Origin of the sequence: Azospirillum sp. TSH64, assembly GCF_003116035.1 — a bacterium.
In the GTDB taxonomy this organism is placed as follows: domain Bacteria; phylum Pseudomonadota; class Alphaproteobacteria; order Azospirillales; family Azospirillaceae; genus Azospirillum.
Window position 1 is genome coordinate 4,785,279 of record NZ_LGQW01000015.1, and the last position, 57,671, is coordinate 4,842,949.

Below are 57,671 nucleotides of genomic sequence, written 5' to 3' on the forward strand. Positions count from 1 at the left end.
CGGCATGCGGGCGAGGTCGGCCACCACCGGCTCGCCGCTGATGTCCTTGCCGAGCGCGATGGCGAGCTGTGCCGTGGTGTTGCGGAAGGCGTCGTGGTCGAAGCTCTCGCGCAGGTAGACCATCTCGCGCACCGGATTCGGCAGCTCGACGCCGATGACGCTGCGGCCGGGAACGATGGCGATGCGGGCGGTGACCACGCTCATCGAGCGGGCGATGTCATCGGTCAGGTTGATGACGGTGGCCGACTTGGTGCCGGGCGCCGGCTCGAATTCATAGAGGGTGACGACCGGGCCGGGGCGGACATCCATGATCTCGCCGCGGACGCGGAAATTCTTCAGGACGGTTTCCAGCATCCGCGCGTTGCGGGCCAGCACCGACTCGTCATGCTGCTGCACCGGGCGCGGCGGCGGGGTCTGCAGCAGCGAGACGGTGGGCAGCGAATAGACGGCGGGATAATCCACCGGGCCGGCCGGAGCGGCTGGCGCGCAGGGCACGGCGGGGGCCGTGGCGGGGCCGGGGATGGCGGTTGCCGCCTCCGCCACCGGTGCGGCTTCGCACGGGGTCGCAGGTGCCTCCGCCTCCGCCGGGTCGCGCGCCTCATAGGCCCATTCGACGCCCGACAGGAAGGCGAAGCCGGCGACCACCGCCAGCGCCTCGTCCGACAGGTTGGTGGAATAGACGGTCCCGGCGCGCGGGGTGCCGGGCAGAACCTCGACATCCCACATCACGCGGCCGTCGGGGCGCGGGTTCGGGACGAGATTGAACGGTCGGCCGTTCAGCGCGCACCACAGATTGAACTCGTCGGCGGTCACCACCCCCGCCTGGGTGGGCGGGGCGGCGAGATGCGGCATACGCGGGCTCATGCCGAGGCTCCGGGCTTCTGAACGGTGAGGGGGACTGGACCGGAGGAGGAGCCACCCGGCAGGGGGGGACGTGCCGCCAGCTCGCGCGGCGTCATCTCGTAGGCGGCGACCAGCAGCTTGTCGATGCTGACGCCGTCGCTGGACATCGGCAGCACCAGCCGCTCGAAGCTGCGGGTGCGCCCGCCGAAGACCGCGGTGTGGACACGGGCGACAGGCAGCCGCTCGCGGCGCACCGTCTCGTATTCCGGCTGAAGCAATGCCCGCTGTTCCGGCGGCAGATCGTCCAGCGTGGCGCCCAGGCGCGACTGGCCGAAAGCGGTTGCCAGCGCCTTGCCGTAATAGGAATAGACGAAGGTGCCGGCTTCTTCCCCGATCACCTCGAAGACGGCGATGTTGTCCTTCCACGGCCGCAGGTCGGCCGGGGCGATGCTGCTGGGGACCGGCGGCCGGCCGGCGACGGATTTGGTGAGCCAGAATTCGAGCAGGCCGCTTAGATACGGCGTCGCCAGCTCGGTTCTTTCCTTGGTCATGACAATCGCAGCTGGACGGGCGGCGCTCCCGCGGGATGGTGCCGCCGGAGCTTTCAAGAGCCGCCCGAACCATACCCGCAAGGGCCGGTGTGGCGCAACCGCAAGGGCTAAGCCCGTCAGGGACGCCGCACCCCGGCGTTTACCCGTGCTTCATCAGGCCGCACAGGTGACGCCGGTGCCGCCAAGCCCGCAATAGCCGTTTGGATTCTTGGCAAGATACTGCTGGTGGTAGCCTTCCGCGAAGTAGAAGGGAGGAGCCTCGCGGATCTCGGTGGTGATCGGGCCATAGCCGGCCTGGGCCAGCCGCTCCTGGTAGGCCGCCAGCGTCGCTTCCGCCGCCGCCTGCTGGGCGGGGCTGTGGGTGTAGACAGCGGACCGGTACTGGGTGCCGACATCGTTGCCCTGGCGCATGCCCTGGGTCGGGTCGTGCGACTCCCAGAAGACGCGCAGCAGATCCTCCGCCTTCACCATCGCCGGGTCATAGACGACGCGCACCGCCTCGGTATGGCCGGTGCGGCCGGAGCAGACCTCCTCATAGGTCGGGTTCGGGGTATGGCCGCCCTGGTAGCCGACGGCGGTCACCCAGACGCCGGGGACCTGCCAGAATTTGCGCTCCGCTCCCCAGAAGCAGCCGAGCCCGAGGTCGATGACCTCCAGCCCGGGCGGATAGGGGCCGGTCAGGCGATGGCCGTTGACATGGTGCTGTTCGGGAACCGGAACGGGTTGGCTGCGGCCGGGCAGCGCCTCCTCCGGCGTCGGCAGCGTCGCCGGCTTGCGCAGAAAATGCCCCAGCATGGTCGGGTCTCCCATCATGACGATCCGTTGGAGTGACCTCTTATGTCGGGTCGCGGCCGGGCTGCGGCAAGGTGGCGCCAGCGGAGTCGGCGTGCCGGTGAACCTTCGGGCTGTTTCGCGCGTTTGAGCTTGCGATCTGCTGGGAACTTGAAAAAAGGAGAGCCATCATGGCCAGCACCACCGACGAGCGCCTGATCCAATCCCTCATCGACCATGGCCGCCGCAACGGCAACCGGCTGAGCGCCGAGGCGCTGGGCGGTATCCTGCCCGTCGACACGATGACGCCGGAGGAAACCGCCGCAGTGATCGAGCGGGTCGAGGCGGCCGGGGTCGAGGTCGAACTGGACGATTCCCGCCTGATGCAGGGCCGGCCCAATCCGGCGCTGGCCCGGCAGACCGGCGACTATCACCGCGGCGACGGCGTCGTCGACATGGCGAACCCGGCCGCCCCAGCGGTGTCGGCCCCGGGTGCGGTGCCGTCGCGCCACGGTTGGGCCGACGACATCGCGAACGGCCATGTGGGCCACCACAATGCCGTCCCCAGTTGGACGCGCAACGGTGTGGAACTGCTGCCGCTGGCGTCCGTCGCCCTGGTGGCGGTGGTGCTGATCGCGGCGCTCGGCTGAAGGCAGCCCTTACCCGGCGGCCAGGGCATGGATGAGGATGGCGGCGGTGGCGGCGACGTTCAGCGACTGGACGCGGCCGCTGCCGGGGATGGTCAGCACCGCCTCGCAGGCCGCGAGCGTGGCCGGCGGAATGCCGTCCTCCTCGTTGCCCAGCACGACGGCCGGCGGCTTCACACCCTGCTTGCCGCGCCAGCCCGTCAGCGCGCCGGCATCGACGGTCGGCCGGGTCTGGTCCAGTGCCGTCCCGAACACCCGGTGGCTGGTGCGCAGCCGCTTCAGCACGGCCGGCAGGGCGGGGGCGCGCTCCAGCGCCACCCACTCGAACCCGCCCTCCGCCACGCGATAGGCGGCCTCGGACGGCAATGCCTGGCCGGGATGGTCGGAGACCAGGACGCGGGGCAGGCCGAAGAAGGCGGCGGTGCGCAGGATGGCGCCCAGATTGTGCGGGTTGCCGACCCCGTCCAGGATCAGCAGCGGCTCCGTTGCCCGGCGCGCGGCCTCGGTGTCGAACAGCGGCAGCGTCCGAGGCGCCATCAGCGCGACCACGCCGCCGTGCAGAACCGTGCCGGCGACTTTCGCCAGTTCCTCCGCCTCCACCATGCGGTAGGGCTTGCGGGCCGCCGCCATCGCCTTGCAGAAGGCACCGACCGCCGGTTTCAGCCGCTCGTCGAAGAACAGGCGCTCCACCCGCTCCGGCTCATGGGTGAACAGGGCGGACACGGCGGCCAGCCCGGCCACGCGGAACAGCTTGCGCGATTCGGTGGGCTCCGGGGCTGACGGTGCGGACGAGAGGGCGGGGGCTGCGGTCCGGGAGCGGGCGCGGCTGGGATGGGGCGGGCGCCCGCGCGGAGGCATGGAGGTCCTGTCTGTCTGGAAGAGGGTGGTGGCTTACAGCAGCTTCACCACCAGGAAGCCGCCGATCAGCGCCACCGCGAACACGCTGGTGACGAGGGTCAGCCGCTTTTCGATGAAGGCGCGGATCGGCGGACCGAAGAAATACAGCAGAGCCGCGACCAGATAGAAGCGGATCGACCGCGAGATGATCGAAGCGCCGATGAAAACCCACAGCGGTAGATGCGCCACGCCGGCTGTGATGGTCAGCAGCTTGTAGGGGATGGGCGTCATGCCCTTGATGATCAGGATTTCCGCCCCGTACTCGACGAAGGTGTGGCGCAGCTGCTCGAACTTGTCGGTCAGGTGATAGAACTCGATCACCCAGCGGCCGATCGTCTCGTACAGGAAATAGCCGATCATATAGCCGGCGATGCCGCCGACCACCGAGGCCAGCGTGCAGATCGTCGCCAGCTTCCACGCCGCCTTGCGGTTGGCGATGACCATCGGCACCAGCAGCAGGTCCGGCGGCAGCGGGAAGAAGGAGCTTTCGGCAAAGGACACACCGGCCAGCCAAGCGGTCGAATCCTTCGACGCGGCCTTGGCCATGGTCCAGTCGTAAAGACGCTTCAGCATGAATGGGCCGTCCTTCGTCGCTGCCGTTGCGGTGCACGAGGCCTCTTTTAGGCGCGACGGTGCCGGTGCGCCAGTGCCCAATTCGACCGCCCCCGGACAGGGAGAACCCGTCCGGAGGCGTTAGCCCGTTCCAGTGAGGACGGTTCAGGCGGCGGCGGCGCCGGAGGGCAGCGCATTGGCATTTGCGGCTGGCACCGCTGCCGGAGCCTCCTCCCTGCGCAGCGCGCCGCGCAGGCGCAGCAGGTTGGCGGCGGCACAGAAGGCATCCGACGCCATGGCGAAGGGCGACATCACCAGCGCGTTGTGGCTGACCCAGAAACCGCCGGCCACCAGCAGGAGAATGCGCATGCGGACCGCGTCCGATTGCCAGCGGGCAAGGGTGGAGAAGGTGATGCCCAGGCTGGACAGCGCAGACGGCAGGCCGGACCAGGTGAACAGTGCGATGGCGGCGACGCCCGGCACCGTCGCCGCGAAGATCGCCGTCTGCCAGCGGCTGCGCCCTTCCGGCAGCGCCGCCAGCGCCTGCGCCACCACCAGCAGGCAAAGCGCCGCGGCGGTGTGCGCCCCCAGCAGCACATAGTGGGTGATGAACATCAGGTTGGTGGCGGCCTGCCCGGCCAGCAGGGCACGGCGCTTCTTCATCAGCGGCCACAGGCACGAACCGGCGAAGGCGGCGGCACCGAAGGCGTCGGCGGCCGTGACGGGCAGGGGGAGGGACAGCATGGCGGGGGGATCGGCTCGGGCAAAGGCACGGCGGTGCGGCGCCGCGGCTGCGGCCCGTCCGGATGCCGGATGAGGTCGGGGGAAACGGGTTGTTGCCGTACGGTCACGCTGGCGCCGAGCTGCAACAGAGCCATATGTACGGTGCCTCGTCCCGCCGCACCATCGGACTTCCGGTTGCCCAGGGCTGCACGGCGCGCATGGAAGAAAAAGCGGACGTTGCACCGCGAAATCGGCATGTCGGGCGAACGGCGGGATCAGGCGGCCATGCGCAATGGCCGTTGCGGTTCGACCATATATTTCCGGCGCATCTTCATGAACGGTTGTTCGATGGCGAAATAGGTCAGGGTGGAAAGAGCGATCGACGCCGGTAGAACCACGGCCGTGCAGACCAGCAGCGCATTGATGTGCGGATTCTGCATCAGCTTAAGAATGTCACCGTATTTCCCGATCTGCGTGATGACGATGAAGTTGGTCAGATAGATGGAATAGGAGATCGAGCCGATATAAGCCGTCATCCGCGATAGGGCGGGGGAACCGGAAATGCGGACGGACAGATAGGTCACAATGACGAGTGCCCAGCCGGCCGCCTCGACGGTGGGCCAGACTGTCTTCCAGGTGGCGATCACCGGATAACCTCCGGCCCGATGGAAAACCGTGATCATGGTCAGCATCAGAAGGATTGCGGGCAGGAAGGCCCGGCCGAGCCACAAGGCGCCCTGTGGAGTATCGTTGCAGCGGCGCAGCGCCACGGCCGCGATCATGCCGATCAGGAACTGATCGATGCGTCCGACGATCGTCCAATAAGCGATTGCGCGGGAATTCGCGCCGAACTGATCGGCGATGAGCCGATAGACGAATGCGCACAGGATCATCAACGCCAGTTGTCGGCATCCCTGCCGGTTCAGGATCGACAGCAGGAAGGGGAAGATCAGATAAAACTGGAACTCGACGGCGACCGTCCAGAACAGGCTGGTTGCTACCCCGTAGGTCGCCTTGTTCCCGGCATTCAGGAATGGAACCGCCATCTCGAGAATTTTGGCCGGATCGACGGCATCCGGCGTCATGGCGATACCGACAAGGAGAAGCCAGGCATAGAGAGGATAGATTCGGAGCAAGCGGTTCCGCAGGAAGCCGAAATAAGAGACTTCACGGCCGTTTGCGCCCCATGTGAAGATGAAGCCCGATAACACCATGAAGAGCGCGACGCCGGTGTGTCCCTCCACCACCATCGCCAGCAACGGGTTTTTTGTATGGACCCAACCTTCAATCAGGTTCCCACCCGCCGATTGTGGGAGGATCTGAAACGAGTGGTAGTATAAAACGATAAGAGCTGCAAATGCACGGAGATGGTCGAGCCGTGGAAGATATGCGATGTTGACGGATTTTTCCATTATTCTGCTTTTCAAAAATGTTCTTCGGGTTCAAAATCTTCTATAATGATCTGCGCGATCTTTTTCTCGAGAAATCTTTTCATCCATGAGGGCGCCGCCCTTTGCTTCGATGGCCGCCTGCATCGGGGCGCGGCCTATGTCGTGCCATCGGCATTCGAGTCTGTAGCCTGTGCCCGGCTCTCCGTCTCCGTCTCCTTCAGCACTTCGTCCAGCCAGCGCAGATGCGGCTCGGCGGCCTTGCGCGCCTCCTCCTGGGTCTGGCGATAGCGGGCGACCACCTCCTGGCCCAGCGGGGTCAGGCCGGCACCGCCACCCTCACGCCCGCCGACGCAGGTGCGGATCACCGGTTCGCGGAAGGCGGTGTTCATCGTCTCCACCAGGAACCAGGCGCGGCGGAAGGTCATGTCCAGCGACCGCGCGGCGGCGGAGATCGAGCCGGTGCGGTCGATGGCCTCCAGCAGGGCGATCTTGCCGGGGCCGATGGCGCCCGACGGGTGCAGGAAACGGACACGAAGGTCGGCAGGCATGGTGTTCCGATGCAAATCCGAAAGAGAGGGGAACAACCATGTGGAGGGCGACCCGCCGGTTCAAGCGACAAGTCGCGCAATAGGGGGAACCACCGATGGGATGCGCAATCGGCCGCACCCCTCCAGTGGCTTCCCTACTGTTCGGGCCTTATTCCGCTCCTGCCGCCTCGGCGAGGCCCAGGAAGGCGGGCAGTTCGTGGGTGATGACGTAACTGGGCACCGGTGCGAGGAAATCGCGCATCCGGCCCTTCTCCACGAAGCGCTTGCGGAAGCGGGAATGGGTGAACAGCGTGTCCAGCTTCGGCACGATGCCGCCGGCGATATAAATGCCGCCGCGCGCGCCCAGCGTCAGAGCGAGGTTGCCGGCGACGGTGCCCAGCATGGCGCAGAACATCTCCACCGCCTCGACGCAATGGGCCTCGCTGCCGTTCAGGGCGTTGTCGGCCACCTGCGCAGGCGTGAGGGCGGCCGGCTCCCGCCCGTCCAGGATCGACAGCGCGCCGTAGAGGTTGACGAGGCCGGGGCCGGACAGCACCCGTTCGGCCGAGACATGCTCGAAGCTCTTGCGCAACTGGCCGAGCACGGCGCTTTCGCGGTCGCTGATCGGCGCCATGGTGACATGACCACCCTCGCCCGACAGTGCGGTCCAGCGGTTGTTGGCGCCCGGCACCAGACCGGACACGCCCAGCCCGCTGCCCGGCCCCAGCACGCCGACAACGGCACCCGCCTGCGGCGCGCCCTCGCCGATCTGGCGGCGATCCTCTTCGGCCAGACGCGGCACCGACAGGGCGACGGCGGTGAAGTCGTTGATGACGACCAGCCCGTCCAGCCCCAGCGCGTCCCGCACCCGGTTGACGGAGAACTGCCAGACCAGATTGGTCATGGCGATGCGGTCGCCGGTAACCGGCCCGGCCACCGCGAAGGCGCCGCGCCGCGGCCGGCCGGGAGTGCCGACCGCCGCCAGCCCGACCGCCGTCAGGTAAGCGGTGGCCGCATCCTCGATCGAGGCGTAATCGGCACAGCGCAGCACGCGGGTGTCGCGGACGATGCGTCCGTCGATCAGGCCGAAGCGGGCATTGGTGCCGCCGATGTCGGCAACCAGAATGGGGGCCAGAATGGGAGCAGCGTTACCGGCGGTGCCGGGAATGGCGGGGGAGAGGTCGGCGGCCATGGATCCGGATCTGCGCTGTTGGTGGGCCGAGCGGATGCTCAGGTGACCGGAAAGTCATACGGTGCCCGCGTCAATGCGTCTACATAGCTTTCGCGCCACCAGTTGATGTCCTGCCGCCGCAGGGTCTGCATCAGGGCGGCGTGGCGCTCCTTGCGCTCGCCCAGCGGCATGGTCAGCGCCCGTTGCAGCGCGTCGCCGACGCCCTCGATGTCGAACGGGTTGACGATCAGCGCCTCGCCCATCTCGTGGGCGGCACCAGCGAACTGGGACAGCACCAGCACGCCCGGATTGTCGGCGTCCTGGCAGGCGACATACTCCTTCGCGACGAGATTCATGCCGTCGCGCAGCGGCGTCACCAGCCCGACATTGGCCAACCGGTAGAAGCCGGCCAGAACGCGCTGGCCGAAGCTGCGGTTCAGGTAGCGGATCGGCTGCCAGTCGAACTCGGCGAAACGGCCGTTGATGCGGCCGGCCATCTCCGACAATTCGCGGCGGATGGCGATGTATTCCGGCACATCCTCCCGGCTTGGCGGGGCGACCTGAAGGAAAGAGACGCGGTTGCAATGCTCCGGGTAGCTTTCCAGAAGCTGCTCGAAGGCGGCGAAGCGTTGCGGCAGGCCCTTGGAATAATCGAGCCGGTCGACGCCGATGATCAGCCGGCGTCCCACCAGGCTTTCGCGCAGCCGTTCGGCCTGGCGCGAGCGGCCGGCGGTGCGGGCCAGGCTTTCCAGCGCCGGGGTATCGATGCTGATGGGAAACACCTTCGCCATCAGGGTTCGGCCGAAGGCGCGGATCATCGCCGTGCCGTAGGCGCCGCGCTGTTCCACCGTGCCGTCGGTCTCGGTGCGGATGTAGTCGCAGAAGCCGCGCAGGTCGGTGGCGGTGTGGAAGCCGACCAGATCGTAGGCGCACAGCTCGCGGATCAGGTCGCGGTGGTTGGGCAGGGCGGTCAGCAGTTCCGGCGGCGGGAAGGGCGTGTGCAGGAAGAAGCCCATGCGCTGCGAACAGCCGCGGCGGCGCAACTCGTCGCCGAAGGGGATCAGGTGATAGTCGTGGACCCAGACCATGTCGTCCGGGCGCAGCAGAGGCTCCAGCTTGTCGGCGAAATAGGCGTTGACCCTGGAATAGCCCTCGCGCGTGCGACGGTTCACCGAGATCAGGCCCAGGCGGTAGTGGAACAGCGGCCATAAGGTCTGGTTGGCGAAACCGTTATAATATTCCTCATGATCGCGGCGGCCCAGATCCAGCGTGGCGTAGGTCAGCTTGCCGGCCTCCGTCTTGGTCGGCTCCGCCTGGGACTCGCCATCGACGACCGTTCCGCTCCACCCGAACCAGATGCCCCCGGTCTTCTTCAAGGCTGCCAGGATGGCGACGGCGAGACCGCCTGCGGCCTGCTTGCCCTCTTCCATAAGGGCGACCCGGTTGGATACGACGACGAGCCTGCTCACGATCTTCTTCTCCTTATTGGCCGCCGGCAGGGCGTTCCGCAGTCCGCAACTTCAGGGCCGCCGTGGCGGACACCCGGTATTGGACCACTGCGAAACGACAAAGGGCGGCCTTGGTTCCGAACTCCCGCCGTCACGCTCACGATAGCGGTCCGAAGGTACGGCACCTTTTGTCCTTTGGGGCAAACTGTTTCACGAAAGGTTATGCTGCGGTGCAGCAAATCTAGATAGATCCTATCCGGTTCGCGGTATCTCCTGTCTCGATTAACGTGATGTAATGAATAAGAAATTCTTTTTGGGCTTGAAGCCGGGACGCCACGCGCTCATATTGTGCAGTGCGGCAACGGTCGCGCCTCGGCGTGGACGTTGGCGTAACGCACTTCTTGGGCGTTTCCTCCCTAGACTGAAGGCCGCGGGTCCGCCCGCGGCCCTTTTTTTGGCCTGACGGTCCGTTGGCCGGGGGGCAGGAGGGTCAGCGCGGACCAAGCCCGTCGGGCGGCAGCAGGCCCAGCGTGTCGACCAGTTCGGTCATGTGGCGGGCCAGGGTGCCAAGATAGGGCAGGCGGGTTAGCGCCGCCTCGTCCATGTAGAGATCTCGGGCGATTTCGATCTGAAGCGTGTGGATGCCCTGGCGCGGCCGGCCGTAATGGCGGGTGGTGTAGCCGCCGGCATAGGGATTGTTGCGGCTGACCGCATAGCCCAGCCCGCGCAGGTAATCCTCCGCCGCGTCGATCACCGCCGGGGCGCAGGCATTGCCGAAACAGTCGCCCAACACGATGTCGGGATGGGTGCCGCCGCGCCCGTTGCCCCGTCCACCGGTGGTGACGCTGCCCGACGGCATGGAATGGCAGTCGATCAGCAGGACATGGCCGAAGGCGTCGCGGGTGCCGTCCACCAGCTGGCGCAGCGCGTTGTGATAGGGGGTGTAGCAGCGGCTGACGCGGTCCAGCGCCTCGGCGAAGCGCAGCTTGCCTTTGTAGATGTCTTCGCCGTTGGCGACCACGCGGGCGATGGTGCCCAGCCCCGCAGCCACCCGGGGGGAGCGGGTGTTGACATAGGCCGGCAGCGGATCGGCGAACATCTCCGGATCCAGTTCGTAGGCCTCGCGGTTGACGTCCAGATAGGCGCGCGGAAACAGGGCGCGGATCAGCGGCACGCCGAAGCCCGGGGCGAAGGCGAAGATCTCGTCGACGAAGCAATCCTCCGACTTGCGCAGCGCCCGGGCATCCAGGCGGGACGAGGCGAGGAACTCTGCGGAATACGCATTGCCGCTGTGCGGCGATGCCAGCACGAGCGGCAGCCTCTGGCTCTGCGGGGCCAGAATTTCGAAGGCCGGGGCGTTGGGCAGCGGAGCGGCGGCCGGGTCGGCACCGGCACCAGCGCCGCGTTGCGCGTCGAAGGAGGCGTCCATGATCGAATGATGTAATGGACGCCGGCCCCAGTGTCACGGAACCTCTGTCACGGAACCGTCTGTGAGGGGGCCGGCCGCCTCCCTGCCGCCGGCGGATAAAAAAAGCGGATGGGTGGTGCGAAAGAGCTTGCGTGTCGGCAAGGAGGTCGGTATACACCCGCCCACGCCGGACGGAACGACGCCAAGCGCTTCTCCGCCGGTTGCTACAGTGGGCGGTTAGCTCAGCGGGAGAGCACTACGTTGACATCGTAGGGGTCACTGGTTCAATCCCAGTACCGCCCACCATTCTGAAGGCCGCGAACCGGAACGGGTTCGCGGCCTTCGCCGTTCCAGGGCTGCTCTTGGGGCTGCCGCATTTTTTAGCGGCTGCATATCTGAACTCCGTTCGTCCGGATCGCAGCCCCTCGCCACAATCCTCCCTGCGCCGTACCATCCGGGCGGCAAACAATGCATCGGGAGGATTTTCATGCCTGTCCATACCCTGCGCCACAGCGGCCGGAGCCTTGCCGCAGCCGTCGGCGCGGTGCTGGTCTGTGCCGTTACTGCCCTGTCGTCCGCCGGTGCGCTGGCGCAGACCGCTCCGTCGGCATCGGCCGCTTCACAGCCGGCTGAAAACTCGCGCCTGGATGCCGTTCTGTCGGCCGGTACGCTGCGCGTCGGCACCACCGGCGACTACAAGCCCTTCACCTACCTGAACCCGCAGACCCAGAAGTTCGAGGGCATGGACATCGACCTTGCCGAAGCGATGGGCAAGGCGCTGGGCGTGAAGGTGGAGTTCGTGAAGACCAGTTGGGGCAACCTCCTGCCCGACCTGCTGGCGGACAAGTACGACATCGCCGTCGGCGGCGTCTCCGTCACGCTGGAGCGGCAGAAGAAGGCGCTGTTCTCCGATCCGCTGATGCGCGACGGCAAGACGCCGATCACCCGCTGCGAGAACAAGGACCGCTTCCAGACCGTCGCCGACATCGACAAGCCCGGCGTCCGCCTGATCGTCAACCCTGGCGGCACCAACGAGAAGTTCGCCCGCGCCAACATCCGCACGGCCCAGATCGAAGTCCATCCGGACAACGTCACCATCTTCGACCAGATCGTCGCCGGCAAGGCCGACCTGATGATCACCGACGCGGTGGAGACGCGGCTTCAGCAGAAGCTGCATCCGGAACTGTGCGCCGTCCATCCTGACCAGCCCTTCGACTTCTCGGAGAAGGCCTTCCTGCTGCCGCGCGACATCGTGCTGAAGCTGTGGGTCGACCAGTGGCTGCACCAGGCCGTCGCCACCGGCCAGTATCAGGCGGTTTTCGATCGCTGGCTGAAGTAGCTGGTCCCGGCAACTGGAGATGCCGTCGTGCCGTCCGCAGCGCGGCGGCATTTCCATGCGGCCCGATGGAGTTCCGCAACTATGCACCTAACCGGCGTCTTTATCCGGTGCCCGGTCCAAACGCACCAAGGGCCTGGCGACTGCTCGCCAGGCCCTTGATCGATTTGGTGGAGCCAAGGAGGATCGAACTCCTGACCTCTACAATGCCATTGTAGCGCTCTCCCAGCTGAGCTATGGCCCCTTAACTCTGGGGGCCGGTCGTTTCCGTCCGGCCTTGGTGGAGCGGGATAATAGTCAGGCAGCGGAGTGATGCAAGCGGAAAATTCGTCCTTTCGCGCTTTTTTCACCACCCCGCCGGCCGTCCCGCCGCCACTGGGAGGGGCGCCGGTCAGCGCTCCTCCTCGTCCTCACCCTCGACGTCGACGACCTCGTCCATGTCGTCCTCGCCCAGTTCGGACGTGTCCTCGATCAGGACATCGTCCTCGTCCTCGGCGGTGTCGTCGGCTTCCTCGATGTCGTCGACCGACATGTCGTCCTCGGCATCCTCCAACTCCGGAGTCTCGGCCTCGGTCTCGACCTCTTCCTCGTCCTCGGCCACGACAGCCGCCTTCTTGGTGTCGTCGACCGGGGCCGGACGGGCCTTGCGGGACTTCAGCAGAGCCTCAGGATCGAACTGCGCGCCACAGCTCGGGCAGACCGGCGGGTCCTTGCGCATGTCATAGTAACGAGCGCCACAGCTCGGGCAGATGCGCTTGACGCCCCATTCGGGTTTGGCCACGCCACGTCCTCCGTCACAAAAATCAGGGGGGTTCTCAAGAGGCGCCCTTTGCCATGCCCTGCGGCGCTTGTCAAAAAAAAGATGAGACGAGCCGGCCGCCGCGGCGTCGCAGCACCGGCGGGAAAGTGGTATCCCGCCCGGGCAGGGGTTGCCTTTACACGGCGTTAACCATAACTCGCTAGAACGGACCTGCACACCGTGCAACTCCTCCATTTGGTTTCCTCCTTGAACTCGGGGCCGCTTACGGGCGGCCTCTTTTCATGTGCGCAAGGCGGAGGCTGCCGGGGTGCGGCCGGGACCCTGGAGCGGATGGCGCCGGTACAGGCGGCGATTTGGCCCCTCTCGCATCGAGGCGGGGGCTGTGATAGGAACGGCGGCCACAACCGCTTCCCGTTCCGATCCGAAGGACCCGTCCCATGACGCACGCAAGGCCGCTGCGCTCCACCACCACCGGCGCGATCCGGGGCAGCATCCGCGTGCCCGGCGACAAGTCGATCTCGCACCGGTCGCTGATGCTGGGCGCCATCGCCGTGGGCGAGACGGTGATCCATGGCCTGTTGGAGGGCGAGGATGTGCTGCACACCGCGGCTGCCATGCGTCTGCTGGGCGCCGAGGCGGAGCGGAGCGACGACGGCCAAGGGGGGAGTGTCTGGCGCGTGCGCGGCGTCGGGCTGGGTGCGTTGCAGGAACCGGCGCAGGTTCTCGACATGGGCAACAGCGGCACAGCCGCCCGCCTGCTGATGGGGCTGGTCGCCGGCCATCCGATCTCCTGCGTCTTCACCGGCGACGCCTCGCTGAACAAACGGCCGATGGCCCGCGTCACCAATCCGCTGGAGGAGATGGGCGCCCGCTTCGTCAGCCGCTCCGGCGGACGTCTCCCGCTGACCGTGGTCGGCAGCGGCGAGCTGGTTCCGATCACCTACCGCCTGCCGGTCGCGTCCGCCCAGGTCAAGTCGGCGATCCTGCTGGCCGGCCTCAACACCGCCGGCGCGACCACGGTGATCGAGGCGGAGCCGACCCGCGACCACACCGAACTGATGCTGCGCCATTTCGGCGCCACCGTGACGACCGAGCGGCTGGAGGACGGCGCGCTGGCCGTCACCGTCACCGGCCAGCCGGAGCTGACCGGCCGCAGCATCCATGTGCCGGCCGATCCCAGCAGTGCTGCCTTCCCGGCGGTCGCCGCCCTGCTGCGGCCGGGCTCCGAACTTCTGCTGAACGACGTCGGCATGAACCCGCGCCGCACCGGCCTCTACGACACGCTGGTGGAGATGGGGGGATCAATCGCCTTCGAGAACCGCCGCGACCAGGCGGGCGAGCCGGTGGCCGACCTGCGGGTTCGCCACAGCGCCCTGAAGGGCATCGTGGTGCCGGCGGATCGCGCGCCGAGCATGATCGACGAATACCCGGTCCTGGCCGCCGCCGCCGCCTGTGCCGAGGGCACCACGGTGATGCTGGGGCTGAAGGAACTGCGTGTGAAGGAGAGCGACCGCCTCGCCATGGTGGCGGAGGGGCTGACCCGCTGCGGCGTGTCGGTGGAGGTCGGTGCCGACGACAGCCTGACGGTCCATGGCACCGGCAAGCCGCCGAAGGGCGGTGCCACCGTCCTCACCGCCATGGACCACCGCATCGCGATGAGCTTCCTGGTCCTGGGCATGGCGACCGAACAGCCGGTGTCGGTCGACGACGGCGCCTTCATCGACACCAGCTTCCCCGATTTCGTCGGGCTGATGAACGGGCTCGGTGCCGCGATCGTGGAGGCTTGAGGCGATGACGCAGCCGCTTTCCAATCAGGGCACTCCGGTCGGGACCGTGGTCGTCGCCATCGACGGCCCGGCCGCCAGCGGCAAGGGCACCCTGTCTCAGCGCATCGCCGACGCCTTCGGCTTTGCCCATCTCGACACCGGCGTGCTGTACCGTGCGGTCGGCGTGTCGGTCCTGCGGGCCGGCGGCGATCCGGCCGACAACACGGCGGCGGCGCGGGCTGCCTATGACCTGCACCCCGAACATCCGATCCTGCGGGAGGTGGCCTTGCGCACCGACGAGGCGGCGCAGGCGGCCAGCAAGGTGGCGGCGGTGCCGGAGGTGCGGGCGGCGCTGCTAGACTTCCAGCGGCGCTTCGCCGCCCACCCGCCGGGCGGCGCGCCTGGGGCCGTTCTGGATGGGCGCGACATCGGAACGGTTGTCTGCCCCGATGCCCAGGCCAAACTGTTCATTACCGCTTCGGTGGAGGTCAGGGCCGAACGGCGACTCAAGGAGTTGCAGAGACGGGGGATTCCGGCTATATCCTCCGATGTCCTGGAGGACATGAAGACTCGTGATGCGCGCGACAGCCAGAGAGCGGTGGCCCCGCTCCGTCCGGCTGCCGACGCTTTTGTGCTTGATACGTCCGCTCTCGATGCCGATCAGGTGTTCTCGATGGCGGTCGCCCACATCGGTTCGAAAACCGGTCTGAAGCCCACGGCGTAACGCCGCCGCTTCCGACTTCCGTTGACGGGCCGCCGGTGGCGGCGCGAACGGGTCCGACCCCCTCCACGGAAAACCATCAACCAAGTCGCCGGGCGTGGTGCCCGGCGCGGCGGTTCGGTCGAGGTCCCACCCGTTTTGCCGCGGGCGGGACCGGAACGGGGCTGCTTTCGCGCCACCTTTAGGAGTTTCAATGGCACAGTCACTGGCCCGCACGGTCGAAAAGGAAAGCTTCGCGTCTCTGCTTGAAGAGTCGCTGGGCGCGGCCGAGTCGCTCGAAGGTACGGTCGTCAAGGGACGCGTCGTCGCCGTCGAGAACGACATGGTCACCATCGACGTCGGTCTGAAGTCGGAAGGCCGCGTCGCGCTGAAGGAATTCGCCGTTGCCGGCCAGCCGCCCGAGCTGAAGGCGGGCGACACCGTCGAGGTCTACCTCGAGCGGATGGAAGACAAGAACGGCGAGGCGATGCTGAGCCGTGAGAAGGCGAAGCGCGAAGAAGCCTGGGCCCTGCTGGAGAAGTCGTTCAACGACCAGACCCGCGTCACCGGCGTTATCTTCGGCCGCGTCAAGGGTGGCTTCACGGTCGACCTGTCGGGCGCCGTTGCTTTCCTGCCGGGCAGCCAGGTCGACATCCGTCCGGTCCGCGACATCTCCCCGCTGCTGGGCACCCCGCAGCCGTTCCAGATCCTGAAGATGGACCGCTCGCGCGGCAACATCGTCGTGTCGCGCCGCGCCGTGCTCGAAGAGAGCCGTGCGGAGGCCCGTTCGGAGCTGGTGGCCAACCTCAAGGAAGGCCAGATCCTCCAGGGCGTCGTCAAGAACATCACCGACTACGGTGCGTTCGTCGACCTGGGCGGCGTCGATGGCCTGCTGCACGTCACCGACATCGCGTGGCGCCGCATCAACCATCCGTCGGAAGCCCTGCAGATCGGCCAGACCGTCACGGTCCAGGTCATCCGCTTCAACCCGGAAACCCAGCGCATCAGCCTGGGCATGAAGCAGCTCGAAGCCGACCCGTGGGAAGGCGTCGAGGCCAAGTATCCGGTCGGCGCGAAGTTCAAGGGCCGCGTCACCAACATCACCGACTACGGCGCCTTCGTGGAGCTGGAGCCGGGGATCGAGGGCCTGGTCCACGTTTCGGAAATGTCCTGGACCAAGAAGAACGTCCATCCGGGCAAGATCGTGTCGACTTCGCAGGAAGTTGAGGTCATGGTCCTGGACGTCGATCCGCAGAAGCGCCGCATCAGCCTCGGCCTGAAGCAGTGCCTGGACAACCCGTGGGAGACCTTCACCGACAAGTTCGGTCCCGGCACCGAGCTGGAAGGCGAAGTCAAGAACATCACCGAGTTCGGTCTGTTCGTCGGCCTCCCGGGCGACATCGACGGCATGGTCCACATGTCCGATCTCGACTGGAACAAGTCGGGTGAAGAGGCGATCGCCGAGTACAAGAAGGGCGACCGCGTCAAGGTCAAGGTTCTCGACGTCGACGTCGAGAAGGAGCGCATCAGCCTCGGCATCAAGCAGCTGGCCAGCGACCCGTTCGAGTCGGCCACTGCCGGCCTGAAGAAGAACGAAGTCGTGACCTGCACCGTGACGCAGGTGACGGACGGCGGCATCGAAGTGACCGTCGGCGAGGGCTACACCGGCTTCATCCGCAAGTCGGACCTGTCCCGCGACCGTTCGGAACAGCGCCCGGACCGTTTCGCCGTCGGCGAGAAGGTCGATGCCAAGGTCACCCAGATCGACCGCGCTTCCCGCCGCATCTCGCTGTCCATCAAGGCCCGCGAGATGGAGGAAGAGAAGCAGGCGATGGCCGAGTTCGGTTCGTCCGACTCGGGCGCCTCGCTGGGCGATATCTTGGGCGCCGCTCTGAAGCGCAAGCAGCAGAACGACGAGTGATCGCCTGACGCTGTCCTCCCTTGCGGCAACGCGAGGGAGGGGCTTAGCGATCTCCCGGAAGGGTAGGAGAAAGGCCGCGTCCCGGTTGGGGCGCGGCCTTTTTCATTGCTCCATTTTGCTAATGCCGCCGTGGCTCCGGGCTGCGGGTCAGCGACGTTATGCTGTCGTCGTAGCGGAATTCGGGCATGTCGCGCACGCTGGCGGCCGTCACCTCGCGCAGATGGATCGCCTCGGTGCCGGTCCGCAGGTCGGCCAGGGTCAGGTCGGCCGCGATGTTCTTGCCGCCGAAGCCCAGAATGCCGCCGGAATGGATGACGATGTACTGGGCCTCGCCCTTGTCGTTGAGGATCACGTCGGTGACGGTGCCGATCTTCGACCCGTCGGCACCGAGGACGCTGCGGTCCATCAACTGGTCGACGCTGGGGCCGGTCTTGCGTTCCACCGCCGCACCGACGGCCGGAGTCGAACCATTGATGATGACGCTCTGGGCAGCCGCACCCGGCGGAGTCGCAATGCCGACAAGCAGTGTCAGTGCCGGCAATGCGAACCACATCTTGTGGGTGATCTTCAGCATGGGCGCTTTTCCTCCCCCAAGGATCTATGGGATCCCGCGGGATCCATCTTGGCTCCACCCGCCTTAACCGGGGACGCTTGAAATAGTTGCGGGGAGGCCGTCGCCACCCCTCCTCCGTGTCGATCCGCAGGCCGACCGGCGGCGACTCGAGGGCTGCTTCACCCCCTTTTTCGAGTCGCCCCTTGGATTCCGCCAATTTGCCTCGAGTCGAAGCGCAGCGAATCGGTGGTGTGTGCAATGGGGCACAGGCAACAAGATGTTGATTTTCACTGCAACGAAGCACTGGTGATCGCCCGCGTTTTGCGCTCTAATCGGGGCGTGGCGCCGTCCGATCCGGCATCGGCGGTGATTTGAGTGCCTACAGTTTGTGCCTCACGACCGCGATGCGGTCCGCCACCGCCCCTGAAAAAATTGCTTGGCAGGCGGGAACAGGATCCGCAGTGACGGGTTGAACACCACAAGATCAAGGTTTTGAGGGGTTCGGTGATGTCAACCACAATATCTAGCAGAGTGGGGCTTGCTTGCCCCGGCTGCGCTGGCTAGGATGCCGCTCACGTGACCCGGCCGGCCTCTAGCGGCGGCCCCGGTCGGCAGCACAGCGGCGACGGCGGACAGCCGGGCATCGAGCCCTCTGTTTGCACGGCGCCATCTGCGTTGCCGGGCCGGACGGCGGATGAAGACCGCCGGCTGCTTCGACGGGACGGGTCGCACCATATTTCCATTTGAGCGCGCCGCGGCGGGCTCCAAGCAAGGGACAGTCTCATCATGCGGATTGAGCGTCGTTTCACGCACGAAGGCCAGGACGCCTACGCCAGCCTCGGTTTCCGCCAGGCGACCAGCGAGATCCGCAACCCGGATGGGACGATCGTCTTCCAGCAGACCGGCATCGAGGTGCCGGACAACTTCTCTCAGGTCGCCAGCGACATCCTGGCCCAGAAGTATTTCCGCAAGGCCGGCGTCCCCGCAGCGCTCCGCGCCGTGGAGGAGAACACCGTCCCGTCCTGGCTGTGGCGCAAGGAGGCGGACCAGGAGAAGCTGGCCGCCCTGCCGAAGGAAAAGCGTTTCGTCGGTGAGCATTCGGCCCGCCAAGTCTTCGACCGTCTGGCCGGCACCTGGACCTATTGGGGCTGGAAAGGCGGCTATTTCGACACCGAGGCCGACGCGCACACCTTCTTCGACGAGATGCGCTTCATGCTGGCCGCCCAGATGGCGGCCCCGAACAGCCCGCAGTGGTTCAACACCGGCCTGCACTGGGCCTATGGCATCGACGGCCCGAGCCAGGGCCACTTCTATGTCGATTTCAAGACCGGCCTGCTGACCTCGTCCGCCTCGGCCTACGAGCATCCGCAGCCGCATGCCTGCTTCATCCAGTCCGTCGCCGACGATCTGGTGAACGAAGGCGGCATCATGGACCTGTGGGTGCGTGAAGCCCGCCTGTTCAAATACGGCTCGGGCACCGGCTCCAACTTCTCCCGTCTGCGCGGCGAGGGCGAGAAGCTGGCCGGCGGCGGCAAGTCGTCGGGCCTGATGAGCTTCCTGAAGATCGGCGACCGCGCGGCCGGCGCCATCAAGTCGGGCGGCACCACCCGCCGTGCGGCCAAGATGGTCACGGTGGACATGGATCACCCGGACATCGAAGGCTACATCGACTGGAAGGTGAACGAGGAGCAGAAGGTCGCAGCGCTCGTGACCGGCTCCAAGATCTGCCAGAAGCACCTGACGTCGGTGATGGCCGCCGCCCAGTCGGGCCTGGACCCGAAGGAAAACAAGGAGCTCAAGAAGGCGATCCTCGCCGCCCGCAAGGATCAGGTGTCTGAGAACTACATCCAGCGCGTGATCCAGTTCGCCGGCCAGGGCTTCACCTCGATCGAGTTCAAGACCTACAACACCGACTGGGATTCGGAAGCCTACCTGACGGTCTCCGGCCAGAACTCCAACAACTCCGTGCGCATCTCCAACGAGTTCGTGCAGGCGGTGCTGGACGATGCCGACTGGAACCTGATCGGCCGCACCAACGGCAAGGTGGTGAAGACCGTCCGTGCCCGCGACCTGTGGGACAAGGTCGGCTACGCCGCCTGGGCCTGCGCCGATCCGGGCGTGCAGTTCGACAGCACCATCAACGAGTGGCACACCTGCCCGGCCTCGGGGCGCATCAACGCCTCGAACCCGTGCTCGGAATACATGTTCCTCGACGACACCGCCTGCAATCTGGCGTCGCTGAACCTGATGTCGTTCCGTCTGAAGGACGGTTCCTTCGACGTCGAGGCGTTCGAGCATGCCTGCCGGCTGTGGACCATCGTGCTGGAAATCTCCGTGCTGATGGCGCAGTTCCCGTCGAAGGAAATCGCCCAGCTCTCCTACGAGTTCCGCACGCTGGGCCTCGGCTTCGCCAACCTCGGCGGCCTGCTGATGGCGTCCGGCCTGTCCTACGACTCGGACGAGGGCCGCGCCTACTGCGCCGGCATCTCCGCCGTCATGACCGGCGTCGCCTATGCCACCTCGGCCGAGATGGCGCAGGAGCTGGGCACCTTCCCGGGCTTCGAGGCCAACCGCGACCACATGCTGCGGGTCATCCGCAACCATCGCCGCGCCGCCAACGGCGAGATGAACGGCTACGAGGGCCTTGCGGTCGAGCCGGTGCCCTTCGTCGCCGACCTCTGCCCGGACCAGGAACTGGCGCTCGCCGCCGTCCGCGTGTGGGACGAGGCGCTGGAACTGGGTGAGGCCCACGGCTACCGCAACGCCCAGGCCACCGTGGTCGCCCCGACCGGCACCATCGGTCTGGTGATGGACTGCGACACCACCGGAATCGAGCCCGACTTCGCCCTGGTGAAGTTCAAGAAGCTGGCCGGCGGCGGCTACTTCAAGATCGTCAACCGTCTGGTGCCGGAGGCGCTGAAGACGCTCGGCTACACCCCGGACCAGATCGAAGAGATCGCGCTCTATGCGGTCGGCCACGGCACGCTGAAGAACGCCCCCGGCGTGAACCACGAGTCGCTGAAGGCCAAGGGTTTCACCGCCGAGCTGCTGGAACGGCTCGAGGGCAACCTCGCCACCGCCTTCGACATCAAGTTCGTCTTCAACCGCTGGACCATCGGTGCCGACTTCTGCACCCAGACGCTGGGCATCCCGGCCGAGACGCTGGACGCCCCGGGCTTCGACCTGCTGAGCCACATCGGCTTCACCAAGGCCCAAATCGAGGCGGCCAACACGTTCTGCTGTGGCGCCATGACGCTGGAGGGCGCGCCCTTCCTGAAGGACGAGCATCTGTCGGTGTTCGACTGCGCCAACCCCTGCGGCCGCATCGGCAAGCGCTTCCTGTCCTGGGAATCGCACATCACGATGATGGCGGCGGCGCAGCCCTTCATCTCCGGCGCCATCTCCAAGACCATCAACATGCCGAACACGGCGACGGTCGACGAGTGCAAGGACGCCTACCTGATGTCCTGGCGCCTGGGCCTGAAGGCGAATGCGCTCTACCGCGACGGCTCCAAGCTGAGCCAGCCGCTGCAGGCCGCCCTGCTTGACGACGAGGAGGATGGCGAGGCGGTCGATGCGATGATCGAGGCGCCTGCCGCCGTCCGCGCCCAGATGGTCACCGAGCGCATCGTCGAGAAGGTGATCGAGCGGGTGGTCGAGCGGAAGAGCAGCTCGCGCGAGCGTCTGCCCCACCGCCGCAAGGGCTACACCCAGAAGGCCAATGTCGGCGGCCACAAGGTGTACCTGCGTACCGGCGAGTATGAGGATGGCCGCCTGGGCGAGATCTTCATCGACATGCACAAGGAAGGCGCCGCCTTCCGGTCGCTGATGAACAACTTCGCCATCGCGGTGTCGATCGGCCTGCAGTATGGCGTTCCGCTCGAGGAGTTCGTGGAGGCCTTCACCTTCACGCGCTTCGAGCCGTCGGGCATGGTGACCGGCAACGACACCATCAAGATGGCGACGTCGATCATCGACTACATCTTCCGCGAGATCGCCATCTCCTACCTGAACCGCACCGATCTGGCGCACGCCACGCCGGAGGATCTGGTGCCGTCGACGGTCGGCAGTGGTGACAAGCAGGGCGACCTGCCGGACACCCAGGTGCAGCCGTCCGACATCGTCCGCCGCATCGCCTCCACGGGCTATGTCCGCAACAACCTGCGCGTCCTGCATGGCGGCCAGACGGGCGGTCAGGTCCAGCGTGCCAGCGCCGCAGCGGCCTTCGCCGCCACCGGCACCGATACGGCGGCGGTCAGCGTCACCGCCTCGGCCGGCACTCAGGCGTCCGCCCAGGCGGCCATGTCGGCCAGCCCGGCGGTTGCCGCCGCCACTGTGCAGGGCCATGTCGCTGCCACCGCGGCCACCGGCACGGCCTATGGCGGCAGCACCAGCGACCAGCGCTTCGACCGCATCCGCGAGGCCCGCGCCCGCGGCTATGAGGGCGATCCCTGCGGCGAGTGCGGCAACATGACCCTGGTCCGCAACGGCACCTGCCTGAAGTGCGACAGCTGCGGGTCGACCACCGGCTGCAGCTGATCCCGAGGACGGCGCTCCCCCCGGGGGCGCCATCCGAAGGCCAATGACGATGGGGAGGGAGTGGGAAACCGCTTCCTCCCTTTTTGTTGTGCACGAACGGTTTCAGCGATGGCGGATTAGAACCGTTCTTGTGTGGCTGCAACAAGTTGGCCGAAGCGCGACGAGCCTTGACCGTGCCGCGTGTGTTCATGTTAGCTGACTCTCCCGGGGCGCCGACGCGGCGTTTCCGAAGCATGTCCGGAGGGATCAGGGGTCATGGACTCGGCCGCGACCGCGCTGGACGACCGTCTGCCGTCCGATCGCCTGTTGCGGGCAACCGCCGCGCAATGGAACGCTGCCCTGGTCTGGACATCGGTCGACGGCGCCATCGTCGGTGCCAACCCCGGCTTTGCCCGGCTGACCGGCCTCCACCTGGAGACGCTGGTCGGACGCTCGCTGCCCAGCCTGCTCGATCTCGGCGGACGTGACTGGCAAGCGGTGTGGGACGGTGCGCGGGGGGATCATCCGCCGCCCGGTGCCGGCGCCTTGCGGATCCTCCGCCATGACCCGGTCCCGGTCGATCTGTTCTGGCAGCATCTGACCGATGGGGACGATGAGCTGCTTCTGTGCGAGATGCGCAGCTTCGACGAGCGCGAGCGGGCGGAGGCGGTGGCCCGCCTGCAGCAGAATGTCCTGGAACTGGTGGCGACCGGCCGGTCGCTGAAGCAGGTCCTGGATTTCCTCTGTCGGCAGGTGGAGGCCTGCGCGCCGGACGTCGCCTGCTCGGTGATGCTGCGCGACGACGAGAACCGCATGCGTGTGGCCGCAGCCCCGTCGCTGCCCGCCGGCTACACTGCCAACATCGACGGGCTTCCGATCGAGCCGGACGTCGGCTGCTGCGGCAGCGCGATGAGCGCGGGTGAGGCGGTGATGTCCGTCGATATCGCCGACGATCCGCGCTGGGCCAAGCGTCGCGACATTGCGCTGGCCCATGGGCTGGCCGCCTGCTGGTCCAACCCGATCAAGGGGCGGGACGCCCGCATGCTGGGCAGCTTCGCGCTCTATTACCACCATCCGCGCCCCGTTGCCGCTTTTCACCGCCGGCTGGTGGAAGCCTGCGTTCATCTGTGCGCGCTCGCCATCGAACATGACCGGGCGCGGGCGGAGATCAACCGGCTGGCCTACTTCGACACGCTGACCGGGCTGCCCAACCGCCAGCTTCTGGCCGACCGCGCCACCGCGGCGCTGGCGCTTGCCGGGCGCACCCGGCAGCCGGTGACGCTGATGTTCCTGGACATCGACCGCTTCAAAACCATCAACGACTCGCTGGGGCATGCGGTCGGCGACCGGCTGCTGGTGGAGGTGGCGACCCGGCTGAAGCACTTGTTCATCGAGGGCGACACGCTGGCCCGGCTGGGCGGCGACGAGTTCGTGGCGTTGCTGCCGGGCTGTGACGCGGCACATGCCTCGCTGCTGGCCGAGCGGGTGCTTGCCGCCCTGGCGGTGCCGGTGACGGTGGCCGATCTGACGCTGACCCCGACCGCCAGCATCGGCATCGCCGTGCATCCCGACGACGGCATGGATTTCGACACGCTGCTGCGCCAGGCCGACGCGGCGATGTACCGGGCCAAGCAGGCGGGCCGCAACCGCTGCCACTTCTTCCGCCGCGACATGAACGAGCAGGCGGTCCGCCGGCTGGAGATGGAGGCGGCTCTGCGCGAGGCGCTGGACCGGCAGGAGACGGGCTGCCCGGAGGACGAGGCGCCGTTCGAGCTGTATTACCAGCCCCAGCTGCGGCTGAAGCCGAACTGCCTGCACCGGGTGGAGGCGCTGATCCGCTGGACCCACCCGCGCTGGGGAGCGGTGTCGCCGGCGGAGTTCGTGCCGCTGGCCGAGGAGTGCGGGCTGATCGACCGGCTGGACAGCTGGGTGTTGCAGACATCGGTGGCGCAGCTCGGCCGCTGGCGCGCGGCGGGGGTGCCAGTGCCCGGGCTGGCGGTGAACGTCTCCGCCGTCCGCTTCGCCCGCGGCGACCTGCCGGATCAGGTCCGCGCCGCGCTGGCCACCAACGGCATCCCGGCCAACGATCTGACGCTGGAGATCACCGAACGGCTGATGATGACGGAGGAGATCGGCGTCCATGACGCGCTGGATGCCCTGCACGCGCTGGGCGTCACCCTCTCCATCGACGATTTCGGTACCGGCTATTCGTCCTTGAGCTATCTGAAGCGCTTCCCGGTCGGCGAACTGAAGATCGACCGCAGCTTCGTCAAGGAACTGGACATCGACGCCGCCAACCGCCCCCTGGTCCGCGCCATCATCCAGATCGGCGAGGCGCTGGGCCTGACCGTCGTCGCGGAGGGGGTGGAGCGCGAGGCCCAGCACCGCATGCTGGAGGCGGAGGGCTGCGCCATCGGCCAGGGTTATCTGTTCGCCCGGCCGATGCCGTCGGCGGCGCTCGTGAGCTGGCTGGCGGGGGAAGGCAAGCACTGGGTCGAATGTCCGGCCGACGCTTGCTTCAGCATCTGAAACATTTGCAGGGGAAATGGTCCCGTTTTTCTTTGGATTTACGGGGTACTTCGGGCGCAATTCACCATTCGAATCGGTATTATGCGGATCCGCCGGAGTAATGGCGATGCAGGCGAGGATCTGGGCAATACGATATAGCCGCAACGCCCCTTTGCCGGTGAAGCGCAGGTCATCCTGTTCTAGACCACGCGACTGTCTTGTGTCCCAACGTTTGGGGCGATAGAAGGTCCACTCAGCGGCATGTGCGGTCAAGCAAACTGACCACGGGGTTTCGCCAGGCGGATTTCCGCAGGGTGGAACGGTCGTTGGAGACAAGGGGAGCACCCACATGCCGGACGACCATGGGGCGAGAGGAAATCCGCGATGGCGAGCCAGGGTGAATCCAAGTGGGTCTACAGCTTCGGGGCCGGTGCCACCGAAGGACGGGCCGATATGAAGAACCTGCTGGGCGGCAAGGGCGCCAATCTGGCCGAGATGGCCAATCTTGGCCTGCCCGTTCCGCCGGGCTTCACGATCACCACCGAGCTGTGCACCTATTTCTACGCCAACGGACGCTCCTATCCGCCGGAGCTGACGACGCAGGTGAACGCCGCCATCGCGCGGCTGGAACAGGCGATGGACGCCAAGTTCGGCGATCAGGCCAACCCGCTGCTGGTGTCGGTCCGTTCCGGCGCCCGCGCGTCGATGCCGGGCATGATGGACACCGTCCTGAACCTGGGCCTGAACGACGCGACCGCCGCCGGCCTCGCCAAGCGGTCGGGCGACGGCCGCTTCGCCTACGACAGCTACCGCCGCTTCATCCAGATGTACTCCAACGTCGTGCTCGACGTTGAGCATCACCATTTCGAGGACATCCTCGACAACCACAAGCGCGACAAGTCTTACAACCTCGACACCGACCTGTCGGCCGAGGATTGGCAGGCGGTGATCGAGGACTACAAGAAGGCGGTCGAGCGCGAACTGGGCCGTCCCTTCCCGCAGGACGTGCAGGAGCAGCTGTGGGGCGCCATCGGCGCCGTGTTCGGCTCCTGGATGAACGCCCGTGCCATCACCTACCGCAAGCTGCACGACATCCCGGCCGACTGGGGCACCGCGGTCAACGTGCAGTGCATGGTCTTCGGCAACATGGGCAACGACTGCGCCACCGGCGTGGCCTTCACCCGCAACCCGTCGACCGGCGAGAACGCCTTCTACGGCGAGTATCTGGTCAATGCCCAGGGCGAGGACGTCGTCGCCGGCATCCGCACGCCGCAGCACCTGACCGTCGCCGGCAAGATCGCCAACAAGTCCGACCTCCCCGCCATGGAGGAGGTGATGCCGGAGGTGTTCAACCAGCTGAACGAGGTCCGCCTCAAGCTGGAGAAGCACTACCGCGACATGCAGGACATCGAGTTCACGGTCCAGCAGAACAAGCTGTTCATGCTGCAGACCCGCAACGGCAAGCGCACCGCGCCGGCCGCGCTGAAGATCGCCGTCGATCTGGCGAACGAGGGCGTCATCGACCAGAACGAGGCGGTCCGCCGCATCGATCCGGCCTCGCTCGACCAGCTGCTGCACCCGACGCTGGACCCCAAGGCCGACCGCAAGATCATCGCCAAGGGCCTGCCGGCCTCCCCCGGTGCGGCCTCGGGCAAGGTGGTCTTCACCGCCGACGAGGCTGAGCAGATGGCCGGCAAGGGCGAGTCGGTGATCCTCTGCCGCATCGAGACCTCGCCCGAGGACATCCACGGCATGCATGCCGCCCGCGGCATCCTGACCAGCCGCGGCGGCATGACCAGCCACGCGGCGGTGGTGGCCCGCGGCATGGGCCGTGCCTGCGTGTCGGGCGCCGGCGACCTGCGCATCGACTACAAGACCAAGCAGATGTCGGTCCGCGGCGTCGCCGTCAAGGAAGGCGACATCCTGACCATCGACGGCTCCACCGGCGAGGTGATGCTGGGCGAGGTTCCGACGATCCAGCCGGAGCTGTCGGGCGACTTCGCCACCCTGATGGGCTGGGCCGATAAGATCCGCCGGATGAAGATCCGCGCCAACGCCGAGACCCCGCTGGACGCCCGCACCGCGCGGAAGTTCGGCGCCGAGGGCATCGGCCTGTCGCGCACCGAGCACATGTTCTTCGACCCGGAGCGCATCCTGGCCGTCCGCGAGATGATCCTGGCGGAGGACGAGGCCGGCCGCCGCAAGGCGCTCGCCAAGCTGGAGCCCTTCCAGAAGAAGGACTTTGTCGATCTGTTCACGATCATGACCGGCCTGCCGGTGACGATCCGCCTGCTCGACCCGCCGCTGCACGAGTTCCTGCCGAACACCGAAGAGGACATGGCGGAGGTCGCCGAGGCCACCGGCACCGATCCGCTGCGGGTGCGCCACCGCACCATCCAGCTGCATGAAGCGAACCCGATGCTGGGCCATCGCGGCTGCCGTCTGGGCATCTCGTACCCCGAGATCTACGAGATGCAGGCCCGCGCCATCTTCGCCGCCGCCGCCGAGGTTGCCAAGACCACCGGCGAGGCCGTCATTCCGGAAGTGATGATCCCGCTGATCATCACCCGCAAGGAGTTCGACATCCTCAAGGCGGTGATCGACCGCGCCGCCGAGCAGGTGAAGGCCGAGACCGGTGTCGCGGTGGAGTATCTGACCGGCACGATGATCGAGATCCCGCGCGCGGCCCTGAAGGCCGGCGAGATCGCCGAATCGGCCGAGTTCTTCAGCTACGGCACCAACGACCTGACCCAGACCACGCTGGGCCTGTCGCGCGACGACGCCGGCAGCTTCCTGCCGGAGTACCAGCGCCAGGGCATCCTGGAGCAGGACCCGTTCCAGTCGCTGGACGTCACCGGCGTCGGCGAACTGGTGGAGATCGCCACCGAGCGCGGCCGCAAGGTCCGTCCGGACATCAAGCTCGGCATTTGCGGCGAGCATGGCGGCGACCCGGCCTCGATCTCCTTCTGCGAGAAGATCGGGCTGACCTATGTCTCCTGCTCGCCCTACCGCGTGCCGATCGCCCGTCTGGCGGCGGCGCAGGCGGCGCTGAACAGCGACACGGTCAAGCGCGACTGAGCCGAACCGGGTAGCTGAAACGACGACGGCCCTCTTCCCGCAAGGGAAGTGGGCCGTTTCGCTTTGGGGGCGGGTTTAGTTGGGTGGAACAGGTTGGAACGGTTTTTGGGGGACTGTTCACTGTTCCACGCGGGGCCGCCGGGCATGGGGAACGGTGGTCGGATGGAACGTTTGGAACAGGTTGGAACGGTTTTCCGGGGGGTGTTCAGTGTTCACTCCTGCTGTTGGCGGAGTCCTGGCAGATGATGTCTGGGATTATAAGCCCAGCGTGGCGAAATGCCCATCTTGATCTCCCAAGGGTGGAAGTGTGAAGGTGAAGGACACGGCAAAAGGCTGAAGGCCCGGCGATGCGCGTTCGTTTCCTCCACCATTCCGATGCCATCGTCCATGAAGAGGCGAACGGGCGCCGCACGGCGCCACGGTCCTTGACCGCCACAGACCGGCAGCGCATCGGCGATTGGCTGAACCGCTATTCGGATATCCTGGAACAGGGCGCCAAGACGAACCATGGCGAGGCCGATCTGCTGGCGCTGGGGCGGGAGATCGCCGACTGGCTGGATGGGGCGGAGCGCTGGCTGTCCGGCCTGCTGCGCCCCGGTGCGGCAAGGCCGCTGGAAATCGAATTCGTCGCCGAGGATCCGGAGCAGGACGGCGCGTCCGACTTTCTGTCCCTACCCTGGGAAATCCTGGCGACCGCCAAGGGCTTCCTGGCCGCCGACGCGACGCTTGGCTTTTGCCCGATACGTCGTGTCGGGATTGCGGCGCCCTCCCGTCCGCCCGCCGACGATCACGCCCTGACCATCCTGTTCCTGTCGGCGACGCCGCAGGGGGAGAGCGAGCTTTGGGTGGAGCAGGAGGAGGTGGCAATCCTCAAGAGCGCCGGACGCCTGCCGCTGGATCTGGTGGTCGAGGATGGCGGAACGCTGGACGACCTGCGCGAGCGCCTCAGCCTGGAATGGCCGGTGGAGGTGCTGCATCTGTCCTGCCATGGCCTTGCCGGCCGGGACGGCACACCGCCGATGCTGGCTCTGGAGGATGAGCTTGGCGCCTGCGACGCCATCGACCCGGTGGTCTTCCTCGACGCCCTGGGGCCGGACCGTCGCCCGCGCCTGCTGTTCCTGTCGGCCTGTGAGACGGCGGCGGATGCCGCCGGGGTCGATCCATTCATCCTGCCGATGATGGCGGCGGGACAGCCGGCGGCCATCGGCTGGGCCGGATCGGTCTATGACAGCAACGCCAGCGCCTTCGCCGCGGCACTCTATCAGCGGATCGCTGGCGGTGACCGGCTGGAGGCGGCGGCTTTCTCCGCCCGTCGCGCAATGCTGGCGCCGCCGAACGGGCAGAACCGTCTGCCCCACTGGCACCTCGCCCGGCTGTTCCTGAGCGGCGATGGCGGCGGCGCCCTATGCCGGCCACGGGCGCGGCGGCGGCAGCGGCCGTTCGACCATGCCGAAAGTCGCTTTTTCGGCAACAACAGGAAGGTGCCGGTGGTCGGCCGCACCGGCTTCGTCGGCCGGCGACGCGAGGTGCAGCGTGCCCTGCGTGTCCTGCGCGACCGGCCGCGCGGCTGTGCCGGGCTGCTGCTGCATGGCGCCGGACATCTGGGAAAATCTAGCCTCGCCGCCCGCATCGCCGACCGGATGACCGGGCATGAGCCGGCGGTGGTCTATGGCGCCTGCGACATCGATTCTGTGTGGGAAGCGCTGGCCGTTGCCCGTCCCGGTTTCAATGACCGGCTGGGGCTGGACCCGGCGGTTTTGCGCGGCCGGCCGGATGCGATCCACGCCGCCATGCGCCGCGTGCTGGAAGGGCCGTTGCGGGATGAGCCGGTCCTGCTGGTGCTGGACGATTTCGAACAATGCCTGGACCTATCGGCCACCGGCCGTCCGACGGTGAAGGTCGCGGCGCTGCCGGTGCTGGAGGCACTGCTGCGTGCCTTCGTCGAGTCCTCGGGCGACAGCGCGCTGCTGATCACCTGCCGGTTCCGCTTCGCCCTGGCGGAACGGCTGAAAGGGACATTGGAGGAAATCCCGCTTCATCCCTTCGATACCGGCACCCGTCTGAAACAAGCCACGAGCCGGCTGCGCGACTGCAAATCGGGCGATCTCGCCGATGATCTGCTGGAGCGTTGTATGGAGGCGGCGCGGGGCAATCCGGGGCTTCAGGATCTGCTGATCGCACTGGCGTTGAGCGCCCCGGACAAGGCGGAGCGGGCGGTGGCGGCGCTGGACGGTTGGCTGGCCGGCACCGAACGGCCGGACGACGCGGAGTGTGCCGAGCGGCTCGACCATCTGATGCTGGACACGCTGTGGGAATGCGTCGATGCGGACGGGCGGCGGCTGTTGCGTGCCGTCGCCGGCATCGAACTGCCGCTGCCGCTACCAGCCTTGTCGGTTCTGGCTCGCCATGTCGGGATGGCGGATGCGGCGTTCGACCGGCTGCTGTCGCTGTCGGTGTTCGACCTGTTCCGCGACGTGGTGGAGCCGGACCGGCCGGCGGCCGCTGCCTGCCACTTGCTGACTCCCCGCATAGTGGCGCTGGAGTCGATGACCGAGACCGAGACTGCGGACATCGCGCGGGCGTTGCTGCCGGCGCTGTTCCTCGAATGGGAGGATGATGGTAAGCGGCCATTTGAGGCCGATGTAGTGCTGACAGAGCTAGCGTTGCGAGCCGGTGACAGAAATGTGCTACAGGCGGCTGCGCATCATACTATTTGTTATCTGATTGAGACGCATCGTTATCGTAGAGCGGCTGAAATGGGCCGCTGCTCAATTATGTTGATCGAGGGCGGTGGCTTGTCGCCGCCCGTGCAGCTACTGCGACAAGTAGCCAGAGCCACATTATTGACTGGTGATGCTGGGTTCGCCCATAAATGTTTGGGACGAGCAATGGAAAGGTTGAGTGAGGTTGCCGGTTCCAATGATTTAGGAGGAATTCGTACAGAGTATGCGCGACTGTTGGCTCAGGATGGTAAACCCGAGCAGGCTCTAGAAGTATTCAATATTAATCTTGAGCTTTACCGAGATCAGGGAAATAAGCGCTCTTGCGCCATCGTATTGGGAGAAATCGCGCGCTTAAAGGCTAATCGTGGTTTTGTCGTCGAGGCATTATCACTATATGATGAAGCGCTTAGCCTGGTTAATGAGCTTGGCGACATGCAAGGTCGAGCGGTTACGCTAGGAGAAATTGCTCGTCTGAAAGCCAATCGCGGATATTTGGATGATGCGCTTTCTCTTTATCATGAGATTCTGGAAATAGTTACAGACCTTGGTGATGTGCAAGGGCGATCAGTTATATTGGGAGATATCGCTCGCCTGAAAACTAATGTTGGGTGCTGGGATGATGCATTGTCTCTTTATCAAGAGATTTTGGAAATAGTTAATGATATTGGCGATGCACAGGGTCAGGCGGTTGCGCTAGGAGATATTGCTCGCCTGAAAGCCAAACGTGGATTTACGGATGAAGCATTGTCATTACACCAGGAAAGGCTTGCAATTGTTAGCAAGCTCGGAGATGTCTGGGCTCGAGCTGCTGCGTTAGGAGATATCGCGCGTTTAAAAGCTGATCGTGGTTTTGTGGACGAGGCGCTTTCTCTCCATGAGGAGGGGCTTGCGATTTACCAGCAACTTGGAGATGTAAGGTCACGAGCTGTGACGCTCGGTGACATTGCACGTTTAACGGCCGCCCGTGGCTTTGTGGACGAGGCGCTTTCTCTACAAGGGGAAAAACTTGAGGTTGTCACTGATCTTGGCGATATACGGTCACGAGCTGTAACACTTGGAGACATTGCGCGTTTAAAAGCTGGTCGTGGCTTTGTAGATGAGGCGCTGACTTTGCACCATGAGCGGCTTGCGATCTACGAGCAGCTTGGCGATGTACAGTCGCGTGCCGTAGCGCTTGGAGACATCGCGCGTTTAAGGGCTGGCCTTGGTTTTGTGGATGAGGCCCTATCTCTGCACGATGAGCGGCTTGCAATCTACGAGCAACTAAGTGATTTAGACGGGCAAGCTAATTGTCGGTGGTCCAGGGCGATACTTCGCTTGGACAAACCAGAAATCGAAGATGGAGAGTTCGAATCTGCTTTGGAAGATCTAATATTTTCCTATCGGATCCTGAAAGAAATCGGTCAAGCCGATGGAATAGCTACGGTTGGATTCGATTTGGCGCAGTTGCTAGAGGCCTTTGAGCAGTATGGTGAGGCTCGTGCCATTGCTAATCGGTCTTTAGAGATATACATCCAACTTCGTTGGACTAATGCAGCCGAGACCGTTCAAGAATTCATTGCTAACTTGCCGTCTGACTGACTGAAATTTTTAATCATTTAGGTGTCTGATGTAAATATTTCAGGGCAATCGCTGGCGACGCGCGGTTGGGAGGCTCATAGGCAGGTTCGAACACATGTGAGTCGCAATAATAATAATAGGAGTAATGAAACTGTCCGGCCCCCTTACCTCGCTTGCTCAATGTTCTCCTTTTAGTTGTGCACCTATCTCCTCCCAGAGCGAGATTTCGTAAGATTTGAGTTCTTTACAAAACTGATAACGCGGCCTCAGCCTAACGCCCAAGCCCCCGATACAGCTCCATGTACTCCTCCGCCGGCCCGTGCCAGCCGAAGTCCCGCGTCATGGCGCGGCGCTGCATCGCCTGCCAGCGGTCGGGCTTGCGGTAGACGCTCATCGCCCGGCGCAGCGCCCACACCAGTTCCTGCCCCGTCGCGTTGACGAACTGGAATCCCGTCGCGCTGCCGTCGGCGCTCGCCGCCGGGTTGGCGTCGATCACCGTGTCGGCGAGGCCGCCGGTGCGGCGGACCAGCGGCAGGGTGCCGTATTTCAGGGCGTAGAGCTGGGTCAGGCCGCAGGGCTCCGACCGCGACGGCACCAGGAACAGGTCGGCACCGGCCTGGATGCGGTGGGACAGCGGCTCGTCATAGCCGATGCGCACACCGATGGACTGCGGATGCCACTGGGCAAGCTGGCGGAACCCGGCCTCGCTGGAGGCATCGCCGCTGCCCAGGACCACCAGTTGGCCGCCCCAGGACACCCATTGGCCCGCCGCCTCCAGCACCAGGTCGAGGCCCTTGTGCCAGGTCAGGCGGCTGACCACGGCGGCCAGCGGCGCGTCAGCGCGGCGGTCCAGGCCGAAGGCGGATTGCAGGTCGGCCTTGCAGGCGTCCTTACCACCAAGGTCGTCGGGGGTGTAGCGGGCGGGCAGATGCGGGTCGGTCGCCGGATCCCACACCGCGTAATCGACGCCGTTCAGGATGCCGGTCAGCACGTCGGAGCGGGTGGCGAGCAGCCCTTGCAGGCCGGTGCCGTGCTCGGCGGTCTGGATCTCGTTGGCGTAGGTCGGGCTGACCGTGGTCAGGCGGTCGGCATAGAAGCAACCGGCCTTCAGGAAGCTGATGTTGCCGTAATACTCGACGCCATCGACGCGGAAGCTGGAGGAGGGCAGGCCGAGGTCGCCCATCATCCAGGGGCCGAACAGGCCCTGATAGGCGATGTTGTGGATGGTCAGCACCGTGCCGGGGCGGAAGGGGCCGGCGAAACGGTCGGGGCGCAGGGTCAGATAGGCGGGGATCAGCGCCGCCTGCCAGTCATGGCCGTGCAGGATGTCGGGCCGCCACCAGGGATCGTAGGATTTCTCCGCCGCGAAGCCGGCGGCGACCCAGGCGAGTGCGGCGAAGCGCAGGGCGTTGTCGGCCCAGTCCTTGCCGTCCGGCCCGAGATAGGGGTTGCCGGGACGGTCGTACAGCGACGGCGCCTTCAGCGCATAGGCGAGAACCCCGTCGGCGGTGCGGCCGATGCACAGCTGGGCGCGGTCGCAGCCGGGCAGGTCGGTGATCAGGTCGCCGACCTCATGCAGGTTCTGCAAACTGTTCAGGACGGCGGGATAGCCCGGCAGCAGCAGGCGGACATCGGCGCCGGCGGCGTTCAGGGCCGGCGGCAGGGCGGCGGACACGTCGGCCAGCCCCCCCGTCTTGACCATCGGGTAGCATTCGGACGTGACGTAGAGGACGCGCATCGGGAAGGCACTCGGCGATAGGCGGGAGGGGTGAAAGGCGGGAGGGTGTGGACATGGTATAGCGCCGATGCGGGTCCGGTGGGGAGCCGGACCGCATCGGCGCGGGCCATGGGGCAGGGGAGGGCGGCGAAATGCCGCCTTACTCCTTCGGCAGCTTCTCGATCATCTCGCGGGTGATCAGGACGACGCCGCCCTCGCTGCGGTGGAAGCGCTTGGCGTCCAGCTCCGCGTCCTCGCCGACGACGAGGCCGTTGGGGATGCTGACGCCGCGGTCGATCACCACCTTCTTCAGGCGGCAATGGCGGCCGATGTCGCATTCCGGCAGGACCACCGCCTCGTGCAGCTCGCTGTAGGAGTTGACGCGGACCGAGCTGAACAGCAGCGAGCGGCGCACGGTGGAGCCGGAGATGATGCAGCCGCCCGACACCAGGCTGTCGATCGCCGTGCCGCGCCGGTTCTCGTCGTCGAAGACGAACTTGGCGGGGGGGAGCTGTTCCTGATAGGTGAAGATCGGCCAGTCGCGGTTGTACATGTTCAACTGCGGCGTGACGTGGCAGAGGTCGAGGTTGGCCTCCCAATAGGCGTCGATGGTGCCAACGTCGCGCCAGTAGGGGGCGTCGTCCGGCGCGTCGATGATGGCGCTGTCGGCATAGTCGTGGGCGATGATTCGCGCCCCGGTCTTCACCAGATGCGGGATGATGTCCTTGCCGAAATCGCGGCTGGAGCCGGGGGTGGCGACGTCGCGCTCCAACTGCTCGTAGAGGAACTGGGCATTGAAGACATAGATGCCCATGCTGGCCAGCGCCATGTCGGGGCGGCCGGGCATCGGCGGCGGGTCGGCCGGCTTCTCGACGAAGTCGATGATGCGGCGCTCCTCGTCGATGTGCATCACGCCGAAACCGGTCGCCTGGTCGCGCGGGACGGCGATGCAGGGGACGGTGACGTCGGCCTTGCGGTCGATGTGGTCGAGCAGCAGCGCGCCGTAATCCATTTTGTAGATGTGGTCGCCGGCCAGGATCAGGACATATTCCGGCTCGTGGTCGCGCAGGATGTCGAGGTTCTGGTACACGGCGTCGGCGGTGCCCTGGTACCACTCCGTCTCGCTGACGCGCTGCTGCGCCGGCAGCAGGTCGCAGAACTCGTTCATCTCGCCGCGGAAGACGTTCCAGCCGCGCTGGAGATGGCGCAGAAGGCTGTGAGACTTGTACTGCGTCAGCACGCCGATGCGGCGGAAGCCGGAGTTGACGCAGTTGGACAGCGCGAAGTCGATGATGCGGTACTTGCCGCCGAAATATGTGGCCGGCTTGGCCCGCCGGTCGGTCAGCTGCTTCAGACGGCTTCCGCGTCCCCCGGCCAGCACCAGCGCCACCGCACGTCGCGGTGCGAGGCGCAGATCCCGTTTGTCGAGCATGGCCGTTACCCCCTTTGCCTTATTCTTGCGGCCGCTCGGCTGCGGCCAATCCATATGGAGGCGTTGACGGTGCCACATCTCGCCGCCATGTCCAATAGGCGCGGCGGACGGTTGGCATCGGCTTACCCGCCGCAAGAGTGCTTCCCAGTCCTAGGAGGAAAGGTGGGCGTATGCCCCGCCCCTCCAAACGGACTGGATGGAAGAGGTAGGGTGTTGCGCCGGCACCGCTGCGATGCCGCCGCAATGGGCGGCTTTCGGGCCATGTCCTGCCCAAATTTTCATCATCTGCCGGAATGGCAGCCAGAATGCCGGGCAGACACGGGCTCAAAACGGGCTGCCGGCCCTGCCGTTCGGTCGAAAGCCCGGAATTTGCGGCGAAATGTCGGTTCCGAAATCTGCCTGTTTCCTGTGCAAACACCGGGTGCGACTCGTAGGAGGGTGCCCGTTCGGATGTCCCGGCCCGGGACAACCCTGACGATTCCAAGCCGTTTTCGACTGGCACGCTTCTTGTAACGCTGGAAGCGTCCTTGGTCCCGTCCGCCGCCCCGTCTTTGCCGGGGACGGGGCGACCGGGACGGGGTCGCCCCAGTGCGGTGGCTTGAGCGCGGAACACCTCCGGTGCCGCGCCGGCCGTAAGGGGGTGGGAGCGATTTTGGAGAAAGAGGAGCCTCGATGAACCGTCTGTTCCTTATGGCCGCACCGATGATGGCGGTTGCTCTGGGCGCGGTCGGCATGCCGGCCGCAGCCCTTGCCCAGGATCCGGCGGCTGCCGCCGCTGCCGCGGCTGCGGCTGCCGCCGCTGCTGCCGCGCCGGCGGCTCCGGCGCTGAATGGCGGCGACACCGCCTGGATGCTCATCTCCACCGCGCTGGTGCTGATGATGACCATCCCCGGCCTGGCGCTGTTCTACGGCGGCATGGTCCGCAAGATGAACGTGCTGGCGACGGTGATGCAGAGCTTCGCCATCACCTGCCTGATCAGCGTCCTGTGGTACGTGATCGGCTACAGCCTGGCCTTCACCGGCACCGGTGCCTATGTCGGCGGTCTCGACCGGCTGTTCCTCAACGGGCTCGACTTCTCGAAGGCCTTCGTGCTGGGCGAGGCGACGGGCTCGGGCGTCGCGACGACGATCCCCGAGCCGGTCTTCATGATGTTCCAGATGACCTTCGCGATCATCACCCCGGCCCTGATCACCGGCGCCTTCGCCGACCGCATGAAGTTCTCCTCCCTGCTGGTCTTCACCGCGCTGTGGTCGATCGTGGTCTATGCGCCGATCGCCCACTGGGTCTGGTACCCGTCGGGCTTCCTGTTCGGCCTGGGCGTGCTGGACTTCGCCGGCGGCACGGTCGTGCACATCAACGCTGGCGTCGCCGGCCTGGTCGCAGCGCTGGTGATCGGCAAGCGCAAGGGCTACCCGAAGGAAGCCTTCATGCCGCACAACCTGGTGCTGTCGCTGATCGGCGCCTCGCTGCTGTGGGTTGGCTGGTTCGGCTTCAACGCCGGTTCGGCCCTGACCGCCGGTCCGCGTGCCGGCATGGCGCTGGCCGCCACGCACATCGCCACCGCCGGTGCCGCCATGGGCTGGCTGTTCGCAGAGTGGATCGTCAAGGGCAAGCCGTCGATCCTCGGCATCATCTCCGGCGCCGTCGCCGGCTTGGTCGCGGTGACCCCGGCCGCCGGCTTCGTCGACCCGACGGGCGCCATCGTCATCGGCATCGTCGCCGGCGTGGTCTGCTTCTGGTCGGCCACCAGCCTCAAGCACATGCTGGGCTATGACGACAGCCTGGACGCCTTCGGCGTGCACGGCGTCGGCGGCCTGATCGGCGCCATCCTGACCGGCGTCTTCGCCAAGATGTCGGTGTCCAACAGCGAAGGCGGCTTCGCCTCCGTCCTCCAGGCCGACCCGAAGGCCACGCTGGGCCTGCTGGAAGGCAACGCCGCCGCCGTCTGGATCCAGGTCCAGGGCGTCCTCTACACCATGGTCTGGTGCGCCGTCGCCACCTTCGTCCTGCTGAAGGTCGTCGATGTGGTCATGGGCCTGCGCGTCGAAGAGGATGTGGAGCGCGACGGTCTCGACCTCGCCCTGCATGGCGAGAGCATCCACTAAGAACATCCCTTTCCCACGGGTCTCTCGCGAAAAGGCCGCCGGTTTTCCGGCGGCCTTTTTTCGTGTCCGATTGTTGCGCGGAGCGGAACGCTGTGGCGCGGGCGGGCCGGCTTCACGGCGGGGCTGCGAGGGACTACCTGTGGTGCATTGTCATTGTATCCGCTCAGGAGTTGCCGCCATGTCCGCCAAGCCAGCCGCCCCCGGTGTCCGCCCGGTGCTCGCCGCCGTGGAGGGCATGGCCACCTCCGACGGTGCCGGGGTCAGCATGACCCGCATGCTGGGCAGCCCCCGCCTGCGCACGCTCGACCCCTTCCTGATGCTGGACCTGTTCGGGTCCGACCAGCCGACCGATTATCTGGCGGGATTCCCCGACCATCCCCACCGCGGGTTCGAGACGGTGACCTACATGCTGGCCGGCCGCATGCGCCATGCCGACAACCACGGGCACGAGGGCGTGATCGAGACCGGCGGCGTGCAGTGGATGACCGCCGGCCGCGGCCTGATCCATTCGGAGATGCCGGAGCAAACCGAAGGGCTGATGCGCGGCTTCCAGCTGTGGATCAACCTGCCGGCCCGGCTGAAGATGACCGAGCCGCGCTATCAGGAGTTCCCGGCCGCCTCCATCCCGGTGGAGCGGCGCGAGGACGGGGCGACCGTCACCGTCATCGCCGGCGACACCGCCCGCGGCACGGCGGGCCCGGTGCGGGCCGAGGCGACCGACGCCCGCTATTTCGACGTGACGCTGCCGCCGTCGGTGGCCTTCGCCGAGCCGCTGCCGGCCGGGCACACCGCCTTCCTGGTGCTGTTCGAGGGCACGCTGGCTGTCGGGGGCGACGCTCCGCTTTCCGGGCCGCGGGTGATCGTGGTGGGCGACGGCGAGCGGGTGGAGGCGGTCGCCGGGGCTGACGGCGCGCGCTTCCTGCTGCTGGCCGGCGAGCCCATCGGCGAGCCCATCGCCTGGGGCGGCCCCTTCGTCATGAACACGCGGGAAGAGGTGATGCAGGCCTTCCGCGACTTCGAGGAAGGCCGCATCTGATCCCTGGTGCGCGGCATCTCGTTCCTTGCACCCCCGCCACCGCCGGTTATCATGGCGCATTCCGTGTTAACACGAACGATGGCGGGGACGGGGCGATGCGTGCAAAGGGGCTGTTGGGTGGGGTCAAGGCGGTGGTCGCCTCGGCGCTGCTGGCCGTGACGATGATCGTAGCCCCGATGACGGCCAAGCCCGCCGCCGCGGTGGACGTCTCCAAGGCCGCGGCGGACTTCGGGCCGGAGGGCGCCTGGACCAACCAGTGCGACATCGACCGGATGACCGACAGCAAGACCTGCCGGCTGATGATCTACCGCCTGTTCGACGACGGGAAGGATGTCGGCTTCGTCGCGCTCAGCATCATTCCGACCGGCAACGACTTCCACCTGTTCCTGACCACCAGCCAGGGGCTGATCGACCGCTGCGCCATCCGCGTCGACCGCCAGCCGCGCATCGAATCGCATGTGGCGACGCTGAACATGTGCATGTTCCCGAACTTCGTGTCCGGCCGCGTCGCCGACCAGTTCCGCAACGGCTCGACCATCCTGGTCCGCGTCAACTCCCGCCTGGGCAAGCGCGACATCGATTTTCCGCTGAACGGCTTCTCCCGCACCTTCGAGGAGATGCAGCGCAGCCTGCAGTGAGGGTGATGCACAGGGAGATTTCTCGGGTGATCCACCCTGTGCATCCCCCTCACCCTAACCCTCTCCCCGGGGGGGAGAGGGGATTGTGCGCCTACCCCGGCAGCCGGTAGCCCGCCGCCGGCTCGTGCATCGGGCAGCCGTTCCGTTCCATGCGGAATTCGGCGGAGCGGTCATAGGCGAGGCGCCGGGCGCGCATGATCGAGCCCAGCGGCCGGTGCGCCGCCAGCCCATGCCAGGGGCTGAAGGACAGCCGGTCGTCGCCGGCACGCGACCGTTCCTCGCTCCAGGCCGTCTGCGGCGGCACGGTGATGCGGGCGATGGTGCGGTAGGGGCTCAGATCCTCCGGCCACACCACGCTGGCATCCTCCACCGGCATGCGTTCCTCGTCGGTGCGCAGCTGGGCGCGCAGCTCCCAGACGGCCTCGTGGTCGCGGAAGAACTCCGTCACCGCCTCGCGGATGCCGTTCGGCTTGCCGCTGAGGTCCAGCGGCGCGTTCTCCAGCGCGGTCAGGTTCGGCGAGACCGGCACGATCGACAGCTTGGCGATGTGATCGCCATGGCGCAATGCCGCCTGGCTGTAGAAGGTTTCGCCCAGGATGTGGGTTTCCGGGTGGCCGCCCAGCGTCTTCAGCGTCGCGCTTTCGCCGCCGAAGGCCTCCACCACCCGTTCGGCGACGCGCAGGCCGGCCGACAATACCTTCTTCGCGGTTTCCGCCCGGTCGGTGGTGGCGGCCAGCAGCTTCAGCGTCGACAGGAACTGCTTGGCATCGGGGGCCGAGAAGGCGGGGGCGTTGGCCATGACGAAATCCTGCGTGGCCTCACCCTCCGACCCCGGCAGCCGCTCGCCGGACACGCCCAGCACCTTCACCGCCAGACCGCGCGGGGTCGAGACGCTGTCGGGCAGGATGTCGCCCGGCGTCGTCGACAGCCGCAGGATCGCCGGATAGCTCTCCGCCTTCGCGAACAGTCCCTGGGCCAGTTCGGCCGGCAGGTCGTCCAGCACATCCAGCCGGCCGATCAGCAGCCCGTGGCTCTTGGCATGGACGCTGCGGTTGGCATGGCCGCTGTCCTCGAAGGTCTTGGCGCTGATCGACAGCATCGTCTCCGCCAGATCGTTGAAGACCTGCGCTTCATCGGGACCCGGATTTTCGACCGACGGCGTATAGGCCAGGGGCCTGGCAGTGCGCCGGGGGGTGGGCTGGGTGGAGGCAGCGGACACGGGCGGGGCTCCCGAAGAGGAGGAAAGGGCGGGGTGCAGCCAGGACAACAGCCGCGCACTGTCCTCTGTTCCGCAACGACGCGGCGGTGCTCTCCTGCGGCGCCAGCGCGAGAAGGCCGCCGGCAAGGATCCGCGATATCCTGGGCGGCTGTTGTGCATGTGCGAGAAGAGCGGGGCACCCATCGCGGTTTGCACTGCAAAACGAGAGGGCGGGATGCGCAAATAATCGATTGCGCCTGACGCGCGAGGATTCTGTAACTTCTCCAATCTTCTATGGAAAATTAACCATGAATACGGGGGAAGTCCTTAGCAAAAGACTCTGGCGCCGAAATGACTGCGCTGCATATCCTTTTGTCAGGAAAGGCCAAACCTCTCTACGTCTCCTGCGGCCGCGCGACATGCGGCCATCGGGGGGCGGCCGGACAAGCGAGCGAAGGGTGTCTCATGACCGGACGGAGCGTCATCTGGTCCTCCATATGGACGCGCGGCAGTGTCCTGCTGCTGGGGCTGCTTGTGCTGGCGACGATGTCGGTGCCGGCGGGCGGGCGGGCGACGCCGCCCAACCGGACGGTGCTGGTCCTGCACTCCTACCACCAGGGCTATGAGTGGACCGACGGACAGGCTGACGGCATCTCGGAAATGTTGGCGTCGGCGGCGCCCAATGCGCTGGGGATCCCCTATTACCTGGACTGGAAGCGCTTCCCCGACTCCGCCGGGATCGAGCGGCTGCGGGCGCTGATCGCCTATCGCCATCCGAAGGGCACCGTCGACGCCATCGTCTCCACCGACGATGCCGCGCTGTCCTTCGGCCTGGACTTGCGGAACGAGATTTACGGGCCGGTGCCGCTGGTGCATGGCGGCGTGCTGCCGATTTCGGCGCGGCGGCTGACCGAGCATGAGGCCAACGTCGTCGGCATCGACGAGGCCAAGGACATCGAGGGCACCGTGCGCATGGCGATGGCCGCCAATCCGCGGTTGCAACGCCTGTTCATCCTGCGCGATGATACCGAGACCGGCCTGGGGCTGGATGACGAGATCGAGGCGCTGGTCGCCGCCGGCCGCTTCCCCGCCGGGGTGGAGCGGCAGGTGCTGCCGGCGCTGCCCTTCGCCCGGCTGGAGGAGCGGCTGGCTGCCCTGCCGCCGGACAGCGCGGTGCTGCTGGGCACCTATGCCACCGACCCGGAAGGCCTGATCCTGCCGCCCGAGCAGTTCCTGGAACTGATGAGCGAAAAGAGCAGCGCGCCGATCTACGGCTTGCAGGAATTCCTGCTGGGCCACGGCATCGCCGGCGGCAGCCTGCTGAGCGGGCAGGAGCATGGCCGTGCGGTCGGTCGGCTGGCTGCCGCCCTGGTGAACGGCGTGCCGGTCGCCACCCTGGCGATGGAGCGGCGCCAGTCGGTCATCCGGGCCGCCGATTACGGCCAGATGCAGCGCTATGGGATCGATCCCGCGCGGCTGATGCCGCTCGACCGGCTGGTCGACAAGCCCTTCTCCTTCATGGAGACCTACCGCTGGCTGGTGGTGACGGTCGGCGGCGTGCTGCTGCTGCTGTTCGGCATGGTTCTGGTGCTGTCCGTCACGCTGCGCAGCCGGCGGAAGGCTGAGGCGGCGTTGCAGCGGAGCAACGAGGCGCTGACCGAGTCGCGCCGGCAGTTGCAGGCCAAGGTCGTCGAGCTGACCGTCAGCCAGGATGCGCTGCGCGAACGCGGGCGATGGATGCGGCTGGTGGCGGAGGCATCGCGCGACATCATCTGGACCTGGGACATCGTCAACGACGTCCGCGTCCTGTCCGGCCGGGTCGAGGAGCTGCTGGGCGTCGATGCCGCCAGCATCGATTCCCGTGCGGCCTGGTTCGACCGCATCCATCCGGAAGACCGGCCGCTGGCGGAGGAGGCGCTGCAACGCCACCTGTCGGGCGAACTGCCGGAATACCGGGTGGAATACCGGGTCCGCCATCGTGACGGTAATTACCTGTGGCTCTACGCCACCGGCAAGATCCTGTTCGATGGGGACGGGCAGGGCGGGACAGGAGGGCGGGGGAAGCCGGTGATGATGGGCGGCTCCTACACCGACATCACCGCGCAGAAGCGGCAGCAGGCGTGGCTGGACCATCTGGCCCATTACGATTCCCTGACCGGCCTGCCCAACCGGCTGACGCTGGAACAGCATGTCGACCGGCTGATCGCCACCACCAAGGCATCCGGCAATGCCGGGCCGCTGGCGCTGCTGTTCCTCGACATGGACAATTTCAAGTTCATCAACGACGGCTTCGGCCACAAGGCCGGCGACGAACTGCTGATGATGCTGGGGCTGCGCATCCGCAAGGGGGCGGGGGACGGGCTGTTCATCGCGCGGCTGGGCGGCGACGAGTTCGTGGTGGTGGTCCAGGGTGGCGAGGCCGGCGATCCGGCGGAGGTGGCGCAGCGGCTGGAACAGGCCTTCGCCGCCCCCTTCCTGGTCGAGGGACAGCATTTCTTCGTGACATGCAGCGTCGGCATCGCCCGCTATCCCTGGGACGGACGCTGCTTCGACGATCTGTTGCAGAACGCCGACACCGCCATGTACCGGGCCAAGGACAGCGGACGCGGGCGCATCTGCACCTTCACCGCCGACATGAACCTCAAGGTGGTGGAGCGCATGCGGCTGCTCAGCCGGGCCCGGCTGGCCTTCGACCGCCAGGCCTTCGCCGTGCATTACCAGCCGCAGGTGGCGACGCGCGACGGCCGGGTCCGCGGTTTCGAGGCGCTGATCCGCTGGACCGACCAGGAGCTGGGGCCGGTGTCGCCCGACCGCTTCATTCCGGTCTGCGAGGATTCCGGCCTGATCGTTCCGCTCGGCCTGTGGGTGCTGGAAACCGCCTGCATCGAGGCGGCCGGGCTGGCCTGCCGCGGGGCCGGCGACGTGACGATGAGCGTCAACATGTCGGCGGTCCAGCTGGCCCAGCATGATTTCGTGCCGCGGGTTCTGGAGATCCTGGACCGCACCGGCCTGCCGGCGAACCGGCTGGAGCTGGAAATCACCGAGTCGCAGATGATCGGCTCGCTCGATGCCGCCATCGGCAAGCTGAACGCGCTGCGGAAGGCCGGCATCCACATCGCGCTGGACGATTTCGGCACCGGCTATTCGTCGCTGACCTATCTGCGGACGCTGCCGATCAACACGCTGAAGCTGGACAAGGCCTTCATCGACGACGTCCACCGCCGGCCCGATGCGCGCAGCATGGTGTCGTCCATCTCGCGCATCGCCCACGATCTGCGGCACAGCGTAGTGGCGGAGGGAGTCGAAGAGGCGGCCCAGTGGGAGGTGCTGTCGCTGATGGGCTGCGACCTGATCCAGGGCTATTTCGTCAGCCGCCCGCTGCCGGCCGACCGCATCGATGCCTTCCTGGACGCCTGGGAGGACCGGCGGGCCGGCCTGCCGGTGATCCGCGACGATGTGGTGGTCGGCTTGCCCACCCAAGGGGCGAACCGGCCGTCCCTGCCGGTTTCGTAGGGGCCGGTTTCGTAGGGCCCGATTTCGTAGGGCCCGATTTCGTAGGGTTGGAATAGCGGCCCAGGGACTGCGGAATTCGCCAAGCTTCGACGGTTTGCATCCCTCTTCGGCTTGCGGGACCGTCGGCTTTCGGTGCAAACGCGAAACGCCCCGCAGGCTGGCTGCGGGGCGTTTTGAACGCGGGGCTTTTGGGACCGGAGGCGCCGGGCTCAGTGCCGCGTGCGGGCCGGGGTGATGTAGACGCCGTCCCAATCGACGCCGAACAGGGCATCGTCGCCGGCCTCTTCGACCAGATCGTCATATTCGTGGGCCTCGATCAGCCCGAAGATCGAGGCGGTGCCGGAGGCGTCCAGGTCGCAGGTCACCACATGGCCGCCGACCTCGACGGAGGTGAAGAACACTTCCGGCAGCTCCATGCTGTCCAGGTCGGCGGTAACGGCGGCTTCGATCTCGTGGATGGAGCGGGCCGACAGCGACACGCGCAGCTTGGCCGCCTGGGAGGCCCAGACGATGCGCTTGACGTGCGCGGGCTCCTTCATCTCCGCGACGCCCGGCGCCTCGTCGCCTTGGCCGGCCATCGCAATCATCCGGGAAACCAGGGTCGAGGTGCTGCTGGGTGCGCGCATGAAAGCCTCCGCTCGTTCGATGACGACAGATTTGCGCGCAGGCGGTTAACGGGGTCTTAAGCCGGTACCGGGGCTAAAGCCTTACCACCGGGGGAGTAGTCCTATCCTATCGGTTTTAGCGGCCGGCGAGTGCGGCGGCGACCCCCGCCGCGACCCGCGCGTTGTTGCGGATCAGCGCGATGTTGGCGGTCAGGCTGCGCCCGCCGGTAATCGCCTCCAGCGCCGCCAGCAGGTGCGGGGTGATGTCCTTCCCCTTGATTCGCCTGGCATCCGCGTCGGCCAGCGCCTGGGCGACCGCCGCCTCCATCGCATCGGCGTCGAGTTCGTCGACGGCCGGGATCGGGTTGGCGAGCAGCACGCCGCCCTCCAGGCCCAGCTGCCATTTCGTCCGCAGGATTTCCGCCACCTCCTGCACGTTGTCACAGCGATGATCGACGGAGAGGCCGCTGCGGCGACTGTAGAAGGCGGGAAATTCCTCGGTGCCGAAGCCCAGGACCGGCACGCCGCGGGTTTCCAGCAGCTCCAGCGTCTTGGGCAGGTCGAGAATCGACTTGGCCCCGGCGCAGACGACGCAGACCGACGTGCGGGCCAGCTCGTCGAGGTCGGCGGAAATGTCGAAGCTGGTCTCCGCCCCGCGATGGACGCCGCCGATGCCGCCGGTGGCGAAGACCGGGATGCCGGCCAGCCGCGCCCCGATCATCGTCGCCGCCACCGTGGTGGCGCCGAACGCCCTGGTCGCCAGGGCGACGGGCAGGTCGCGGCGGCTCAGCTTGCGCGCAGCATGGCCGGCGGTCGCCAGCCGCTCCAGCGCCTCGTCGTCCAGCCCGATTCGGATGCGCCCGTCCATCACCGCGATGGTGGCGGGGAGGGCGCCTGCGGCCCGCACCTCCGCCTCCAGCGCGCGGGCGGTCTCCAGATTGCGCGGATAGGGCATGCCGTGGGAGATCACCGTCGATTCCAGCGCCACCACCGGGTGCCCCGTGGCGAGCGCGTCGGCGATTTCGGGGGTCGGCAGCAGGATCGGGTGCATGCGCTGGGTCTCCGCTATGAGCGCCCTATATTAGGACGCATGTCCGCTGCACACCAATCCAATCAGGGGGGCGCCAATCCAAGCCGTCCCCATCCCGACACCTGGATCAAGGTCCTGCCCGAGGGACTCTTCGTCGAGCCGGGGGGCTTCTACATCGACCCGGTGCGCCCGGTGGAGCGCGCGGTCGTCACCCACGGCCATTCCGACCATGCAAGGCCGGGCAACCGCTCCGTGCTGGCGACGTCGGGCACGCTCGCCATCATGCGCCAGCGGATGGGCGAGGGGGTGGGCGGCAGCCTGCAGGCGCTGGACTATGGCGAGACCCTGCGCATCGGCGACGTGACGGTGCGGATGGTGCCGGCCGGCCATGTGCTGGGCAGCGCCCAGGTGGTGATGGAGCATGCCGGATCGCGCGTGGTGGTGTCGGGCGACTACAAGCGCCGGCTCGACCGCACCTGTGCGCCGTTCGAGCCGGTGCCCTGCGACGTCTTCGTGACCGAGGCGACCTTCGGCCTGCCGGTGTTCCGCCATCCGCCCGACCTGGGCGAGGTATGTAAGCTGCTGCATTCGATGGCGCTGTTCCCGGAGCGCAGCCACGTCGTCGGCGTCTATGCGCTCGGCAAATGCCAGCGGCTGATCACGCTGCTGCGGGCGGCGGGTTACGACCGGCCGATCTGGCTGCATGGCGCGCTGGAGCCGCTCTGCCGGCTCTACAGCAGCCTGGGGGTGGAGTTGGGCGAGCTGCGCCCCGCCACAGTGGCGGCGAAGGAGGAGTTGAAGGGCGCCCTGGTGCTGGCCCCGCCGGCGGCGGTGGCCGACCGCTGGGCCCGGCGGCTGGCCGATCCGGTGGTGGCGGTGGCGTCGGGCTGGATGCGGGTGCGCCAGCGCGCCCGCCAGCGCGGGGTGGAACTGCCGCTGGTCATCTCCGACCATGCCGACTGGGACGAGCTGTGCCAGACGCTGGAGGATGTCGGCGCGCCGGAGGTCTGGGTGACCCATGGCCGGGAGGAGGCGCTGGTCCATTACGCCACCGGCCGCGGCATCCGCGCCCGCGCGCTGGCGCTGATCGGCTTCGAGGACGAGGACTCGGAAGGGATGCCGGAGAAGGCCGGCGAAGGAGAGGCGTCGTGAACCGCTTTGCCGCGCTGATCGACGCGCTGGTCTTCATGCCGTCGCGCAACGGCAAGATCCGCCTGCTGGTCGAGCATTTCGCCACCGTGCCGGATCCCGAGCGCGGCTGGGCGCTGGCGGCGCTGACCGGGGCGCTCAGCTTCCGCGAGGCCAAGCCGGCGGCGATCCGCGAGCTGGCCGCCACGCGGGTCGATCCGGAGCTGCTGGCGCTGTCCTACGACTATGTTGGCGATCTGGCGGAGACGGTGGCGCTGATCTGGCCGGAACGTCCTGAGCGTGCCAACAGCCTGCCGCCCAGCCTGGACGAGGTGGTGGAGGCGCTGCGCGCCGCCAAGCGCGGGCAGGTGATCGGGCTGGTGGAGGGCTGGCTCGACACGCTCGACTCGTCGGGGCGCTTCGCGCTCTTGAAGCTGATCACCGGGGCTCTGCGCATCGGCGTCTCCGCCCGGCTCGCCAAGACGGCGCTGGCGGAGTGGGGCAAGGCGGCGCGGCCGGAGGTGAGCGTCGACGACGTCGAGGAGGTCTGGCACGGGCTGACCGCCCCCTATGCGGAGCTGTTCGCTTGGCTGGAGGGGAGGGCGGAGCAGCCGGCGACCGGGGCCGGGGCCGGCTTCCGCCCGATGATGCTGTCCCACCCGCTGGAGGAGGAGGACCGCGCCGGGCTCGACCCCGCCGCCTATGCCGCGGAATGGAAATGGGACGGCATCCGCGTGCAGATGGTGGCGCGCGGCGGAGAGCGGCGGCTCTACAGCCGCACCGGCGACGACGTGTCCGGCGCCTTTCCCGACATCGTCGATCACATGAGCTTCGACGCGGTGCTGGATGGCGAGCTGCTGGTGGCGCGCGACGGGGTGGTGGCGCCCTTCAACGATCTGCAGCAGCGGCTCAACCGCAAGACGGTGACGGCGCAGATGCTGCGCGACGGGCCGGCCTGGGTGCGGCTCTACGACATCCTGTTCGACGGCGACGAGGATCTGCGCGGCCTGTCCTTCGTCGAGCGGCGCGCCCGGCTGGAGCGCTGGTACGAGACGGTGCGGCCGCGGCGGATGGATTTGTCGCCGCTGGTGCCGTTCGACCGGTGGGACGAGCTGGTGGAACTGCGCGAGGGCGCGCGGGAGAACGGCATCGAAGGGCTGATGCTGAAGCGGCGCGACAGCGCCTATCTCGCCGGGCGGCCGAAGGGACCGTGGTTCAAGTGGAAGCGCGGGGCGCTGACGCTCGACACCGTGATGATGTACGCCCAGCGCGGCCACGGGAAGCGGTCGAGCTATTATTCGGACTACACGTTCGGTGTCTGGCGCGGCGAGGAGCTGGTGCCGGTCGGCAAGGCCTATTCCGGCTTCACCGACGCCGAACTGGTCGAGTTGGACCGCTGGGTGCGCAACCACACCACCCGCCGCTACGGCCCGGTGCGCGAGGTGGAGGCCGGGCTGGTGCTGGAGGTCGCCTTCGACAGCGTGCACCTGTCGAACCGGCACAAGAGCGGGCTCGCCATGCGCTTCCCCCGCATCCACCGCATCCGCTGGGACAAGCCGGCGCATGAGGCCGACCGGCTGGAGACGCTGGCGGCGATGGTGGCGGGGTAGGGCGGGACGCCCTACCGCAGCGGGGCGGTCACCACGTCGACGGAGGTTTCCGCCACGGTGCCGACCACGTCGACGGCGGTGCCGGCGATGCTGGCGGCACCGCTCGCCACCCCGGCGACGGCGCCGCAGCCGGTCAGCGAACCGCCGAGCAGCAGCAGGGCGGCGAGCGGAAGAAGGCGGCGCGGGGCGGGGCGGCGGGACATGGCGTCCTCCAAAAAACCGGAAACGGATACGGATACAGGTCCGGTGGCGATTGCAGCACGCAATTCCGACCGAAAGGTTAATCCCGGCATTTGCCGCAAGAGCGGTGAATTCCGCCTCCGCCTGATGCAGTGCCCTTTCCAGGTCGGTGCCGAGTATTACAAGTAATTCATCGCGGTGTAATACCTTGATGTAGGTTCTCGCAAGGGCGCGGACGGGTTACAGGAGATGGGCATGGCTGTCATGAAGAATTCTCCGTCATCCATGGCTGTTTCCGCATAGCCGTATTCAACTCCGGCCCCATATCTGGCTTGCCGACCGAGGAAAGATGTCTGCAATCGATTGACTGGTTGGGAAAGACACAGATGCGCGACGGTTCCTTTGCCGATCTCATCGCCCCCTATGACCGGGTGGCGCTCGTCCTTCAGGGTGGCGGCGCGCTCGGCGCCTATCAGGCGGGCGTCGTCGAGGGGCTGTTCGAGCACGACATCCATCCGACCTGGGTGGCCGGCGTGTCGATCGGCGCCATCAACGCGGCGCTGATCGCCGGCAACCCGCCGGAGCGGCGCTGCGCCGCGCTGTCGGAGTTCTGGAGCCGCATCGCCCCGCCCTCGCCCTGGGAAGGGGCGGAGACGCTGTGGCGGCGGCTCGATCCCGACGGGCCGTCGATCTCGGTCCTCAACCAGTGGAGCGCGTGGCGGACGGCGCTGTCCGGCCAGCCCGGCTTCTTCCGGCCGCGGCCGGCGGTGGAATGGGCGGCGGCCGGTCCCTTCGCCGGGCCGACCAGTTTCTACGACACCGCCCCGCTGAGGAAGACGCTGGAGGATCTGATCGACTTCGACCGGATCAACCGCGGCGACATCCGGCTGTCGCTGGGGGCGGTCGACGTGCTGACCGGCAACTCGATCTATTTCGACACCGAGACCCACCGGATCGGGCCGGAGCATGTGATGGCGAGCGGCGCCCTGCCGCCCGGCTTCGCCCCCGTCGAGATCGACGGCGGCTTCTATTGGGACGGCGGGCTGGTCTCCAACACGCCGCTCGACCATGTGCTGGAGGACCGGCCGCGCCGCGACACGCTGGTCTTCCAGGTCGATCTGTGGAGCGCCATCGGGCAGGTGCCGCGCGGCATGTCGGAGGTGCTGGAGCGGCAGAAGGACATCACCTATTCCAGCCGCACCCGCTTCAACACCGACAAGGTCACCTACGAGCAGACCCTGCGCAACCAGCTGGTCACGCTGCTCGACCGGCTGCCGGAGGATCTGCGGGACACGCCGGAGGCGAAAGCGCTGCGGGGCGCCGCCTGCGAGGCGGCGGTCAACATCATCCACCTGATCTACCGCCGCAAAAGCTACGAACGCGACAGCAAGGACTACGAGTTCTCCAACGCCGGCATGCGGGAGCATTGGGAAAGCGGCCGTGCCGACACCCTGGCCACGCTTGCCCACCCGGACTGGCTGGCGATGCCGCCGCGGCTGGGCGGACCCGTCACGCACGACCTGCTGCGCGACGACGGAAAGCCGGACTGACCGGACATCACCGAAGAGACACCCTCACCGACATCTCGATCGAGAAGGAGCGGACCCATGCGCTTGCAGGACAAAGTCGCCGTCATCACCGGGGCGGCGAGCGGAATCGGGCTTGAGATCGCCCGGACCTTCGCCCGCGAGGGCGCCAAGATCGTCATCGCCGACCTGAACCAGGCCGGTGCCGATGCCGCCGCGGCCAGCCTGGACCCCACGGGCAAGCGGGCTCTCGGCGTCGCCATGGATGTGACCGACGAGGCCCAGGTCGATGCCGGCATGGCCCGCGCCGCCGACGCTTTCGGCCGCATCGACATCCTGGTCAGCAATGCCGGCATCCAGACCGTGGCGCCGGTCGAGCAGTTCGAGTTCGCCAAGTGGAAGCAGCTCCTGTCCATCCATCTGGACGGCGCCTTCCTGACCACCCGCGCCGCCCTGCGGACGATGTACAAGCAGGGCAGCGGCAGCATCATCTATATGGGGTCGGTCCACTCCAAGGAGGCGTCGGCGCTGAAGGCGCCCTACGTCACCGCCAAGCATGGGCTGATCGGCCTTGCCAAGGTGGTCGCCAAGGAAGGCGCGGCACATGGCGTGCGCGCCAACGTGATCTGCCCCGGCTTCGTCCGCACCCCGCTGGTCGAGAAGCAGATTCCCGAGCAGGCCAAGGAGCTCGGCATCTCCGAAGAGGACGTGGTGAAGAAGGTGATGCTGAAGGAGACCGTCGACGGCGAGTTCACCACCGTCGAGGACGTCGCCCAGGCCGCCCTGTTCTTCGCGTCCTTCGAGTCCAACGCGCTGACCGGCCAGTCGCTGGTCGTCAGCCATGGCTGGTTCATGCAGTAAGCCGTCCGACGGCAGCCGGAATGGAAAAAGGCGTCGGGTCATCGGCCCGACGCCTTTTCCGTTTCAAGATGCACCGATCTGGTCAGAGGCGGTTTGTCCCCCCCCTCTCAGAACTCCTTCCAGTCGTCGTCGTCGCTGGTGCTGTGCTTCAGGACCGGGACCGCGGCGGCGGTGGTGCGGGTGGGTGAGTCGGCGCGGGCGGACGGCTTGGCCGTCGCATGGGCCGTGCCGTTGCCGCGGGCGGCGGGCTTCGCCGCCGGCTTGGCGGTGGCGCGGGTGGGAGCCGGAGCGCGGCGGGTGGTGGTGACCGCGGGTGCGGCCTGGACCGCCGCCATCGCGCGCGGCGCCTGGGCATAACCGAAGCCGGTCGTGCCGAAGCCGGCCGCCTGATCGAACTTGAAGAAGCCGACCAGCGACTTCAGGTCGGTGGCCTGTCCGCTCATCGCCTGGGCGGCGGCGGTGGTTTCCTCCACCAGGGCGGCGTTCTTCTGGGTCATCTCGTCCATGTTGGCGACGGTCGAGTTGATCTCGTCGAGCGCCGTCGCCTGTTCGGCCGAGGCCGAGGCCATCTCGGCGATCAGCGTCGCCACCTGCTGCACCCCGGACACGATGCCCTGCAGCGCGTCGCCGGCCTTGCTGACCAGATCGACGCCGTCCTTGACCTGGGCGTCGCTGTCCAGGATCAGGCCCTTGATCTCCTTCGAGGCCTGGGCGGAGCGCTGGGCGAGCTGCCGCACCTCCTGCGCCACCACGGCGAAGCCGCGCCCGGCGTCGCCGGCCCGCGCCGCCTCCACCGCCGCGTTCAGCGCCAGCAGGTTGGTCTGGAAGGCGATCTCGTCGATCACGCCGATGATGTCGGTGATCTTGCGGCTGGATTCCTCGATCCGGCGCATCGCCTCGATGGCGGAGCCGGCGACGCCGCCGCCCGACTCGGCGGACCCGCGGGCCTGGGCCGCCATCACGTTGGCGCGCTGGGCGTTCTCGGCGTTGGAGCGCACGGTCGCCCCCAGCTCCTCCATGCTGGCCGCGGTCTCTTCCAGCGAGGATGCCTGCTGTTCGGTGCGGTCGGCGAGGTCGGAGGATCCCAGCGACACTTCCGCGGCGGCGGCGGCGATGGTCTCGGCGGCCTGGGTGATCTGGCCGACGATCTCCGTCAGACGGGTGGAGGTGGTGTTGACGTCGGTCTTCACCCGCTCGAAGGCGCCCTGGTAGTCGCGGGTGACTCGGCGGTTCAGGTCGCCCTGGGCCAGCGCCGACAGCACCTCGCCCAGGTCGGCGATCACCGCCTCCACCGTGTCGGTCAGGCGGTTGATGCCTTCCGACATGGTCCTGTAGAAGCCGTCCTTGCCGGCCAGATCGATGCGGCGCTCCAGGTCGCCCTTCGACACGGCGTCGATCAGGGTGGCGATCTCCTCGCCGATGGCCTGCTCGCGGGCGCGCTGGGCCTCGGCGGCGCGGCGTTCGGCCTCCAGCCTCTCGCGCTCCGCCTCGTCCATCCGCTTCTTCTCGATGGCGTTCTCCTTGAACACCAGCACGGCCTTGGCCATGCTGCCGATCTCGTCGCGGTTGGCGAGCGCCGGAACGTCCACCGTGAGGTTGCCGGCGGCCAGTTCGGTCATCGTGCCGGTCATCTGCACCACCGGGCGGACGATGGAGCGCGCGGTGACCAGCGCCACCAAGATGCCGATCATGAGAGCGCCGACCGCCATGCCGATCAGCAGGCTGCGGGTCTTCTCCATGTCGCTCTGCGAGGCGGACAGCACGGCTCCGCGCGCCTCCGCCTGGGAGGCGATGGTCTTCTCCACCAGGGTGGCGAATTCCTCCGCCTCGCCGGTCATGGTGCGGAAGGCCAGGGTCTGGGCATCGTTGACCGCGGCGACCACCCGGTTGAAGCTGTCCAGATAGCGAGTGGAGAGCTGGATCGTCTCCTCGACGTCGCGCTTCTGCACCGGGTCGGCGATGCGGGCCGACAGCGGGCCGGCCGCCTTGAGGAAGGAGTCCATCCGGCCGCGCGTCTCGTCCGCCGACTTCGCCGTCTGGTCCGTCAGGAAGCGCTGGGCGCTGAGGCGGGCGAGGACCAGCATCTCCTGCACCTGACCGGCGCGCGCCGCAGTCTCGAAATCGCCGGCGGCGATGCCGGCGGCGATCGTCCGGCTCAACCCTTCCCGCGCCTTCAGGCCGGCCGGCACCAGCTCGTCCGCCACCAGCCGGTCACGCTGCTCGCGCAGCTTGACCAGCTGGGCAAAGTTGGCGGTGTAGCTGTCGAACTGCCGGATCATCGCCTCCAGATTGGCGCGGCGGCCGGGATCCTGCGTGGCGTCGCGGATGGAGCGCAGCATGTCGCCGAGCTTCTTCTGCTGCGTCTGGATCGGAGCGATCAGGGCGTTGTTGCCGGAGAAGGAGTAGTTGACCGCGTTGCGGCGCATGTCCGACACCGAGCCGTCCACGTCGGACAGCCGCAGCGAACCGTCGGAGATCGTCGCGTAACGGGTGAAGCCTTCCTCCACCGTCGACAGGGACCGGACGCCCAGCGCTGCCACCAGGACGAGGAGGGCGAGGATCAGAAGGAAACCCACCTGGATGCGGGTGCCCACCTTGAAACGGCCGGCGAAGCTGGCGTTCTGCATGGTCAAATGCCTTGGTCTGCGGATCGGGTCGAACGCGATACGCCCGGCAGGGTAGAGGAAAGTGGTTTCCAGTCCGTTGCCATGGCGCAAGGAAATGCACGGAAAGCGCCCCTGGGGCGCGGCAAAATCGTGTCAAAGCCGTGACCCGGGGCTTTGACGATGCGGCCGCGGTCCCTAGGTTACGTCGCCTGCACAGCATTCGGGCGACGGTCCTTCGGGGGCCGGTCTTCCCTGGGCCGGCAGACATCACCGTAAAGGCTACTGAAAAATCCGATGCGCCGCAGCCTCCCGCCGACCTCCGACACCAGCGCCTTCACCCGCCCGTCCGGCGACCTGCGGGCCGCGATCCGCTCGCTCGGCCCCTACATCTGGCCCCGCGATTCCGTGGAAACGCGGGTGCGGGTGGTGCTGGCGATGCTTCTGCTGATCGGCGCCAAGGTCGCCAACGTCTATGTGCCGATCTTCTACAAGCATGCGGTGGACGCGCTGACGCCCGCCAGCGCCGGCGGCAGTGCCGGATTGGGAGGGGGCCCGGGTGCGGTGGTCGCCATCCCGCTGGGACTGATCGTCGCATACGGCCTTGCCCGCGTGACCTCGCTGGTCTTCGCCGAACTGCGCGACGCCGTCTTCGCCACGGTGGCTCAGCGGACCATCCGCCGGGTGGCGCTGTCGGTGTTCCGGCACCTGCACGCGCTGTCGCTGCGCTTCCATCTGGAACGCCAGACCGGCGGCCTGACCCGCTCGCTGGAGCGCGGAACCCGCGCCATCGAGTCGCTGCTGCGCTACACCCTGTTCTCCATCGTGCCGACGCTGGTGGAGATCGCACTGGTCTGCGCCATCCTGTGGAAGCTGTTCAGCGTCTGGTTCGCGCTGGCGACCTTCGTCACGGTGATGGGCTACATCCTCTACACCTTCTTCGTGTCGGAATGGCGCATCAAGTTCCGCCGCCTGATGAACGACACCGACAGCAAGGCCAACACCAAGGCCATCGACAGCCTGCTGAACTACGAGACGGTCAAGTATTTCGGCAACGAGGAGCATGAGGCCCGCCGCTACGACGGCGCATTGCAGAGCTACGAGAAGGCGGCGGTGCGCAGCCAGCAGAGCCTGTCGCTGCTGAATGTCGGGCAGTCGGCGATCATCTCGCTGGGGCTGGCGGCGGTGATGGGCATGGCCGCCAAGGGCATCGTCGACGGCAGCATGTCGCTGGGCGACTTCGTTCTGGTGAACACCTATCTGTTGCAGCTCTACCAGCCGCTGAACTTCTTCGGCGTCGTCTATCGAGAGATCAAGCAGTCGCTGATCGACATCGAATCTATGGTGACGCTGCTGGCGGTCGACCGCGAGGTGGCCGACGGCCCCGATGCGAAGCCGCTGGCGGTCGACGGGGCGGAGCTGCGCTTCGAGGGGGTGGAGTTCGGCTATGACCCGCGCCGGCCGATCCTGAAGGATGTCAGCTTCACCGTGCCGGCCGGCAGGACGGTCGCCATCGTCGGCCCGTCGGGGGCCGGCAAGTCCACCATCAGCCGGCTGCTGTTCCGCTTCTACGACGTCAATGGCGGCCGGGTGCTGATCGATGGGCAGGACATCCGCGGGGTGACCCAGTCCTCGCTGCGGGCGTCCATCGGCATCGTCCCGCAGGACACCGTGCTGTTCAACGACACCGTCTTTTACAACATCGCCTATGGCCGCCCCGGCGCCAGCCCGGCGGAGGTGGAGCGGGCGGCCCGGCTGGCCCACATCCACGACTTCATCATGGCGCTGCCCGACGGCTACCAGACCACGGTGGGAGAGCGCGGGCTGAAGCTGTCGGGCGGCGAGAAGCAGCGCGTCGCCATCGCCCGCACCATCCTGAAGGACCCGGCGATCCTGCTGTTCGACGAGGCGACCAGCGCGCTCGACACCCACACCGAGCGGGAAATCCAGGCCAACCTGCGCGAGGTCAGCCGCGGCCGCACCACGCTGGTGATCGCCCACCGGCTGTCCACCGTGATCGACGCCGACGAGATCCTGGTGCTGGAGGCCGGCCGGGTGATCGAACGCGGCCACCACACCGACCTGCTGGCCGCCCGCGGCGCCTATGCCGCCCTGTGGGCACGGCAGCAGGAAGCCAGCCAAGCGGCGGTCGGGTCATCGACCGGGGGCCCGGCGCCGCTGCCCGGCGTGCTGGCACCGACCTGAGCCGGAAGCGGGGAGAACGGGATCATGGGACCGGCAAGGCAGGCGCTGCGCGCCGCGACGCGGGAGAGCCACGACCGTCTGGACAAGGCCGAGGTGCTGCAGCCTCTGGTCCGGCCGGACATCACGCAGCCGCAATATGTCCGCGCGCTGGCCGTTCTCCACGGCTTCAACGCGCCGGTGGAGCGGGGGCTGGGGGAGGACGGGGGAGACGGCGCGGCACGGCTGGCGCTGCTGCGCGAGGATCTGCGGGCGCTGGGCGCCGACCCGGACGCGCTGCCGGAGATCGCGGGGCTGCCGCCGCTGGACAGCGCGCCGGCCCGGCTGGCGGCGCGCTACGTGCTGGACGGCTCGGCCCATGGCGGACGGGCGATGCTGCCGGGGATCACCCGGGCGCTGGGCCATGACGCCCGGCGCGGCGCGCGCTTCCTGGCCTCGGACGGGCTGGACATGGCGGGGGCCTGGAAGGCGCTGATGGTCCGGCTGGAGGAGGAGCTTGCCGACCCCGCGGCGCTGGCCGTCGCCTGCGCCACCGCCGCCGGCCTGTTCGCGGCGCTGGAGAGGTGGACGGCCGAGCAGTGGGTGGGGGAGCGGAGGGCTTGAAACTGGCGCGCCGGGCCATCCCTTGATAGGGTGCCGCACCATCCTCATCCGGGTTCTGGAGACCGCTTTCCCATGACCGCGCCAGCCTCGCGCATCTATTGCTCCGTCGACACCACCGAGATCGAGTCCGCCCGCCGCATCGCCGGGCAGGTGGCCGGGGCCGTCGGCGGCATCAAGCTGGGGCTGGAGTTCTTCATCGCCCAGGGGCCGGCTGGCGTCCGTGCCGTGGTGGGCGAGGACGGCCCGCCGCTGTTCCTCGACCTGAAGCTGCACGACATCCCCAACACGGTGGCCGGCGGCGTGCGCGCGGCGCTGCCGCTGAAGCCGGCCTTCATGACCATCCACAGCGCTGGCGGCCCGGCGATGATGCGCGCGGCGGCTGAGACGGCGGCGACCGCCGGGGCGGACCGGCCGAAGATCCTGGCCGTCACCGTGCTGACCAGCCTGGACGAGGACGATCTGGGCGCGGTCGGCCAGTCGGTGCCGGTGGCCGACCAGGTGGTGCGGCTGGCGAAGCTGGCCAAGGCGTCGGGGGTGGACGGCGTCGTCTGCTCGCCGGCCGAGGTGGCGCTGGTGCGCGCCGCCTGCGGTCCCGACTTCATCCTGATGGTGCCCGGCATCCGCCCGGCCTGGGCCGCCACCAACGACCAGAAGCGCATCATGACCCCGGCCGAGGCGCTGGCGGCCGGCGCCGACCATCTGGTGATCGGCCGTCCGATCACCGCCGATGCCGACCCGGCCGCCGCCGCCCGCCGCATCGTCGCCGAAATTGAGGGGGCCGCATGACCGTCGCCGCCAAGATCTGCGGGCTGAGCGAGTCCGAAAGCCTGCGCGCCGCCGTCGCCGGCGGGGCGCGCTATGTCGGCTTCGTCTTCTATCCGCGCAGCCCGCGCGCCATCGCCCCGGCGATGGCGGCGGAGCTGGCGCGGCTGCTGCCGACCGGCGTGCGTTCCGTCGGGCTGTTCGTCGATCCCGACGACGAGTTCCTAGAGCATGTCACCGGGCAGGTCCCGCTCGACCTGATCCAGCTGCACGGCGCCGAGACGCCGCGCCGCATCGCCGAGATCAAGGCCCGCTACGCCCTGCCGGTGATGAAGGCGATCAAGATCGGCGGGCCGGAAGATTTGACCCTGGCGCTGGAGGCGGCGGCGGTCGCCGACCGGCTGCTGTTCGACGCCAAGCCGCCGGCCAAGGTGTTGGCGCTGCCCGGCGGCAACGGCATCGCCTTCGACTGGACGATCCTGGCCGGGCGCCGCTGGCCGCGGCCCTGGATGCTGTCGGGCGGGCTGACGGTGGACAATGTCGCGGAGGCGGTGCGGGTCACCGGCGCC

At 67.3% G+C, this 57,671-nt stretch carries 41 protein-coding genes and 2 tRNA genes (1 of these 43 only partly in view); 22 read left to right on the top strand and 21 right to left on the bottom strand.

Annotated features, from left to right (window positions below; all coding sequences use genetic code 11):
* From TSH64_RS23040 to msrA, 3 genes are all read right to left on the bottom strand, one after another.
* Positions 1-864 (bottom strand): DNA translocase FtsK (locus TSH64_RS23040; RefSeq protein WP_282188119.1); only part of this gene is annotated, 864 nt, incomplete at its 3' end.
* Positions 861-1,394, bottom strand: a complete 534-nt coding sequence (locus TSH64_RS23045; protein WP_109448553.1) for a PAS domain-containing protein — start codon at positions 1,392-1,394, stop codon at positions 861-863. The genes TSH64_RS23040 and TSH64_RS23045, both read right to left, overlap by 4 nt.
* Positions 1,395-1,547: 153 nt before the next feature.
* Entirely contained in the window at positions 1,548-2,189 is a 642-nt protein-coding gene (gene msrA, locus TSH64_RS23050) for a peptide-methionine (S)-S-oxide reductase MsrA (RefSeq protein WP_109448555.1), read from the bottom strand.
* A 167-nt stretch (positions 2,190-2,356) separates the two neighbouring features.
* Here msrA and TSH64_RS23055 point away from each other — a divergent pair, with 167 nt between their 5' ends.
* Positions 2,357-2,815 (top strand): hypothetical protein, encoded by a 459-nt coding sequence (locus TSH64_RS23055; RefSeq protein ID WP_109448557.1) that lies wholly within the window; start codon positions 2,357-2,359, stop codon positions 2,813-2,815.
* Between the two features lie 9 nt (positions 2,816-2,824).
* Here the strand turns inward: TSH64_RS23055 and TSH64_RS23060 are convergent, their stop codons facing one another.
* From TSH64_RS23060 to TSH64_RS23095, 8 genes are all read right to left on the bottom strand, one after another.
* On the bottom strand, positions 2,825-3,670 hold the full coding sequence (locus tag TSH64_RS23060; RefSeq protein WP_109448559.1) for an RNA methyltransferase: 846 nt from the start codon (positions 3,668-3,670) through the stop codon (positions 2,825-2,827).
* 33 nt (positions 3,671-3,703) lie between these two features.
* Complete coding sequence (locus TSH64_RS23065; protein WP_085090362.1) at positions 3,704-4,282, bottom strand: YqaA family protein; 579 nt, start codon at positions 4,280-4,282, stop codon at positions 3,704-3,706.
* Between the two features lie 144 nt (positions 4,283-4,426).
* Positions 4,427-5,005: a YgjV family protein gene (locus tag TSH64_RS23070; RefSeq protein WP_109448561.1), complete on the bottom strand. Its 579-nt coding sequence runs from the start codon at positions 5,003-5,005 to the stop codon at positions 4,427-4,429.
* 254 nt (positions 5,006-5,259) lie between these two features.
* A complete protein-coding gene (locus TSH64_RS23075; protein ID WP_109448563.1) occupies positions 5,260-6,396 on the bottom strand; it encodes an acyltransferase in 1,137 nt (378 codons plus the stop codon).
* 134 nt (positions 6,397-6,530) lie between these two features.
* Positions 6,531-6,923, bottom strand: a complete 393-nt coding sequence (locus TSH64_RS23080; RefSeq protein WP_109448564.1) for a LysR family transcriptional regulator — start codon at positions 6,921-6,923, stop codon at positions 6,531-6,533.
* A 148-nt stretch (positions 6,924-7,071) separates the two neighbouring features.
* Entirely contained in the window at positions 7,072-8,094 is a 1,023-nt protein-coding gene (locus TSH64_RS23085) for a glucokinase (RefSeq protein WP_109448565.1), read from the bottom strand.
* Positions 8,095-8,132: 38 nt separating this feature from the next.
* On the bottom strand, positions 8,133-9,542 hold the full coding sequence (otsA, locus tag TSH64_RS23090; protein WP_098738939.1) for an alpha,alpha-trehalose-phosphate synthase (UDP-forming): 1,410 nt from the start codon (positions 9,540-9,542) through the stop codon (positions 8,133-8,135).
* A 469-nt stretch (positions 9,543-10,011) separates the two neighbouring features.
* A complete protein-coding gene (locus tag TSH64_RS23095) occupies positions 10,012-10,950 on the bottom strand; it encodes an N-formylglutamate amidohydrolase (protein WP_109448567.1) in 939 nt (312 codons plus the stop codon).
* Between the two features lie 210 nt (positions 10,951-11,160).
* Between TSH64_RS23095 and TSH64_RS23100 the strand changes: the two genes are divergently transcribed.
* Positions 11,161-11,235, top strand: a tRNA-Val gene (locus TSH64_RS23100).
* A 181-nt stretch (positions 11,236-11,416) separates the two neighbouring features.
* On the top strand, positions 11,417-12,268 hold the full coding sequence (locus tag TSH64_RS23105; protein WP_109448569.1) for a transporter substrate-binding domain-containing protein: 852 nt from the start codon (positions 11,417-11,419) through the stop codon (positions 12,266-12,268).
* Between the two features lie 165 nt (positions 12,269-12,433).
* Here the strand turns inward: TSH64_RS23105 and TSH64_RS23110 are convergent.
* A tRNA-Ala gene (locus TSH64_RS23110) sits at positions 12,434-12,509 on the bottom strand.
* 147 nt (positions 12,510-12,656) lie between these two features.
* Complete coding sequence (locus TSH64_RS23115; RefSeq protein WP_109448571.1) at positions 12,657-13,046, bottom strand: TIGR02300 family protein; 390 nt, start codon at positions 13,044-13,046, stop codon at positions 12,657-12,659.
* A 416-nt stretch (positions 13,047-13,462) separates the two neighbouring features.
* Here TSH64_RS23115 and aroA point away from each other — a divergent pair, with 416 nt between their 5' ends.
* From aroA to rpsA, 3 genes are all read left to right on the top strand, one after another.
* On the top strand, positions 13,463-14,812 hold the full coding sequence (aroA, locus tag TSH64_RS23120; protein WP_109448573.1) for a 3-phosphoshikimate 1-carboxyvinyltransferase: 1,350 nt from the start codon (positions 13,463-13,465) through the stop codon (positions 14,810-14,812).
* 46 nt (positions 14,813-14,858) lie between these two features.
* Complete coding sequence (gene cmk / locus TSH64_RS23125; RefSeq protein ID WP_199237820.1) at positions 14,859-15,515, top strand: (d)CMP kinase; 657 nt, start codon at positions 14,859-14,861, stop codon at positions 15,513-15,515.
* 190 nt (positions 15,516-15,705) lie between these two features.
* Positions 15,706-17,412 carry a 30S ribosomal protein S1 gene (rpsA, locus tag TSH64_RS23130; RefSeq protein ID WP_042694362.1) on the top strand — a complete coding sequence of 569 codons (1,707 nt, stop codon included), beginning with the start codon at positions 15,706-15,708 and terminating at the stop codon, positions 17,410-17,412.
* Between the two features lie 118 nt (positions 17,413-17,530).
* Here rpsA and TSH64_RS23135 read toward each other — a convergent pair whose 3' ends face one another.
* Entirely contained in the window at positions 17,531-17,986 is a 456-nt protein-coding gene (locus TSH64_RS23135) for a PRC-barrel domain-containing protein (protein WP_109051901.1), read from the bottom strand.
* 765 nt (positions 17,987-18,751) lie between these two features.
* Between TSH64_RS23135 and TSH64_RS23140 the strand changes: the two genes are divergently transcribed.
* The 4 genes from TSH64_RS23140 to TSH64_RS23155 all read left to right on the top strand — a co-directional run bounded on the left by TSH64_RS23140 (position 18,752) and on the right by TSH64_RS23155 (position 32,373).
* Positions 18,752-22,504, top strand: coding sequence for a vitamin B12-dependent ribonucleotide reductase (locus TSH64_RS23140; protein ID WP_109448577.1), 3,753 nt, complete (start codon positions 18,752-18,754; stop codon positions 22,502-22,504).
* A gap of 255 nt (positions 22,505-22,759) precedes the next feature.
* Positions 22,760-25,012 (top strand): EAL domain-containing protein, encoded by a 2,253-nt coding sequence (locus TSH64_RS23145; RefSeq protein ID WP_109448579.1) that lies wholly within the window; start codon positions 22,760-22,762, stop codon positions 25,010-25,012.
* A 363-nt stretch (positions 25,013-25,375) separates the two neighbouring features.
* Positions 25,376-28,069 (top strand): pyruvate, phosphate dikinase, encoded by a 2,694-nt coding sequence (gene ppdK, locus TSH64_RS23150; RefSeq protein ID WP_109448582.1) that lies wholly within the window; start codon positions 25,376-25,378, stop codon positions 28,067-28,069.
* Between the two features lie 347 nt (positions 28,070-28,416).
* Positions 28,417-32,373, top strand: coding sequence for a tetratricopeptide repeat protein (locus TSH64_RS23155; protein WP_109448584.1), 3,957 nt, complete (start codon positions 28,417-28,419; stop codon positions 32,371-32,373).
* 250 nt (positions 32,374-32,623) lie between these two features.
* Here TSH64_RS23155 and glgA read toward each other — a convergent pair whose 3' ends face one another.
* A complete protein-coding gene (glgA, locus tag TSH64_RS23160) occupies positions 32,624-34,090 on the bottom strand; it encodes a glycogen synthase GlgA (RefSeq protein WP_109448586.1) in 1,467 nt (488 codons plus the stop codon).
* Between the two features lie 139 nt (positions 34,091-34,229).
* Positions 34,230-35,501 (bottom strand): glucose-1-phosphate adenylyltransferase, encoded by a 1,272-nt coding sequence (gene glgC / locus TSH64_RS23165; protein ID WP_109448588.1) that lies wholly within the window; start codon positions 35,499-35,501, stop codon positions 34,230-34,232.
* Positions 35,502-36,173: 672 nt separating this feature from the next.
* On the opposite strand from glgC, the gene TSH64_RS23170 reads away from it, so the two are divergent.
* The 3 genes from TSH64_RS23170 (at position 36,174) to TSH64_RS23180 (ending at position 39,281) form a co-directional block, all read left to right on the top strand.
* On the top strand, positions 36,174-37,607 hold the full coding sequence (locus tag TSH64_RS23170) for an ammonium transporter (protein ID WP_109448590.1): 1,434 nt from the start codon (positions 36,174-36,176) through the stop codon (positions 37,605-37,607).
* A 178-nt stretch (positions 37,608-37,785) separates the two neighbouring features.
* Positions 37,786-38,643: a pirin family protein gene (locus TSH64_RS23175; RefSeq protein WP_109448592.1), complete on the top strand. Its 858-nt coding sequence runs from the start codon at positions 37,786-37,788 to the stop codon at positions 38,641-38,643.
* A 95-nt stretch (positions 38,644-38,738) separates the two neighbouring features.
* Positions 38,739-39,281, top strand: a complete 543-nt coding sequence (locus tag TSH64_RS23180; protein WP_109448594.1) for a hypothetical protein — start codon at positions 38,739-38,741, stop codon at positions 39,279-39,281.
* A gap of 91 nt (positions 39,282-39,372) precedes the next feature.
* Here TSH64_RS23180 and TSH64_RS23185 read toward each other — a convergent pair whose 3' ends face one another.
* A complete protein-coding gene (locus tag TSH64_RS23185) occupies positions 39,373-40,500 on the bottom strand; it encodes a catalase family protein (RefSeq protein ID WP_247873102.1) in 1,128 nt (375 codons plus the stop codon).
* A gap of 444 nt (positions 40,501-40,944) precedes the next feature.
* Between TSH64_RS23185 and TSH64_RS23190 the strand changes: the two genes are divergently transcribed.
* Positions 40,945-43,992 carry a GGDEF and EAL domain-containing protein gene (locus TSH64_RS23190; RefSeq protein ID WP_109448596.1) on the top strand — a complete coding sequence of 1,016 codons (3,048 nt, stop codon included), beginning with the start codon at positions 40,945-40,947 and terminating at the stop codon, positions 43,990-43,992.
* 209 nt (positions 43,993-44,201) lie between these two features.
* Here the strand turns inward: TSH64_RS23190 and TSH64_RS23195 are convergent, their stop codons facing one another.
* Positions 44,202-44,618, bottom strand: coding sequence for a hypothetical protein (locus TSH64_RS23195; protein WP_109448598.1), 417 nt, complete (start codon positions 44,616-44,618; stop codon positions 44,202-44,204).
* A gap of 115 nt (positions 44,619-44,733) precedes the next feature.
* Entirely contained in the window at positions 44,734-45,648 is a 915-nt protein-coding gene (locus TSH64_RS23200; protein WP_109448600.1) for a pseudouridine-5'-phosphate glycosidase, read from the bottom strand.
* Positions 45,649-45,687: 39 nt separating this feature from the next.
* Here TSH64_RS23200 and TSH64_RS23205 point away from each other — a divergent pair, with 39 nt between their 5' ends.
* Both TSH64_RS23205 and TSH64_RS23210 read left to right on the top strand, forming a co-directional pair.
* Complete coding sequence (locus TSH64_RS23205; protein ID WP_109448602.1) at positions 45,688-46,779, top strand: ligase-associated DNA damage response exonuclease; 1,092 nt, start codon at positions 45,688-45,690, stop codon at positions 46,777-46,779.
* Positions 46,776-48,365: a cisplatin damage response ATP-dependent DNA ligase gene (locus tag TSH64_RS23210; RefSeq protein WP_109448604.1), complete on the top strand. Its 1,590-nt coding sequence runs from the start codon at positions 46,776-46,778 to the stop codon at positions 48,363-48,365. Before TSH64_RS23205 ends, TSH64_RS23210 begins: the two co-directional genes overlap by 4 nt.
* An 11-nt stretch (positions 48,366-48,376) precedes the next feature.
* On the opposite strand, the gene TSH64_RS23215 is transcribed toward TSH64_RS23210, so the two are convergent.
* The gene (locus tag TSH64_RS23215; RefSeq protein ID WP_109448606.1) at positions 48,377-48,568 is read right to left on the bottom strand and encodes a hypothetical protein; all 192 of its coding nucleotides are present in this window, start codon (positions 48,566-48,568) and stop codon (positions 48,377-48,379) included.
* 363 nt (positions 48,569-48,931) lie between these two features.
* Between TSH64_RS23215 and TSH64_RS23220 the strand changes: the two genes are divergently transcribed.
* Positions 48,932-50,095: a patatin-like phospholipase family protein gene (locus tag TSH64_RS23220; RefSeq protein WP_247873103.1), complete on the top strand. Its 1,164-nt coding sequence runs from the start codon at positions 48,932-48,934 to the stop codon at positions 50,093-50,095.
* A 57-nt stretch (positions 50,096-50,152) separates the two neighbouring features.
* Positions 50,153-50,932, top strand: coding sequence for a 3-hydroxybutyrate dehydrogenase (locus TSH64_RS23225; protein WP_109448610.1), 780 nt, complete (start codon positions 50,153-50,155; stop codon positions 50,930-50,932).
* Between the two features lie 107 nt (positions 50,933-51,039).
* Here TSH64_RS23225 and TSH64_RS23230 read toward each other — a convergent pair whose 3' ends face one another.
* Entirely contained in the window at positions 51,040-53,559 is a 2,520-nt protein-coding gene (locus tag TSH64_RS23230; protein WP_109448612.1) for a methyl-accepting chemotaxis protein, read from the bottom strand.
* A gap of 273 nt (positions 53,560-53,832) precedes the next feature.
* Here TSH64_RS23230 and TSH64_RS23235 point away from each other — a divergent pair, with 273 nt between their 5' ends.
* The 4 genes from TSH64_RS23235 to TSH64_RS23250 all read left to right on the top strand — a co-directional run.
* Complete coding sequence (locus TSH64_RS23235) at positions 53,833-55,740, top strand: ABC transporter ATP-binding protein/permease (RefSeq protein ID WP_109448614.1); 1,908 nt, start codon at positions 53,833-53,835, stop codon at positions 55,738-55,740.
* Between the two features lie 24 nt (positions 55,741-55,764).
* On the top strand, positions 55,765-56,340 hold the full coding sequence (locus TSH64_RS23240) for a biliverdin-producing heme oxygenase (RefSeq protein WP_109448616.1): 576 nt from the start codon (positions 55,765-55,767) through the stop codon (positions 56,338-56,340).
* Between the two features lie 72 nt (positions 56,341-56,412).
* Positions 56,413-57,126: an orotidine-5'-phosphate decarboxylase gene (pyrF, locus tag TSH64_RS23245; RefSeq protein ID WP_109448618.1), complete on the top strand. Its 714-nt coding sequence runs from the start codon at positions 56,413-56,415 to the stop codon at positions 57,124-57,126.
* On the top strand, positions 57,123-57,671 hold the 5' portion of the coding sequence (locus TSH64_RS23250) for a phosphoribosylanthranilate isomerase (RefSeq protein WP_109448620.1). Its footprint extends 96 nt past the window's final position; the window shows 549 of its 645 coding nt (coding positions 1-549); its start codon is at positions 57,123-57,125; the stop codon falls past the right edge of the window. The genes pyrF and TSH64_RS23250 overlap by 4 nt, the downstream gene beginning before the upstream one ends.

Excerpts from the sequence above, each read along its gene's own strand:
- TSH64_RS23045 (WP_109448553.1), bottom strand. The coding sequence starts at position 1,394 with ATGACCAAGGAAAGAACCGAGCTGGCGACGCCGTATCTAAGCGGCCTG.
- msrA (WP_109448555.1), bottom strand. The coding sequence starts at position 2,189 with ATGCTGGGGCATTTTCTGCGCAAGCCGGCGACGCTGCCGACGCCGGAG.
- TSH64_RS23055 (WP_109448557.1), top strand. The coding sequence starts at position 2,357 with ATGGCCAGCACCACCGACGAGCGCCTGATCCAATCCCTCATCGACCAT.
- TSH64_RS23060 (WP_109448559.1), bottom strand. The coding sequence starts at position 3,670 with ATGCCTCCGCGCGGGCGCCCGCCCCATCCCAGCCGCGCCCGCTCCCGG.
- TSH64_RS23065 (WP_085090362.1), bottom strand. The coding sequence starts at position 4,282 with ATGCTGAAGCGTCTTTACGACTGGACCATGGCCAAGGCCGCGTCGAAG.
- TSH64_RS23070 (WP_109448561.1), bottom strand. The coding sequence starts at position 5,005 with ATGCTGTCCCTCCCCCTGCCCGTCACGGCCGCCGACGCCTTCGGTGCC.
- TSH64_RS23075 (WP_109448563.1), bottom strand. The coding sequence starts at position 6,396 with ATGGAAAAATCCGTCAACATCGCATATCTTCCACGGCTCGACCATCTC.
- TSH64_RS23080 (WP_109448564.1), bottom strand. The coding sequence starts at position 6,923 with ATGCCTGCCGACCTTCGTGTCCGTTTCCTGCACCCGTCGGGCGCCATC.
- TSH64_RS23085 (WP_109448565.1), bottom strand. The coding sequence starts at position 8,094 with ATGGCCGCCGACCTCTCCCCCGCCATTCCCGGCACCGCCGGTAACGCT.
- TSH64_RS23095 (WP_109448567.1), bottom strand. The coding sequence starts at position 10,950 with ATGGACGCCTCCTTCGACGCGCAACGCGGCGCTGGTGCCGGTGCCGAC.
- TSH64_RS23105 (WP_109448569.1), top strand. The coding sequence starts at position 11,417 with ATGCCTGTCCATACCCTGCGCCACAGCGGCCGGAGCCTTGCCGCAGCC.
- aroA (WP_109448573.1), top strand. The coding sequence starts at position 13,463 with ATGACGCACGCAAGGCCGCTGCGCTCCACCACCACCGGCGCGATCCGG.
- rpsA (WP_042694362.1), top strand. The coding sequence starts at position 15,706 with ATGGCACAGTCACTGGCCCGCACGGTCGAAAAGGAAAGCTTCGCGTCT.
- TSH64_RS23135 (WP_109051901.1), bottom strand. The coding sequence starts at position 17,986 with ATGCTGAAGATCACCCACAAGATGTGGTTCGCATTGCCGGCACTGACA.
- TSH64_RS23140 (WP_109448577.1), top strand. The coding sequence starts at position 18,752 with ATGCGGATTGAGCGTCGTTTCACGCACGAAGGCCAGGACGCCTACGCC.
- TSH64_RS23145 (WP_109448579.1), top strand. The coding sequence starts at position 22,760 with ATGGACTCGGCCGCGACCGCGCTGGACGACCGTCTGCCGTCCGATCGC.
- ppdK (WP_109448582.1), top strand. The coding sequence starts at position 25,376 with ATGGCGAGCCAGGGTGAATCCAAGTGGGTCTACAGCTTCGGGGCCGGT.
- TSH64_RS23155 (WP_109448584.1), top strand. The coding sequence starts at position 28,417 with ATGCGCGTTCGTTTCCTCCACCATTCCGATGCCATCGTCCATGAAGAG.
- glgA (WP_109448586.1), bottom strand. The coding sequence starts at position 34,090 with ATGCGCGTCCTCTACGTCACGTCCGAATGCTACCCGATGGTCAAGACG.
- glgC (WP_109448588.1), bottom strand. The coding sequence starts at position 35,501 with ATGCTCGACAAACGGGATCTGCGCCTCGCACCGCGACGTGCGGTGGCG.
- TSH64_RS23170 (WP_109448590.1), top strand. The coding sequence starts at position 36,174 with ATGAACCGTCTGTTCCTTATGGCCGCACCGATGATGGCGGTTGCTCTG.
- TSH64_RS23175 (WP_109448592.1), top strand. The coding sequence starts at position 37,786 with ATGTCCGCCAAGCCAGCCGCCCCCGGTGTCCGCCCGGTGCTCGCCGCC.
- TSH64_RS23180 (WP_109448594.1), top strand. The coding sequence starts at position 38,739 with ATGCGTGCAAAGGGGCTGTTGGGTGGGGTCAAGGCGGTGGTCGCCTCG.
- TSH64_RS23190 (WP_109448596.1), top strand. The coding sequence starts at position 40,945 with ATGACCGGACGGAGCGTCATCTGGTCCTCCATATGGACGCGCGGCAGT.
- TSH64_RS23195 (WP_109448598.1), bottom strand. The coding sequence starts at position 44,618 with ATGCGCGCACCCAGCAGCACCTCGACCCTGGTTTCCCGGATGATTGCG.
- TSH64_RS23200 (WP_109448600.1), bottom strand. The coding sequence starts at position 45,648 with ATGCACCCGATCCTGCTGCCGACCCCCGAAATCGCCGACGCGCTCGCC.
- TSH64_RS23205 (WP_109448602.1), top strand. The coding sequence starts at position 45,688 with ATGTCCGCTGCACACCAATCCAATCAGGGGGGCGCCAATCCAAGCCGT.
- TSH64_RS23215 (WP_109448606.1), bottom strand. The coding sequence starts at position 48,568 with ATGTCCCGCCGCCCCGCCCCGCGCCGCCTTCTTCCGCTCGCCGCCCTG.
- TSH64_RS23220 (WP_247873103.1), top strand. The coding sequence starts at position 48,932 with ATGCGCGACGGTTCCTTTGCCGATCTCATCGCCCCCTATGACCGGGTG.
- TSH64_RS23225 (WP_109448610.1), top strand. The coding sequence starts at position 50,153 with ATGCGCTTGCAGGACAAAGTCGCCGTCATCACCGGGGCGGCGAGCGGA.
- TSH64_RS23230 (WP_109448612.1), bottom strand. The coding sequence starts at position 53,559 with ATGCAGAACGCCAGCTTCGCCGGCCGTTTCAAGGTGGGCACCCGCATC.
- TSH64_RS23235 (WP_109448614.1), top strand. The coding sequence starts at position 53,833 with ATGCGCCGCAGCCTCCCGCCGACCTCCGACACCAGCGCCTTCACCCGC.
- TSH64_RS23240 (WP_109448616.1), top strand. The coding sequence starts at position 55,765 with ATGGGACCGGCAAGGCAGGCGCTGCGCGCCGCGACGCGGGAGAGCCAC.
- pyrF (WP_109448618.1), top strand. The coding sequence starts at position 56,413 with ATGACCGCGCCAGCCTCGCGCATCTATTGCTCCGTCGACACCACCGAG.